This is a genomic window from Shimia sp. MMG029 (assembly GCF_027947445.1).
In the GTDB taxonomy this organism is placed as follows: Bacteria; Pseudomonadota; Alphaproteobacteria; order Rhodobacterales; family Rhodobacteraceae; genus Shimia.
In genome coordinates, this window is record NZ_JAQJIM010000001.1 from 675,591 (window position 1) to 733,261 (window position 57,671).

Annotated in this window: 49 protein-coding genes and 2 tRNA genes; 30 read left to right on the forward strand and 21 right to left on the reverse strand. The window is 53.4% G+C overall.

The genetic code is table 11. The features are described from left to right. The first annotated feature begins 2 nt into the window (after positions 1–2). The gene (locus tag PJL69_RS03275) at positions 3–776 is read left to right on the forward strand and encodes a hypothetical protein (RefSeq protein WP_271308375.1); all 774 of its coding nucleotides are present in this window, start codon (positions 3–5) and stop codon (positions 774–776) included. Between the two features lie 4 nt (positions 777–780). Next, positions 781–1,608 carry a glycosyltransferase family 2 protein gene (locus tag PJL69_RS03280; protein ID WP_271308376.1) on the forward strand — a complete coding sequence of 276 codons (828 nt, stop codon included), beginning with the start codon at positions 781–783 and terminating at the stop codon, positions 1,606–1,608. Positions 1,609–1,683: 75 nt separating this feature from the next. Here the strand turns inward: PJL69_RS03280 and PJL69_RS03285 are convergent, their stop codons facing one another. Together PJL69_RS03285 and PJL69_RS03290 are read right to left on the reverse strand one after the other, a co-directional pair. Then, a complete protein-coding gene (locus PJL69_RS03285; RefSeq protein ID WP_271308377.1) occupies positions 1,684–2,715 on the reverse strand; it encodes an N-acetylneuraminate synthase family protein in 1,032 nt (343 codons plus the stop codon). An 87-nt stretch (positions 2,716–2,802) separates the two neighbouring features. Then, positions 2,803–4,107, reverse strand: a complete 1,305-nt coding sequence (locus PJL69_RS03290; RefSeq protein ID WP_271308378.1) for an ATP-binding protein — start codon at positions 4,105–4,107, stop codon at positions 2,803–2,805. 39 nt (positions 4,108–4,146) lie between these two features. Here PJL69_RS03290 and PJL69_RS03295 point away from each other — a divergent pair, with 39 nt between their 5' ends. Together PJL69_RS03295 and PJL69_RS03300 are read left to right on the forward strand one after the other, a co-directional pair. Beyond that, positions 4,147–5,067: an MBL fold metallo-hydrolase gene (locus PJL69_RS03295; RefSeq protein WP_271308379.1), complete on the forward strand. Its 921-nt coding sequence runs from the start codon at positions 4,147–4,149 to the stop codon at positions 5,065–5,067. 108 nt (positions 5,068–5,175) lie between these two features. Beyond that, positions 5,176–5,250 (forward strand) — tRNA-Asn (locus PJL69_RS03300). Between the two features lie 134 nt (positions 5,251–5,384). Here the strand turns inward: PJL69_RS03300 and PJL69_RS03305 are convergent. The 6 genes from PJL69_RS03305 to speA form a co-directional block, all read right to left on the reverse strand. Next, complete coding sequence (locus PJL69_RS03305; protein WP_271308380.1) at positions 5,385–6,512, reverse strand: tetratricopeptide repeat protein; 1,128 nt, start codon at positions 6,510–6,512, stop codon at positions 5,385–5,387. A gap of 191 nt (positions 6,513–6,703) precedes the next feature. After that, the gene (locus tag PJL69_RS03310) at positions 6,704–7,288 is read right to left on the reverse strand and encodes a transferrin-binding protein-like solute binding protein (protein ID WP_271308381.1); all 585 of its coding nucleotides are present in this window, start codon (positions 7,286–7,288) and stop codon (positions 6,704–6,706) included. 400 nt (positions 7,289–7,688) lie between these two features. Next, positions 7,689–8,528 carry an agmatinase gene (speB, locus tag PJL69_RS03315; protein WP_271308382.1) on the reverse strand — a complete coding sequence of 280 codons (840 nt, stop codon included), beginning with the start codon at positions 8,526–8,528 and terminating at the stop codon, positions 7,689–7,691. Then, positions 8,525–9,694, reverse strand: a complete 1,170-nt coding sequence (gene nspC / locus PJL69_RS03320; RefSeq protein ID WP_271308383.1) for a carboxynorspermidine decarboxylase — start codon at positions 9,692–9,694, stop codon at positions 8,525–8,527. The genes speB and nspC overlap by 4 nt, the downstream gene beginning before the upstream one ends. A 119-nt stretch (positions 9,695–9,813) precedes the next feature. Further along, on the reverse strand, positions 9,814–11,025 hold the full coding sequence (locus PJL69_RS03325) for a saccharopine dehydrogenase family protein (RefSeq protein WP_271308384.1): 1,212 nt from the start codon (positions 11,023–11,025) through the stop codon (positions 9,814–9,816). Positions 11,026–11,048: 23 nt separating this feature from the next. Next, on the reverse strand, positions 11,049–12,938 hold the full coding sequence (gene speA, locus PJL69_RS03330) for a biosynthetic arginine decarboxylase (RefSeq protein WP_271308385.1): 1,890 nt from the start codon (positions 12,936–12,938) through the stop codon (positions 11,049–11,051). A gap of 537 nt (positions 12,939–13,475) precedes the next feature. Between speA and PJL69_RS03335 the strand changes: the two genes are divergently transcribed. From PJL69_RS03335 to PJL69_RS03360, 6 genes are all read left to right on the forward strand, one after another. Then, a complete protein-coding gene (locus tag PJL69_RS03335; RefSeq protein WP_247743277.1) occupies positions 13,476–14,468 on the forward strand; it encodes a BMP family protein in 993 nt (330 codons plus the stop codon). Positions 14,469–14,507: 39 nt separating this feature from the next. Further along, positions 14,508–16,025 (forward strand): ABC transporter ATP-binding protein, encoded by a 1,518-nt coding sequence (locus tag PJL69_RS03340; RefSeq protein ID WP_271308386.1) that lies wholly within the window; start codon positions 14,508–14,510, stop codon positions 16,023–16,025. After that, on the forward strand, positions 16,025–17,098 hold the full coding sequence (locus tag PJL69_RS03345) for an ABC transporter permease (RefSeq protein ID WP_271308971.1): 1,074 nt from the start codon (positions 16,025–16,027) through the stop codon (positions 17,096–17,098). The genes PJL69_RS03340 and PJL69_RS03345 overlap by 1 nt, the downstream gene beginning before the upstream one ends. Next, complete coding sequence (locus PJL69_RS03350) at positions 17,098–18,039, forward strand: ABC transporter permease (RefSeq protein WP_271308972.1); 942 nt, start codon at positions 17,098–17,100, stop codon at positions 18,037–18,039. The genes PJL69_RS03345 and PJL69_RS03350 overlap by 1 nt, the downstream gene beginning before the upstream one ends. A gap of 9 nt (positions 18,040–18,048) precedes the next feature. Continuing rightward, positions 18,049–19,338, forward strand: coding sequence for an amidohydrolase family protein (locus tag PJL69_RS03355; RefSeq protein ID WP_271308387.1), 1,290 nt, complete (start codon positions 18,049–18,051; stop codon positions 19,336–19,338). A 347-nt stretch (positions 19,339–19,685) separates the two neighbouring features. Further along, positions 19,686–20,786, forward strand: coding sequence for a tyrosine-type recombinase/integrase (locus tag PJL69_RS03360; protein WP_271308388.1), 1,101 nt, complete (start codon positions 19,686–19,688; stop codon positions 20,784–20,786). Between the two features lie 572 nt (positions 20,787–21,358). Here the strand turns inward: PJL69_RS03360 and PJL69_RS03365 are convergent. Beyond that, on the reverse strand, positions 21,359–22,627 hold the full coding sequence (locus PJL69_RS03365; RefSeq protein ID WP_271308389.1) for a replication initiator protein A: 1,269 nt from the start codon (positions 22,625–22,627) through the stop codon (positions 21,359–21,361). Between the two features lie 269 nt (positions 22,628–22,896). On the opposite strand from PJL69_RS03365, the gene PJL69_RS03370 reads away from it, so the two are divergent. Continuing rightward, entirely contained in the window at positions 22,897–23,412 is a 516-nt protein-coding gene (locus PJL69_RS03370; protein WP_271308390.1) for an antirestriction protein ArdA, read from the forward strand. Here PJL69_RS03370 and PJL69_RS03375 read toward each other — a convergent pair. Further along, on the reverse strand, positions 23,409–24,053 hold the full coding sequence (locus PJL69_RS03375) for a recombinase family protein (RefSeq protein ID WP_271308391.1): 645 nt from the start codon (positions 24,051–24,053) through the stop codon (positions 23,409–23,411). The genes PJL69_RS03370 and PJL69_RS03375 overlap by 4 nt on opposite strands. A 318-nt stretch (positions 24,054–24,371) precedes the next feature. Between PJL69_RS03375 and PJL69_RS03380 the strand changes: the two genes are divergently transcribed. From PJL69_RS03380 to PJL69_RS03405, 6 genes are all read left to right on the forward strand, one after another. Continuing rightward, positions 24,372–24,773, forward strand: coding sequence for a hypothetical protein (locus tag PJL69_RS03380; protein WP_271308392.1), 402 nt, complete (start codon positions 24,372–24,374; stop codon positions 24,771–24,773). Between the two features lie 49 nt (positions 24,774–24,822). Continuing rightward, on the forward strand, positions 24,823–26,148 hold the full coding sequence (locus tag PJL69_RS03385) for a hypothetical protein (protein WP_271308393.1): 1,326 nt from the start codon (positions 24,823–24,825) through the stop codon (positions 26,146–26,148). A gap of 110 nt (positions 26,149–26,258) precedes the next feature. Beyond that, positions 26,259–27,818, forward strand: coding sequence for a hypothetical protein (locus tag PJL69_RS03390; RefSeq protein WP_271308394.1), 1,560 nt, complete (start codon positions 26,259–26,261; stop codon positions 27,816–27,818). A 160-nt stretch (positions 27,819–27,978) separates the two neighbouring features. After that, positions 27,979–28,404: a hypothetical protein gene (locus PJL69_RS03395; protein WP_271308395.1), complete on the forward strand. Its 426-nt coding sequence runs from the start codon at positions 27,979–27,981 to the stop codon at positions 28,402–28,404. Between the two features lie 37 nt (positions 28,405–28,441). Further along, a complete protein-coding gene (locus PJL69_RS03400) occupies positions 28,442–28,768 on the forward strand; it encodes a hypothetical protein (RefSeq protein WP_271308396.1) in 327 nt (108 codons plus the stop codon). Positions 28,769–28,973: 205 nt separating this feature from the next. Beyond that, a complete protein-coding gene (locus PJL69_RS03405) occupies positions 28,974–29,741 on the forward strand; it encodes a helix-turn-helix transcriptional regulator (protein ID WP_271308397.1) in 768 nt (255 codons plus the stop codon). Here PJL69_RS03405 and PJL69_RS03410 read toward each other — a convergent pair. The 3 genes from PJL69_RS03410 to PJL69_RS03420 all read right to left on the reverse strand — a co-directional run bounded on the left by PJL69_RS03410 (position 29,738) and on the right by PJL69_RS03420 (position 32,797). Beyond that, positions 29,738–30,622 (reverse strand): hypothetical protein, encoded by an 885-nt coding sequence (locus PJL69_RS03410; RefSeq protein WP_271308398.1) that lies wholly within the window; start codon positions 30,620–30,622, stop codon positions 29,738–29,740. The two genes, PJL69_RS03405 and PJL69_RS03410, sit on opposite strands and share 4 nt — an antisense overlap. Beyond that, positions 30,609–32,270, reverse strand: coding sequence for a type IV secretory system conjugative DNA transfer family protein (locus PJL69_RS03415; RefSeq protein WP_271308399.1), 1,662 nt, complete (start codon positions 32,268–32,270; stop codon positions 30,609–30,611). Before PJL69_RS03415 ends, PJL69_RS03410 begins: the two co-directional genes overlap by 14 nt. Positions 32,271–32,467: 197 nt before the next feature. After that, positions 32,468–32,797, reverse strand: a complete 330-nt coding sequence (locus PJL69_RS03420; protein ID WP_271308400.1) for a hypothetical protein — start codon at positions 32,795–32,797, stop codon at positions 32,468–32,470. 657 nt (positions 32,798–33,454) lie between these two features. Between PJL69_RS03420 and PJL69_RS03425 the strand changes: the two genes are divergently transcribed. Beyond that, complete coding sequence (locus PJL69_RS03425) at positions 33,455–33,961, forward strand: plasmid mobilization protein (RefSeq protein ID WP_441347449.1); 507 nt, start codon at positions 33,455–33,457, stop codon at positions 33,959–33,961. Next, on the forward strand, positions 33,958–35,652 hold the full coding sequence (locus tag PJL69_RS03430; protein WP_271308402.1) for a relaxase/mobilization nuclease domain-containing protein: 1,695 nt from the start codon (positions 33,958–33,960) through the stop codon (positions 35,650–35,652). Before PJL69_RS03425 ends, PJL69_RS03430 begins: the two co-directional genes overlap by 4 nt. A gap of 91 nt (positions 35,653–35,743) precedes the next feature. On the opposite strand, the gene PJL69_RS03435 is transcribed toward PJL69_RS03430, so the two are convergent. Genes PJL69_RS03435 through PJL69_RS03445 form a run of 3 tightly spaced genes read right to left on the reverse strand, consistent with a single transcriptional unit; the run spans position 35,744 to position 41,370 of the window. Beyond that, a complete protein-coding gene (locus PJL69_RS03435; RefSeq protein ID WP_271308403.1) occupies positions 35,744–37,366 on the reverse strand; it encodes a response regulator receiver domain in 1,623 nt (540 codons plus the stop codon). Position 37,367: 1 nt separating this feature from the next. Continuing rightward, positions 37,368–40,334, reverse strand: coding sequence for an ATP-binding protein (locus PJL69_RS03440; RefSeq protein ID WP_271308404.1), 2,967 nt, complete (start codon positions 40,332–40,334; stop codon positions 37,368–37,370). Next, positions 40,327–41,370 carry a DNA cytosine methyltransferase gene (locus tag PJL69_RS03445; RefSeq protein ID WP_271308405.1) on the reverse strand — a complete coding sequence of 348 codons (1,044 nt, stop codon included), beginning with the start codon at positions 41,368–41,370 and terminating at the stop codon, positions 40,327–40,329. Before PJL69_RS03445 ends, PJL69_RS03440 begins: the two co-directional genes overlap by 8 nt. A gap of 439 nt (positions 41,371–41,809) precedes the next feature. Here PJL69_RS03445 and PJL69_RS03450 point away from each other — a divergent pair, with 439 nt between their 5' ends. Next, positions 41,810–42,361 (forward strand): recombinase family protein, encoded by a 552-nt coding sequence (locus PJL69_RS03450; RefSeq protein WP_271308406.1) that lies wholly within the window; start codon positions 41,810–41,812, stop codon positions 42,359–42,361. 27 nt (positions 42,362–42,388) lie between these two features. On the opposite strand, the gene PJL69_RS03455 is transcribed toward PJL69_RS03450, so the two are convergent. From PJL69_RS03455 to PJL69_RS03465, 3 genes are all read right to left on the reverse strand, one after another. After that, positions 42,389–42,643, reverse strand: a complete 255-nt coding sequence (locus PJL69_RS03455) for a hypothetical protein (RefSeq protein ID WP_271308407.1) — start codon at positions 42,641–42,643, stop codon at positions 42,389–42,391. Next, a complete protein-coding gene (locus PJL69_RS03460; protein WP_271308408.1) occupies positions 42,643–43,350 on the reverse strand; it encodes a ParA family protein in 708 nt (235 codons plus the stop codon). The genes PJL69_RS03455 and PJL69_RS03460 overlap by 1 nt, the downstream gene beginning before the upstream one ends. A gap of 1,132 nt (positions 43,351–44,482) precedes the next feature. Continuing rightward, positions 44,483–44,557 (reverse strand) — tRNA-Asn (locus tag PJL69_RS03465). A gap of 265 nt (positions 44,558–44,822) precedes the next feature. Here PJL69_RS03465 and PJL69_RS03470 point away from each other — a divergent pair. The 10 genes from PJL69_RS03470 to PJL69_RS03515 all read left to right on the forward strand — a co-directional run bounded on the left by PJL69_RS03470 (position 44,823) and on the right by PJL69_RS03515 (position 55,488). Then, on the forward strand, positions 44,823–45,377 hold the full coding sequence (locus PJL69_RS03470) for an RNA polymerase sigma factor (RefSeq protein ID WP_271308409.1): 555 nt from the start codon (positions 44,823–44,825) through the stop codon (positions 45,375–45,377). A gap of 63 nt (positions 45,378–45,440) precedes the next feature. Further along, on the forward strand, positions 45,441–46,037 hold the full coding sequence (locus PJL69_RS03475; protein WP_271308410.1) for a hypothetical protein: 597 nt from the start codon (positions 45,441–45,443) through the stop codon (positions 46,035–46,037). 33 nt (positions 46,038–46,070) lie between these two features. Beyond that, positions 46,071–47,210, forward strand: coding sequence for a S8 family serine peptidase (locus tag PJL69_RS03480; RefSeq protein ID WP_271308411.1), 1,140 nt, complete (start codon positions 46,071–46,073; stop codon positions 47,208–47,210). A gap of 476 nt (positions 47,211–47,686) precedes the next feature. Next, positions 47,687–49,039 (forward strand): ABC transporter substrate-binding protein, encoded by a 1,353-nt coding sequence (locus tag PJL69_RS03485; RefSeq protein ID WP_271308412.1) that lies wholly within the window; start codon positions 47,687–47,689, stop codon positions 49,037–49,039. Between the two features lie 61 nt (positions 49,040–49,100). Then, a complete protein-coding gene (locus PJL69_RS03490) occupies positions 49,101–50,402 on the forward strand; it encodes a carbohydrate ABC transporter permease (protein ID WP_271308413.1) in 1,302 nt (433 codons plus the stop codon). A gap of 4 nt (positions 50,403–50,406) precedes the next feature. Further along, positions 50,407–51,234 carry a carbohydrate ABC transporter permease gene (locus PJL69_RS03495; protein WP_209095698.1) on the forward strand — a complete coding sequence of 276 codons (828 nt, stop codon included), beginning with the start codon at positions 50,407–50,409 and terminating at the stop codon, positions 51,232–51,234. Continuing rightward, the gene (locus PJL69_RS03500) at positions 51,234–52,283 is read left to right on the forward strand and encodes an ABC transporter ATP-binding protein (protein ID WP_271308414.1); all 1,050 of its coding nucleotides are present in this window, start codon (positions 51,234–51,236) and stop codon (positions 52,281–52,283) included. The genes PJL69_RS03495 and PJL69_RS03500 overlap by 1 nt, the downstream gene beginning before the upstream one ends. Beyond that, positions 52,283–53,704 (forward strand): glycerophosphodiester phosphodiesterase, encoded by a 1,422-nt coding sequence (locus tag PJL69_RS03505; RefSeq protein ID WP_271308415.1) that lies wholly within the window; start codon positions 52,283–52,285, stop codon positions 53,702–53,704. The genes PJL69_RS03500 and PJL69_RS03505 overlap by 1 nt, the downstream gene beginning before the upstream one ends. Continuing rightward, positions 53,697–54,716, forward strand: coding sequence for a LacI family DNA-binding transcriptional regulator (locus PJL69_RS03510; RefSeq protein ID WP_271308416.1), 1,020 nt, complete (start codon positions 53,697–53,699; stop codon positions 54,714–54,716). Before PJL69_RS03505 ends, PJL69_RS03510 begins: the two co-directional genes overlap by 8 nt. After that, complete coding sequence (locus PJL69_RS03515; RefSeq protein WP_271308417.1) at positions 54,709–55,488, forward strand: inositol monophosphatase family protein; 780 nt, start codon at positions 54,709–54,711, stop codon at positions 55,486–55,488. The genes PJL69_RS03510 and PJL69_RS03515 overlap by 8 nt, the downstream gene beginning before the upstream one ends. A gap of 104 nt (positions 55,489–55,592) precedes the next feature. Here the strand turns inward: PJL69_RS03515 and PJL69_RS03520 are convergent, their stop codons facing one another. Together PJL69_RS03520 and PJL69_RS03525 are read right to left on the reverse strand one after the other, a co-directional pair. Beyond that, positions 55,593–55,982 carry a response regulator gene (locus PJL69_RS03520; protein ID WP_271308418.1) on the reverse strand — a complete coding sequence of 130 codons (390 nt, stop codon included), beginning with the start codon at positions 55,980–55,982 and terminating at the stop codon, positions 55,593–55,595. Next, complete coding sequence (locus PJL69_RS03525) at positions 55,979–57,550, reverse strand: sensor histidine kinase (protein ID WP_271308419.1); 1,572 nt, start codon at positions 57,548–57,550, stop codon at positions 55,979–55,981. The genes PJL69_RS03520 and PJL69_RS03525 overlap by 4 nt, the downstream gene beginning before the upstream one ends. Between the last annotated feature and the right edge of the window lie 121 nt (positions 57,551–57,671).

A 57,671-nucleotide genomic window follows, 5' to 3' on the forward strand; every position in this document is an offset into this window, starting at 1 on the left:
ATTTGGATCGCATCATTTTGACCATGAAATGGGGGACGCTGTATTCAGCTGAGTATGTGAATGTCCTCTATAATGCCTGCAAAGCACATATGTCTGTGCCATTCCGTTTTGTTTGCCTCACCGATGACAGCTCAGGTTTTGAAGATGGAATTGAAGCCTATGAGATTCCGGATCTGGGGTTGCCAAAATCAGCTTGGGGCGCTGGTGCGTGGCCTAAACTGGCTGTATTTTCCGAGGAGCTGTATGGATTGAACGGTCGGGCGCTGTTTATAGACCTCGACACGGTTATTTCGGGTGACCTCGCTGAAATGTTTGAGTTCCCAGGCGCTTTTGTTTGTCTGGATTCTCGCCCCTGGCGCTACAAGTCAGGCGCACCTCGGACTGGGACCGGTATTTTTGCCTATGATATTGGCGCTTTGGGTGCCGTTGTTGATCGTCTCCTCAAGGATATGGATGGTCATTTGAGTACCTATGAAAATGAGCAAGATTTCCTTCATGGTGAATTTGGCTCGCTCGGGTTTGGGGATATCCAATATTGGCCAGACGATTGGATTCAAAGTTTCAAGTATCATCTGCGTCAGCCTCTTGGGGTTGATCGCTTCAAACACCCCAATCCTCCGAGCGCGAAGATCCTTTGTTTTCATGGCATTCCGCGTCCAATTGACTTGATCAATCCTCCAAAAGGCAATTGGGATCGATTTCCACACTATGGGAGTGGACGGGTGCCGTGGATGGTAGATTACTGGGTCGGTTTTGGTGGCTCTTTGGAGGACTGAAGACGTGACGAAGCTTATCCTTTCTCTCACCACCGTGCCGCCGCGATTTCCGTACGTGGCCAAGAACCTTTCTCGCCTTTTAGAACAGACCGCAGATATCGCAGAGATCAATCTTTACGTGGCACGCAAGTATCGCCGCTTTGAGTATGATAAGGCCGATCTTCCAGCGGTCCCGGAAGGTGTCAATCTTCGCCTGATTGACGAAGACCTGGGACCTGCAACCAAAGTATTGCCAGCGGCACGCGAGTATGCAGGTCAGGACGTTCAAATCCTGTTTTGCGACGATGATAAGATTTACGACAACCAATGGGCGCAGCGTTACGTTGATGCGGCCAAAGCGCATCCTGACTGCTGCATCGTTGAGGAAGCCGGGCATCTAGACAATCCGGTGTATGCGCATGATGGTTGGCAGGGCAGCCGGGGACCGCGTGCAAAGTTCTTGGTCAAAGATTGGAAGTACCGTGTAAGGCGGGCCGCAACCCTTGGTAAATGGAAGCCAAGCAAAGCGTTAAGCGCGGGGTATGTCGATATTCTTGAAGGTTGGGGCGGGGTGCTCGTGCGGCCTGAGTTTTTTGACGACGCCTGCTATGACATTCCGGACGTGCTTTGGACTGTTGACGATGTATGGCTGTCGGGCTGTTTGGAACGGCGCGGTGTTCCGATCTGGTTGAACACCGACAATAAGGTGCGCTCAAAAGAGCCAAAGAACGAAGGCAATGATGCCGCACTTCGAAAGTTCGTCTACATGGGGCATGACCGCATCGCTGCGAACCGCGCCTGTATTGACTATTTTCGAGAAACATATGGAATTTGGGGCGGAACAAAGTCCTGATGAAAAAAGCGCAGCACTTATTGTGCTGCGCATTAAATCGTTGGTGCGGTCCTCGCTTGCGTGTTGTAAGGATCTTTACCCCGCCAAATCTTCCCACTTGAGCTGCGTGTTTCGTGTCACCGCTTTTGTGAGTGTTTTGCCGACCACTTTGTCAAAGTCATAGCCGGGAATTTCGCCGGAGCCGGGGCGGCGGGCCCAGATGTCTTGTTCAGTGATCTCATGGCCCGCGGGCAGGTCTTTGTCGGCCACAACAGAGGCGCGGGCAAAGGCATAGACGGGTTCTTCGGCTTCGGTGCGTTGTTTGGGGTTGTTGGCGGCAATCCAGATCTCGCGCGAACGCTCGATCAAAAAGCGCAGCTCGGATGGGTCCATCGAATTGATGATATCGGGGCCCTGACGATAGCGGGTGTCGGTATAATGACGCTCCAGGATACATGCCCCAAGTGCCACAGAGGCCAGCGCCATTTCCGGGCCAATGGAGTGGTCCGAGAACCCAACAACCGCGTTTGGGAAGGCCTCTTTCAGATCTGTCACACCGCGCAAGGAAACGATTTCGGGCGGGGACGGGTAGAGGTTGGTGCATTCCAGCAGCGCATACTCCACGCCAGCCTCTTCGAGGATCGCGACAGAGCGGCGCATGGTTTCAATCGTCTGCATGCCCGTGGACATGATGACTGGTTTGCCAAAGGACGCGATGTGGCGGATCAGCGGCAGGTTGTCTGCTTCGCCAGAGCCGATCTTGAATGCAGGCACATTGGCCTCGGCGAGAAAATCGGCAGCTTTGCGCGAAAATGGCGTGGAGATGAAGATCATACCGAGCTCTTCGGTATAGCGCATGAGCTCCAACTCATCTTCGGCGGACAGCGCGCATTGCTCCATCACTTCCCAGATCGACACATCTGCGTTTGGCGGGAAAATCTGTTTGGCCTCATCGGTCATTTCATCATCCACAAAGTGGGTCTGATGTTTGAGCATTTCACAGCCTGACAGGGAAGCAAGGCGCACCATCTCTTTGGCCACGGCAAGATCGCCGCCATGATTGATACCGATCTCTGCGATCACGAGAGGCGGGTGATTGGGGCCAATGTCTCGGTTTCCAATACGCATAACGCTTCCTTTTATCTGTCTTTTCTGTCGCAGGACTTTGGTTTTGACTGCTATCGCCTTCGGCGTCAGGTGTAAAGCTGAGCCGGCCTAGCGGCCCAGCACCAGATCCGCCCGCAAGCCACCCAGCGCGGTGCTTTCACCCAGTCTTAAAATACCGCCATGGGCGCGTGCCACATCAGCAGCGATGGAGAGGCCAAGACCCACCCCCATGCCTTTGTTTTGGTTGCGCGCTGGCTCAAGCCGGGCAAAGGGTTTGAGCGCTTCCTCATAGTTTTCAGGCGAAATGCCGGGGCCGTCATCCTCGACACGGATGCGCAGGTATTTGTCGGTCATTTCGACAGAGACGTCAGCCCGCGACCCATAGCGGATTGCGTTGCCAATGAGGTTGTCCACGGCGCGGCGCACACTGGCGGAGCGAAGCGGAATTTCTTCACCGTTATCACAGGTGTGCAATGTCACGTCTGCGCCGCTGCGGGTGTAGCCGCTGACGATATTTTGCACGAGCTCGACGGGATCGGTCGCTTCGCTTTCATCTGCATAAACCCCACGGGCGAAATCGAGGAAGGCATCCAGCATGCGCTGCATTTCTTCGACATCTTTTTCCAGCGGTTCCCGATCTTCATCATCGAGCAGCGACAAACCCAGTTTGAAACGGGTGAGGGGGGTGCGCAGGTCATGACTGACACCTGACAGCATCAAGGTACGTTGTTCGATCTGGCGTTCAATACGGGCGCGCATGTCCAAGAAGGCATTGCCTGCAGCGCGCACTTCTGTGGCGCCACGCGGCGAATACGGCAGCGAATGGCCGCGTCCAAACGCTTCTGCAGCCACGGCCAAGCGTTTGATTGGCCGCAATTGGTTGCGGAGATAGAGATAGGCGACAAAGGTCAGCAAAGCGCCAAATACCAGCATATTCACAAAGAGCTGGTGAGAGTTGGCCGCAGACACGCGATTGCGATCAAAGATAAGCTTTATCAGGCCATGGGCCGTATCCAAATTGAGAATGACAATACGGTCATCTGCCAGCTCAACCGCGCGCACGCTGGGAAGCAGCAGCTTGAAATCTCGCGTCATTATGATGCCAGAAAAATCATACCAAAGTCGCGTGTCCTTTGTGGCAAGACGCTCGGGCTGGACCAGCACGATTTTCAGCGTTTCCAGAACTGTTGGCAGCGCGTCGGGTTGGCTTTCCTGCACGTCCAGTGCTTCAAGCACCAGTTGAACTTCACGCACGGTCGCGCGTGTCATCTGTTCTGTCACCCCTTCGAAGTGTCGGCTCACAAGCACGAACGACACCACAACCTGAAGGAGTACGACCGGCAGGATCAGGATCATGGCAGCGCGGCCGTAGAGACTGCGCGGCAGATATCGTTTGAGCCAGCGAAAAAACATGCCTACACCTTGGTCATTGACACTCCCGAGAGGACGACCATGGACGCGCAAACCTTGGCTTTCAACCCAGAACCCGGTGTGGCGGCGCAATTGGAGGCGAATGTCCGCCGGGTCTTGGCGCCTAACCCCTCGCCAATGACATTTCGCGGCACCAACACCTATCTGATAGGGTGCTCAGAGATTGCAGTGATCGATCCCGGTCCTGAAAGTGATGCCCATTTGCGCGCAATTCTTTCGGCTCTGACACCTGAGCAAACGATAACCCATATTATCGTGACACATGCTCATCTTGATCATTCGCCATTGGCCAAAGCGCTGTCAGAGGAAACTGGCGCGCCAATCTATGCCTATGCCTATGGCGATGCGGACGCCGGACGCAGTCCTGTGATGCAGACGCTGGCAGACAGTGGCCTCGCGGGCGGCGGCGAGGGGGTGGATGCGGATTTTCTGCCGGATCGGGTCGTGTGTGAAGGAGAAGTGCTGCGTGGGCGCGGTTGGGCACTGGAGGTGATTCACACACCCGGGCATTTTGGCAACCACATTTCGCTCGCCATGGAAGATATGTGTTTTTGTGGGGATCACGTCATGGGTTGGGCCAGTTCGCTGGTGTCTCCGCCAGATGGGGATCTGACGGATTTTATGGCCTCCTGCGCAAAGCTGCGCGCGCGTGACTGGCGGGTGTTTCATGCGGGACATGGGGCCCCAATCGAAAATCCTGCTGCGCGGCTTGATTGGCTTATGGCGCACCGGCAGGGGCGCGAAGCAGAGATCCTTCAGGCATTGAGAACTGGGCCTGCGACAGCAGACGCGCTGGCTGCCGAAATTTATGTCGAAACCCCTGCGGCGCTCCTGCCTGCCGCAACTCGTAATGTCTTTGCACACCTTGTTGATTTGCATGGTAAAAATCGGGTAAAGGCGCAAGGTACGCTGTCTGCGGATGCTGTGTTTGAGCTGATGTAAAAGATTTTTGCGGATTTTCAAAAAACTTCAAGAAAGCCTCTGGACGTATCAGAAAAGCAAAGTTATACCCCGCGACAACTCCTGAGATTGCTCAAGAGAAACACATGTTCCGGCGTAGCTCAGCGGTAGAGCAGTTGACTGTTAATCAATTGGTCGTAGGTTCGATCCCTACCGCCGGAGCCATAAAAAGCCCTTAGGTCGCAGAGACCTGAGGGCTTTTTTGCATCGACAGGCGGGTTTCGTGCTCATTGCGGTTCAGCTACTGTGTCCGTTCTGGATCTGACGTGATCTTTTTATGCATAAGGCGCTATCAGCAATCAGAAACGCCGGTTCACCCCAATTTGTGATCTGGTTTCGGTGTAGGTGAAAGCGCCAATGTCGCTGCGTGTATTTTCGTAACTGATGTCAAAAAACGGCGTGTAGCTGCCTGCGATAAACCAATCGTTTTTTTCCAGTCTCAACCTAAGTCCGTAGGTTTTTTGGTTTGGGTCGGCGGGGAGAATGGGGCTTGGGTTCTTGTGATTTTTGAAGCGGTAATACAGGCTTGGCTGCGCAGTGATGCCGTATTTCATCTCAAACGTTCCAAAAGCCGTGATTTGTGTTGTCAATGCATCCTGGGAGGCGTTTGGAACGTTCTCCCTTTCGATGCGGCCCGTGACACCAATAATGGCGCGCCCACCAACCGCTTGTCGTACGCCAATACTGGCCGTCGCGATGTGACCTGACAAAGAACTGTCGCGGGCGTTTGTGATGTCAAAAAACGTGGTTCTTGCGAACACCGATCGACCCTCAAGACCTCTGCTTTCAAAGCTTGCAGTCAAGCCTACGCGGTCTTCGTATTTGGCGCCCGCGACGTATCGCGTCCGTATCTCAGGTGCGACTGCATATGTGAGCCTCTGTTTGGTGAACCGTAAGCCACCCGCAAGGCTCAAGAGGGCATCATCGTATGCGCGTGTTTTTGCCTCAGTCAGATCAAATGCCAGTGTTGTGAAGCCACTTGCCGCAGTGTTTGCAGTGCTGAGAGACGCAAGGGGTTTGCGGAAATTGAAGGCGCCCACCGCTCTGAGACCAAATTCGTCAGATCGTTCGCGATCAAAAGTAAAAGGAACCTGAATGCCCCCAGAATCAACCAAAATCGTGTCGTCGGCATAGCGTCGTTGGTTGCCAACTTTCACAACAGCGAGACTGAGATCCCAATCAAAGCCTCTGCGGTTGTCAATCGCTCGGATAAAGGCCAACACGCGTTCTTTAACTGGTGCGGGCAGGTCCGCAGAGAGCACGATGAAGAACTCTTGCCGCGCGCGGCTCCAGTCCTTTGCATTAAAGTAAGCGCGCGCCAGCTCCAGGCGCACACGCACCAGATTTGGATTTTGGGCCAAAAGCGCAAGCAACACAGGAATGGCTTTTTCCGGTTGCCCTGAGTCTACGTTTGCAAGAGCAGTCAAAAATGCCTGTTCTATCTGCTCTCCGGTTCGGGCAGGTGATTGAGCAGATGTTGATCCGGCGCACAATGCCAGCAAAAGACTGGCTGTCAGAAAGGTGTTTTTGACGGTCATGAAGAGGTTTTACGGTTGCTCGGAGCATTGTTTGAGGCCGTCCGTCAGACGGACAGCCTCGGTTTGGGAAGACTTTCTGCTTAGTTGCGCACTGCACCAAAGCTGCCGATATAGGCTGTATCACCGGACTGAGAGTCAAAGACACCGCCCACTTCTTCGGCGTTTGGTCCGAAAAAATTGCCTTCGATATTGCCGTTCACAGCTGTGCCAGAGATGTTACCGCTGAAACCGGAGCCAGATACAGTGGCTGTCCCTGTGAAGTTGAGATCGGATTCAGAGCGGACTGCGAAAGTATCTAAGTTTTCAACTATCGTGTTGGTGCTGTCTATATTCAGTGTTCTGAAATCTGACGTGCTAACTGTAAGTTCGGAATCAGCTAGATAGGTATTGCCGTCATTCAACTGTGCCAAGCCGACAGTCTGCCCTCTGTAGCTCGCTGAATTCGTGGGCAGATTTGCTGCGTCGGTACGGGCGCCCACCGATGCTGTCGCAATGCTTCCGTTGTCAGATCCAAATCCATCTATCCAGGCGCCGAACGCTTGATGTTCATAGTCTGTGCGCGCATCACCAATGCCAAAAACTGCAATTTGTTCGCCGTCCGGACTCGCAAACGCCGCCAGATCGCGCACTGCGGTCAGTGGTGAGGCGTTGGTGTCAAAAGACACAGTTGCGCTGCCTGCACTAGCCAATACATTTGTTGAATTTCCGCCTGATCGTTCGATGTCCAAACGCGCAGCCTGATCTGTTTGGCGATTGTTGAGCGTTAACTCTCCCGTGTTGGCGTTTACCCGGAAATTCGCAGAGTTTCCGCGTCCTTCCAACCGTACTGTCCCGTCGTCTGGGAGATCGCTGACACTTGTAAACGCAATTGTGTCGTCCCCGCCGCCACCTCCGCATGCGCTCAAGACTGGTGCTGCCAAAAGTGCGATGACGAGGTTTGAAGCCCTGAAGTTCATTAAAATTTCCTTAAATTCAATTCTGGGTTGAACTTAAGGAGGGCGACAGCTCCAATGTCAATCGCGACCTATCAGAATCCTGACTGATTGGTCGACGTGTGACATTATGTCAAAGCGCCATCAGTCGATACACGATCTGCGCGGCGGTGAAATCCCAGGCTTCTTCGCCATTGGGCGCCAATTCTACGACGTCGAAACCAACACAGCGGCGGCCTTTCAGAGCGTGTTCCACGAGATGCAGCGCTTGATAAAAGCCAAGCCCGCCGGGGACCGGCGTGCCGGTGGCGGGCATCTGGCTTGGGTCGAGGCCATCTACATCAAAGCTCACATAGACCAGATCCGGGAAGTCTTCGGGCAGGTCGATGGCGTGGATATTGTTGACCACTAGCTCTTCGGCATCGACGTGAAAGACCTTGTTTTTGATACGGCTTTCAGCCTCCTGCGGGCAAAGCGCGCGGACGCCAAATTGCGCAAGGCGTACGCCCTCTTCGGCCAGCAGGTGCATCACTGAAGCGTGGGAATGCTTTTCATCCTGATAGGCGATGCGCAGATCGGCATGGGCGTCGATTTGCACGATGCCGATGGGTTGTCCCAGCGCGCGGGCGACACCGCTGACGGCGCCGTAGCTCAAGGAATGCTCGCCGCCGAGTGTCACGGGAAATTTGCCTGCTTTCACAACGGCTTCGGTTTTGGCCGCCAGGCGTTCCATGACTTCGGGCAGCGGGCCGTCACAGTCCAGCGCAGCATGGGTGTAGATGCCTTTGGCGCAGGGCTCGATGCCTTTGCACAGCCGCTCAAGCTCGTTTGAAGCTTCGAGGATGGCGGCGGGGCCGCCTTCAGTACCAGCACCATAAGACACGGTGCGCTCCAGAGGCACGGGGATCACGTGGAAAAACGCGTCCTCAGTGCGCTCGGCTTCAGTCAGTTCGCTGTCCAGAAAAACGCTCATGACAGGCGCTCCTTAAAATCGGTGTAGTCAAATGTGCGCACCATGGTGAGCGCGTCGGTCTCGCTGTTCCAAAGCGCAATCGCGGGTAGGGGCACGCCGTTGAAGGTGTTGGTTTTCACCATGGAATAATGCGCCTGATCGAGGAAGGCAAAGCGCTGGCCGATCTCAAGTGGCTGCGCCCATGTGTAGTCGCCAATTACGTCACCGGCGAGGCAGGAGGGGCCGCCGAGGCGATAGGTGTGGCCCGTGTCAGGCTCATTCAGCAGGGCTGGGCGATAGGGGGCTTCGATCACGTCGGGCATGTGGCAGGTGGCTGAGATATCGGTGATCGCCAGATCCATGCCGTTGGTGGGCAGATCAAGGATTTCACCAACCAGAATGCCCGCATCCAACGCCACCGCTTCGCCGGGCTCCAGATAAACTTCCACATCATAGGTGCTGCGGATCACTTTGATGAAAGCGATCAGCGCCTCGCGGTCATAATCGGACCGCGTGATATGGTGGCCACCGCCGAAGTTGAGCCATTTGAGATCCGCCAGATAGGGGCGCAGTCTGGGTTCCACCGCTGCCCATGTCCGTGCAAGCGGCTCAAAGCCCTGCTCACAGAGCGTGTGCATGTGCAGCCCGTCGACGCCCTCAAGGATGGCTGGCGTCAGCTGGCTGACGGGTGTACCAAGGCGGGAACAGGGTGCGCAAGGATCGTATTTGGCAATCTCGCCCTCGGAGTGTTCCGGATTGATGCGCAGACCAACCTGAACCTTGGCGGATTGGGCTTTGCTGAGAAAGCGCGCTTTCTGGCTGGGGCTGTTGAAAATGATGTGGTCAGACAGTGCGAGAATTTCATCAATTTCGCTGTCTTTGTACCCTGCACAGAAGGTGGCAACCTCGCCGCCGTATTCTTCACGCCCCAGACGCGCCTCATAAATACCGCTGGCGCAGGTGCCGCCGAGGTATTGGCGTACCAATGGCGCCAGAGAGAACATGGAGAAGGCTTTGAGGGCGCTCAGCACATGCGCGCCGGAGCGGTCTGACACCTCTTTGAGTATGCGCAGATTGCGGGTGATGCCGGCCTCATCCACCACAAAGCAAGGGCTTGGCACGCGGCTGAGATCAAAGGTGCGAAACGCCCCTGCGTCTCCGGCCTGAGTTTGCATCATGTCAGACATCTTTGGCTCCACGATGAGGGGTAAGAGGGGGCGCTGCCCCCGTCACCGCAGACGGTGACTCCCCCGGGATATTTGGGGAAAGAGAAGGGGGCGGCCCGCATGAGGCCGCCGCTTGGGGTTTAGAAGGTGACCGGACCGTCGAGTTCATGCACCTGCCAAGGCAGGCCGTGTGCATTCAGCATGTCCATGAAGTTGTCAGGGTCCAGCTGTTCCATGTTCCACACACCGGGCTCTTTCCAGTTGCCTTTCAGCACCTGTGCAGCACCGATCATCGCGGGCACGCCGGTGGTATAGGACACGGCCTGAGAGCCAACCTCTGCATAGCATTCTTCGTGGTCGCAGATGTTGTAGATGTAGTAGGTTTTCTCACCCGACCCATCTTTGGCCTGACCGGTGGCAATATCGCCAATGCAGGCTTTGCCTTTGGTCAGTGCGCCCAGATCACCGGGATCGGGCAACAGGGTTTTCAGGAACTGGATCGGAATGATTTCCTTGCCATCGTGCATCACTGGATCGATGCGGGTCATGCCGACGTTTTGCAGCACAGTGGCATGCATGATGTAGGCATCGCCAAAGGTCATCCAGAAACGCGCGCGCTCGATCTCTGGGAAATGGGTCGACAGGCTCTCCAGCTCTTCGTGATACATCTGGTACATGTTTTTCACGCCAACGCCGGGGAAGTCGAACTCCACCTTGTTGGTCAGAGCAGGGCTGTGTTGCCATGCGCCGTTTTCCCAGTGACGCACCTCCGCGAGCACTTCGCGCAGGTTGATCTCCGGATTGAAGTTGGTGGCAAAAGCTTGCCCATTGTCACCGCCATTGGCATCCAGAATGTCGATCTGGCGGATGGTGTCGAGCTTGTGTTTTTTCAGCCACGTGGCAAAAACCGAGGTCACGCCCGGATCAAAGCCAGAGCCGAGGATCGCTGTTAGGCCGGCCTCTTTGAATTTGTCCTGATAGGCCCATTGCCAATGGTATTCGAACTTGGCCACATCTTCGGGCTCATAGTTCGCGGTATCCAGATAGTGGCAGCCCGCTTCGAGACAGGCATCCATCAGCACCAGATCCTGATACGGCAGGGCGAGGTTCACCAGAAGCTCGGCACCGGTTTCTTTGATCAGGGCAACCGTGGCCGCCACATCCATGGCATCGAGCTCTGCGGTTTTGATCTCCACACCCACGCGCTCTTTCACGCTTGCGGCGATGTCGTCACATTTGGATTTCGTGCGGCTCGCCAGCGTGATCTCGCTGAAGATATCGGCATTCATCGCCATTTTGTGGACCGCAGCGTGGCTGACGCCGCCAGCCCCGACAACAAGAGTTTTTCCCATGAGCGTCTCCTGACTGATGAGGGTTATTCGAAATAAGTGTAGCCGTTCATCGAGTCGCGATACGCGCCGATGAGGGTTTTGCGTTCTTTGGATTGCAGGTGGCCTGCGGAAATTGCCTCGTCCACCATCTTACGGAAGGCGGCGATACAATCGGCCGGGTCGTATTCCACATAAGAGAGCACTTCGGCGATGGTGTCGCCTTCCTGCTCATGCAGCAGGTCAAAGCCGCCATCGGCGCGCAGATCAATGGTGACGACATTGGTGTCACCAAAGAGGTTGTGCAGATCGCCCAGCGTCTCCTGATAAGCGCCTACAAAGAACACACCCAGGTAATAGGGGCGATCTTCGGGCAGAGTGTGGACGGGCAGGGACGGGGCGATGTCACCTGCTAGGATGAATTTGTCCATTTTGCCGTCGCTGTCACAGGTGATGTCAGACAACACCGCGCGGCGGTCTGGCATCTCATTGAGCATCTGTAGCGGCACAATCGGGTGCAGCTGGTCAATCGCCCAGACATCCGGCAGGGATTGGAATAGTGAGAAGTTGCAATGGTAGACATCGGCCACCTGCTGCAATTCACGGTCCAGATCGCTGTTGGGTTCGCTTTCGCGTGCGATGACCTTTATGTCGGACATCAGGCGTAGGAAAATCCGTTCGGCGCGGGCCATTTGACGCAAGTCGATATGGCTGCGACGGAAAAGTGCGCGCAGTTCATCCCGGTAGAACCGCGCATCATTCCAGCATTCCTGAACACGCTCTGGCACCAGATAGCCGCCGATGGCGGCCAGATCTGTGACATAATGGTGATCCTCTGGCTGCACCTCTGGCGCGTCGGGTGCGTCATAGAGCGTGCTTTCGAGCACATCAAACACCAGCATGGAGGAGGTGGCAGAAACCGCGCGGCCGCTTTCCGTGACCAATACCGGATGCGGCAGATCCGCCTCGTCCATGGCATAGCCTACCGTTTCAACGATATTGGCGCAGTATTCTTCGACGGTGTAGTTGATCGAATTTTCGGAGGCGCGTTTTTCACCCGTATAGTCCACGCCCAGACCACCGCCGAGGTCCAGATGGGTGAGCGGCACGCCCTCACGGGTGAGTTCAATGAAATAACGACAGGCCTCGGATACGGCGCGGCGGACATCATTCACGTCAGGCACCTGACTGCCGAGATGGGAATGTTGCAGCTTCAGACAATGCAGCAGATTTTCGTCGCGCAGACGGTCTACCACGCGCAGCAGTTGATCGGTGTTCATGCCAAAAGCAGAGCGATCGCCGGAGCTGCTTTGCCATTTGCCGCTGATCTGATTGGTGAGTTTCACCCGCACGCCAAGTAGCGGATCAATGCCCAGCTCTCGGGCGACGTCGATCACAATCTCCGCCTCTTTCGGGCTTTCGAGCACAATAACGGTGTTGAAACCAAGGCGCTGAGATAGGATGGCGAGGCGCACAAATTCCGCGTCTTTCACACCGTTGCAGATGATCAGCGCCTCTTTAGACAGCCGATGCGCCAGCGCAATCACCAGCTCCGGCTTGCTGCCAGCCTCAAGGCCAAATTCATATTGGCGGCCAAAATCAACAATTCGATCCACAACCTGCGACTGCTGGTTGACCTTGATTGGGAACACACCACGATAGCTGCCGCGATAGCCGGTTTTGGTGATTGCCGTTATGAAGCTCTCGTTCAGGTGCCGGATCTCAGCCTCAAGGAAGCTTTTCACACGCAGCAAAAGCGGGCTTGCGATGCCACGTTGCTGGAGATCTTCAAGAATGCCGGGCAGGCTGATTGGTTTTGCATCCGGGTTGGCCGGATCACAAAGCGCGACATCACCGTTTTGCAAAACGGTGACCAGTCCTTTGCTCCAACGGTCAATGCCGTAAATGGAGTCAGAGAGCGGCTGTTCATGAGACATGCGAACAAACCTTAGCTGATATTTGAGAGGATGGAAGGAGAGGACAGGCGATTTCGCTATCGCGTAAAACTACGCGGGCTCAATTTGTCCTGCATTACGAAGATGAAGCCATTTCATCTGTGTGAACTCCCTAAAGATTCCTCAGCCGTGCGCAGAAGGAAACTTTTCTGGCCATTAATTTTGCAAAGGGCTGCTGTCAAACAAAAAGTTCATGCTTGGAAAGATGGTCGCACGAGACACCGTTTGCGGCGCACAATAGGTCGTTTTGCACACAGTGCGGGCTTGCAGCCCTCCTAAGCCGGAGGACTGCCGTACAGCATCGTGGCGCGCGTATGCAATTGGGGCGTGTCTCTTTGCATGGCGTTGATGTTGACGCGCGGCGCCATGTTCGCGCTGCTATCTTTTTGGCGCATTGCCACTTTTTCTGGCAAAACTGATGGAGTAGGGTGTGTCGTGTTATCGCGTGCGCATCTGTTTATTGACCAAGAAGTAAAACACCTTTCGGTTTGGATGATGCACCATCAACAGGGGAAAACGATGAAAACATTTGGGAATTTGAACCGGCGCGTCTTAATGGCGTCGGCTTTAGGCTTTGGTTTGCTGGCAGGCGCTGGTGCGGCGATGGCGGATGCGGTGAAGGTGGCGGCGATCTACACATTGCCGGTAGAACAGCAGTGGATCAGCCGTATTCACACCGCGTTGAACACCGCCGCAGAGCGGGGCGACATTGAGTATACTTTCTCAGAAAACGTCGCCAACTCTGACTACGAGCGTGTGATGCGTGAATATGCAGAGCAGGGTGCGCAGCTGGTTGTGGGCGAGGTCTTTGCTTTGGAGCGTGCCGCGCGCAAAGTTGCGAAAGACTATCCCGATACGGCTTTCTTGATGGGCTCTTCCTTTGGTCCGGTGGCGCCGAATTTCTCTGTCTTTGACAACTGGATCCACGAGCCAAGCTACTTGTCCGGCATGATCGCGGGCAAAGCGACCGAAAGCAATGTGATCGGCATGGTTGGCGGCTATGCGATCCCAGAGGTGAACCGTTTGATGCACGCCTTTATGGATGGTGCGCGTGAGGTAAACCCAGAGGTCAAGTTTATCGTGAACTTTATCGACAGCTGGTACGATCCGCCCAAAGCCAAAGAAAGCGCCTTTGCCATGATGGATGCGGGTGCCGACGTGATGTATGCGGAACGTTTTGGCGTGTCTGACGCCGCGGTTGAGCGTGGCGTGAAAGCCGTGGGCAACGTGATCGACACCTCCGGTGACTATCCGGGCACCATTCTGGCCTCTGCGCTTTGGCATATGGAAGCCACCATCGACAAGGCAATCGCCAATGTGAAAGCTGGCAGCTTTGAAGCCGCAGACTACGGCCAATACAGCTTTATGGCTTATGGCGGCGGGTCTCTGGTGCTGGATGACGCATTGGTGCCTGCCGAGGTTGTTGACGCCGTGCGCGCCAAAGAGAGCGAGATCATGGACGGTCTGTTCCGCGTGAACGTGAATGACGCACGCCCTGTGTCTGACAACTGATGATGAAGGAGGTCGGCGATAAGCCGACCTCACACACCTATGACACAGACAATTGTTCTATCCCTTAAAGGGCTCTCCAAGCATTTTGGCTCGGTTGTGGCCAACAACGATGTGAGCCTTGATCTCCACCAGGGCGAAGTGCTCGCGTTGTTGGGGGAAAATGGCGCTGGCAAAACAACGCTCATGAATATGCTCTTCGGCCACTACTTGCCGGACAGTGGCGCCATAGATGTGCGCAATGAAATTGGCATGATTGAGCCACTGACGCTTGGCCACCCGCAGGCCGCGCTTTCGGCGGGCATTGGCATGGTGCACCAGCACTTTACATTGGCTGAAAACCTGAATGCGCTCGACAATATTGTGCTGGGTTCAGAACCGCTGTGGCGGTTGCGCCGCGACAGATCTGCTGCCCTTCGCAAGATCGAAAAGATTATGTCTGACACCGGCTTGCAAGTCGCGTTGGACGTGCCCGTTGGACGATTGTCCGTAGGGGAGCGGCAGCGTGTTGAGATCCTGAAAGCACTCTATCGGGATGTGCGCATTCTGGTGCTGGATGAGCCTACAGCCGTGTTGACGCCTCAGGAGGCAGACACGCTTTTTGAGAACATAGGCGCGATGACGAAGCGCGGATTGTCCGTGATCTTCATATCGCACAAACTGCGGGAAGTTTTGGCGTTTTCCCATCGGATCGCAGTGCTGCGTCACGGCGTGAAGGTGGGCGAGATCGCCACCAAAGACGCAGACGAGCGTAGCATTGCGCGCATGATGGTGGGGGCGGATACGCCCGAAACGCAGCGTGAAGAGATGGCGCCCGGTGCGCCAATCATGACGCTTGAAAATGTGTCTGTGACCGGGCGCTCTAAACGAGATAGCCTGACGGATGCAAGCTTTCAGGTCGCGCGGCATGAAATCCTGGGTATCGCAGGCGTTTCGGGCAACGGCCAGAGCGCGCTTGCTGGGTTGATTTCTGGATTGAATGCGCCAAGTAGTGGGATTTTCAAGATCGACGGCGACGCCATTTCCCAAGCGAACCCCGCAACAATGATCAAAGCGGGCGTGGGACGGATCCCGGAAGATCGGCATCATGATGGGATTGTCGGCTCTATGAGTGTGGCCGAGAACATGGTGATTGAGCGGCTCCAGGATCCGGAGGTGCAGTCGGGCGGTATCCTGAAACGTGAAGCGATTTCTGAAAACGCGGCAAGGCTTACCGAAGCCTATGATGTCCGGGGGCCAGGTGTGACCGCACGGGCTAGATTGTTGTCTGGCGGCAATATTCAGAAGCTTATTCTTGCGCGGGTGTTTGAGCAGTCCCCAAAACTCATTCTCGCCAATCAACCCACGCGTGGCCTTGATATGGGGGCCGCGGCAGAGGTGGCCCGTCGCCTGCTGGACGCCCGCAAACAGGGCGCAGGGGTGGTGCTGATCTCTGAGGATCTGGACGAACTGCTCGGTCTGTCTGACCGCATCATGGTGATCCATGATGGGGAGTTGATCGAAGCGCACACAAGAGACCGAGAGGAAATCGGCCTGATGATGGCAGGAGAACGCGCATGATCCGCATCGAGCCCCGCAGTGCGCCCTCGCGCGCGCTCACTTTGGGCATTCCCGTCCTTTCAGCGCTGATTGCGCTATTGCTGGCGGCTGTGCCGTTGGCTTTTGCGGGCGCCAATATATCAACCGCCTATGTCGAGATGTTTCGCGGGGTGTTTGGCTCCACCTTTGCGTTCACTGAAATGCTGACCCGCGCCACGCCATTGATTTTCACGGGGCTTGCGGCTGCGCTCGCGTTTCGCGCACGTCTCTGGAACATCGGTGCAGAAGGCCAGCTGTACCTTGGTGCCATGGCAGCTGTGGCCGTGGGCGCAGGTTTTCTGGATGTGCCCGCCATTGTGTTGGTCCCGACAATCATCCTCTGCGGCTGTGCTGCGGGGGCAGCAGGTATGGTGGCTTCCACCGCGCTGAAGACCCGTTTTGGCGCAGATGAGGTGGTGACGACTTTGCTTTTGAACTTCATCATATTGATTTTCCTGCAATATATGCTGGAAGGACCGTTGCAGGATCCGATGGGGCTGGGCTGGCCGCAAAGCGCGCCGATCCTAGATCAGGGCATGTTGCCGCCGCTTATGGAGCGTATGCGCGTGCACAGTGGTCTGATCATCGCGCTGGTCTGTGCCGTGGTGGCACAGTTCATGCTCACGCGGTCGGTCTGGGGCTTCAAACTGCGCGCTGTTGGAGAAAACGCCGCCGCCGCGCGCCATGCGGGCATTCCGGTGAACCGCACCATGATGAGCGTCGCGATTGTGTCTGGCGCGTTGGCTGGTATGGCGGGCGTGAGCGAAGTGGCGGGCCTGAAAGGCTATCTGACTGCCGATCTCTCTCCGGGCTTTGGTTACACCGGCATTGTGGTGGCCATGCTCGCAGGCCTGTCCCCTGTTGGGGTGGTGATCTCGGCTCTGTTCATCGCCTCGGTCTTTGTGGGTGCAGATTCCATGAGCCGTGCCATGGGTGTGTCATCCTATCTTGCAGACCTTGTGGTGGCCATGTCTCTGTTGTGTGTCCTGATTGGAGGCTTCTTTGCCCGCTTCCGCCTTGCCCGTGTGGCCCCTGCAAAAGGAGAGGTCGCATGATGGATATTCTGAATATCTTGCTGAGCGAGAGCTTCTGGGCGGCGTCACTGCGGATTGCCACGCCGCTGATCTATGGGGTTTTGGGCGCGCTGCTTTGTGAAAAATCCGGCGTGCTCAATCTCGGCATCGAAGGCATCTTTGTCGCCGGAGCCATGTCTGGCTGGATGGCTGTCTGGCTCGGTGCCGGGCTTTGGGGTGGTGTTCTTGTGGCAGCAGGCGCTGGGGCCTTCTTTGGGCTGATCCATGCTTTGCTAACTGTGCCACTGGGCCTCAGCCAACACGTTTCCGGCCTAGGGGTCACGCTCTTTGCCACCTCGGTGAGCTATTTCACCTATCGCACGGCGTTGCCAAATGTCTCCTCACCGCCACGGATTGAACCTTTTCGTGCGCTGGACGTGCCGGTGCTGTCAGACATTCCCTTTCTTGGGCCGGTGCTGTTCCAGCAGACGGCTCTGACCTGGCTCGCGCTGCTGATGGTGGTGGTGATCTGGTATGTGCTCTATCGCACCCCGCTGGGCGTGGCCATTCAGGCGGTGGGTGACAATCCAGACAGTGTGGATGCACAGGGGCTTTCCGTTTACGGGCTGCGCATCGGCGCGGTTGTGGCGGGGTCTGCGCTGATGGCTTTGGGCGGTGCTTTTCTGACCATGTCGGCGTTTGATGCGTTTTTCTTTGGCATGGTGAATGGGCGTGGCTGGATCTGTATTGCGCTGGTGATCTTTGCGAGCTGGCGGCCGGGAAAGGCTCTGCTGGGTGCATTGCTGTTCGGTGCCTTTGACGCGCTACAGGTCCGGTTGCAGACCGAAGTGGGAGCCGTGATCCCCAGTCAGGCCTTCCTTGCAGCCCCCTATGTGCTTTCCATTTTCGCTCTTGTTGTGGCCGCTCGTCGCGCCGACTATCCGCGCGCGCTGTTGTCGCCGTGGTTCAAGGGCCAACGTTAAGGATCAGATATGTTTGATTTGATTGTCAAAAACGCCACCTTGCCTGATGGGCGTAAGGGGCGGGATATTGCGGTAAAAGATGGCGTGATCGCGGCTGTAGAGGCAGGGATCACGGCAGAAGCCAAAGAGGTGATTGACGCCCAAGGCCAACTTGTGTCGCCGCCGTTTGTGGATCCGCATTTCCATATGGACGCCACGCTGTCCCTTGGCACGCCACGTATGAATGTGTCTGGCACGCTGCTGGAGGGCATCGCGCTGTGGGGAGAGCTGAAGCCGATTCAGAGCGTGGATGATATTGTCGCCCGCGCACTGCGCTATTGCGATTTGGCGGTCTCCATGGGGCTGGGCGCGATCCGCACGCATGTCGACACTTGCGATGATGAGCTCAAAGGCGTGCAGGCGCTTCTGGAGGTGCGTGAGCAGGTCAAAGACTATATTGATCTGCAGCTTGTGGCCTTCCCGCAGGATGGCGTGCTGCGGGACCCAACAGCAATGGCCAACACGGTGCGCGCACTTGATATGGGCGTGGATGTGGTGGGCGGCATTCCGCATTTTGAACGCACCATGGCAGATGGTGCAGAGTCCGTTCGCCAGCTGTGTGAGATTGCGGCCGATCGTGGTCTCATGGTGGATATGCATTGTGATGAAAGTGACGATCCGCACAGCCGCCATATTGAGACGCTGGCCTATGAAACCCAGCGGCTTGGACTGCAGGGCAGGGTGGCAGGATCGCATCTGACCTCGATGCATTCCATGGACAACTACTATGTCTCAAAGCTCATTCCCCTGATGGTAGAGGCGGGGGTGCATGCTATTCCCAATCCGCTGATCAACATCATGCTGCAGGGGCGTCACGACAGCTATCCCAAGCGGCGTGGCCAGACCCGTGTGCGCGAGCTGCGCGATGCCGGTATCACGGTTGGCTTTGGCTCTGATTGTGTGATGGATCCTTGGTATTCACTGGGCAAGGCTGACATGCTGGATGTGGCTTTCATGGGGCTGCACGTGGGGCAGCTATCGAGCCGTGAGGACATGGCGTGGTGTTTTGAGGCGGTCACAACCAATTCCGCGAAAATTATGGGGTTAGAGGGCTATGGCATCGCACCGGGGTGTCAGGCAAACCTGGTGCTGTTGCAGGCGCAGGATCCAATCGAAGCGATCCGTCTGCGCGCCAATCGCCTGTCCGTGATCAGAGGCGGACGCGTGATCGCAAGCAACCAACCACAGATCACACAACTCGCATTGCCCGGGCGCCCGTCAGAGGTGGATCCGGCGAGCTATGCGCCCTCTGCAGACTAAATCCAGCCTGCCAGACGCTTGAGGTTATCCCTTCGGCGTCTGGTCGCGGAAGGGTCATGCCTTCAAAACAAAAAAGCCCTCAGGTCGTTGAGACCTAAGGGCTTTTTATGGCTCCGGCGGTAGGGATCGAACCTACGACCAATTGATTAACAGTCGGAGGGATGCCTATAAGTCTCAATAGTGGACAAAAAATATAAACAATGAAAACAGCAGCTTGATGATTTTATCCTATTGTCGCTTATTGACGTTTGGGGGCAATTTTCGTTAGAAAATGCCCCTAAAGTGCCCCCAAAATCTGTCCCCTGCGTTTGGGCTGACTGGGCGCGCTGCGATGTATGGAGGCAGATATGGCGACAATCGAGAAGCGTGAACGCAAGAAGGGTGTGGTCTATCAGGTTGACGTTCGGGTCGCAGGCTATCCCCGTCAGAAGAAGACATTCAAGCGCCTGACCGACGCCAAGGCATGGGCGGCAAAGACCGAGAGCGATATCAAGTCTGGTCAGTTCCAGCCAATCAGCACTCAGTCCAAACGCAAGACCTTTGCGGACGTGATCGATCGCTATGAGCGTGAAGTTCTGCCGCACCTCGCTGAAAGCACGCAGCGCAGTTCAGGAACAGCGCTGCGGTATTGGCGTACCAAGCTTGGCGAATACAGCTTGCAGTTCATCACGACCGAACAGGTCTCCAAGCTTATGGGGGAGCTGGCCGCGACACCGGATGAACGCGGCAATGGCGAAAAGACAAAGCCCAAGAGCAAGCGCACGCTGAAATACTATCGCGACGCGCTGGATATGCTTTTCAAGAGAGCTTGCTCCTGGAAGTGGCTTGGCGTCAATCCGATGGACGGCGTTGAGCGCGTGACCAAGCTTCGGAATGAGCGGACAAGGTATTTGTCAGACGATGAACGAGGGCGTCTCCTAGACGCTTGCCGTGAAAGTCCGAACAAGCAGCTTTATCCGATCGTTGTGTTTGCCCTGTCCACCGGTTGCCGCCGGGGGGAAATCATGGAGCTGACATTGCCAGATATCGATCTGGCTCGGCACATGGCCCTCCTTCGAGACACCAAGAATGGCGATACGCGATCTGTTCCGATTGTCGGGCACCTTGCCGAACTCATGGACGCGCAGATAAATCTTGTGAACGACCTATACGACGCGCAATTTTCACATGCGCCCAAGCGCTACCTATTCCCTAGGCGTGACCTGGCCGCGCCGATGGATGTTCGCAAAGCCTGGGAGAATGCAGTGTCGAATGCGAAGATCACCGATTTCCGGTTTCACGATCTGCGACACAGCACCGCCAGCTATCTGGCTATGCAGGGCAAGTCCCTGATCGAGATTGCCGACATGCTAGGGCACAAGACCCTCCAGATGGTGAAGCGCTATTCACACCTGTCAGCCGATCACAAAAAGGGCCTGGCAGAAGAGCTCGACGGCAAGATGTTTTGACCTTGAATGAGAAGGCCGCGCAACTGGCCTCTCAGATCATTTCAAGTATTGCTTAGCCCCATCCCTCTAGAGGAAGCTAAAAACGCATCTGGTGAGCCTTACAGATGCCTTACTTTCCTTTTCAAAGTCTATCGTGCCGCCCATTTGCCTGTGGGCAGGCATGATCTATGGCTTGCGGCCTTTTCTAAATCCCCCGAAAGGCCGTTCTGGAGTGCAAGGTGTTTCGTCATCTGCCCGGCGATCATGGGGGGCAAAAAATCAAAATAGTTCGAAAAAATTGATCGAGCACCGCCAGGTGCGTTTTACTTGTTTTGAAGGTTTTACTAGTTTTAAGGCGAAATAGCTATTCTAAACCAACAGCTTACGACAGGTTTTTGGAATGATAGACGGTTTTGACGGAATGATAGACGGTCCTGATGGATTGATAGACGGCCTCGACGGAACGATAGACGATTTTTGACAAAACCACGCGACCTTACCCTGTGGATCGTGTGCATAAGTTGGAAAACGACATATAGATCAAAGGTTTGATTTTTGATCGGTCTTCTTTAGGGAGAAATGTCTGATTTTTGTCATGAAAAAGGGATTGATGTACGGGATTTGACAAAATCTGTCTGTACGACTGAGCCCGTCTTGTTGCCTTTGGCTTCCGGCAATTCGTCCACAGCTGCTTCACAGCGACGACTTATCCGGAGGACCGGGCTTTCGCGTCCGCTCAACAGCTCCAGATCGTAGTCGGGAAACTGCTCGCTTGCTGTTCGATCGACTATTCCTACAACAGCACTGCGAAATTTGTGGAAAGGAAGCGATGTACCGCTGCGGTGGTATAAATCCTTAAGTGAATAATGAGCCTGGTCTTGCCCCGCTGCTTTGCGCGCCAACCTGTAGATAAACCGGGCGGTTGGCTTCTTGATTAGGAAGTAGTCCGGATTGAGCGTGAGTATGCTCGCTCGGCCATCGTCACTGACGATACCATGGTAAACCCAATCCGGGATCACGATCTCGATGTGATCGATTCTGTCACTGGTTGTTCTGCTGAGAACTTTGTAACGATCAATCAACGAGAAGGTTTCAGTTTCACGGCGAGCCCCGGGTTTGAAGTTCGTGATTTTGATCCTGGTGTCCTGAAGTCTATCGAGCGCGGCTTCCAGCTCCGTGTATTGTCGACCTCCATTGCCTCTGCGGCAAAACTTGAGCACTTGCGACGCGGTCGGGCAGTATACCTTCGGTGGCAAAGACGGGCTTCTCCCCTTCTTTCGAGCAATGCGATATGATCGCATCTCTTCAGCTAGGTAGGACACCATGTTGATGAAGATGTCATAGTCGTAGGCATTCGCCATACCACACTCTGAGCCGCCAGTTACGGTTATGGAGCAATCTTTCAGGTCATAACGAATTCTGCCCTTTCGCTTTGTCTTGCTGAGCGAAAACGGCGCTACGTCCATGACGTTTATATCATCTTTGATGGGCGCGTCATGAATATTGGGAACAAAGAACATCAGTTGGTCATCATCGATAGGTGGCGCTCTAAGTTCAGATGTAGGCGGAATTTCACTTTCTATGCGCTTTTCAAGGTCTCCTCGTCCGACGGCGTCCGCCACTCTGAAAAGGGCGTTGGCCATTTCCCTGTCCGCCATCTTTTCTAGCTTCAAGTCCGCCAGTGAACGGCGGCTGTAGAAGCGTCGTAATCTGCTGAGTGCTTCGCGCGATAACTCGATCGGAGATCGCCCGTTGGCTTGCATGTAGCATGCAGTGAGTTTTTGGAGATAGTCATTCTTCTGATGCAAAGTCAGCGCCGAAAAGGCGCTGCGATCTAGAAGCTCGAATTTTTGGCTTTTCATTACATGAATAATACCACGTAATTATCTGCCTATAAAAGAAAAAATGGATTTTTTTCTCTTTCCTCTGTTTGCTAAGGGACTTCGCCCCTGGCGCAGTCAAGGCTTTCCGTTGGCGCAACTGCCGGTGTCCCCGTCCTTCCTTCTCTTCGATCCGTGCAGGTCGGGTGATCCCCCTCCGCCATTCGCGGCCTGTGCCTTTGCCTCCCCACAACTCGCCGTCGAGGCGTCGGTTGCAACATGCGCAACCGAAAATATGAGGAGAAAAGGAAATGGAAAACCCGTCAATCTACGTTGCTGACTTGGCAGCTTACAACAATGGTATTCTTCACGGAGTTTGGATTGATGCCACGCTTGATATCGATGATATCTGGCAGGCACTGAAGGAGATGTTGAAAGCGTCTCCGCTGGGGTCGGAAGCTGAAGAATGGGCCATACACGACTACGTGGGATTTGGCTCCGTACGGATCAGTGAATATCAAGGGATCGAGAGCGCGCACGAAATGGCCGTTTTTGTGGAAGAGTACGGCGAGCTGGGCGCGGTGGTTTTGGAAAACTTCCACGGCGATGTAGTGCAGGCCACCAAGGCGCTGGGGGAAGATTATGCAGGGCAATATGAAAGCCTCGCGGACTTCGCCCAAGAACTGACGGAAGAAACGAGCGAAGTGCCCGAGAACTTGGCATTCTATATTGATTACGAGGCGATGGGCCGCGATTTTGAGCTTGGTGGCGACGTGTTCACAATCGAGTCCAGCTACCAGGAAGTACATATTTTCTGGAACAACTAGGTAATTGGGGGGCATCCCCCCTTTGACCTTCGAAGGGCCCTTTTCAGGGTCCTGCGGTGAACCCCAAGTTCATCAGCAATATCGGTAAGGGATTGATCATTCTTTTCAATCCGTTGTTCAGCGTCTGCAATCTGATGGTCTGTGAGAATTCGGGGACGCCCGATAGGTTTTCCGGCGTTTTTGGCCACGGCCATGCCTGCCCGTGTGCGTTCACTGATCAGGTTTCGCTCAAACTCGGCAAGCGCGCCCATCATGTGGAACACCAGCCTCCCGCCGGAAGAGTTGGTATCGATGGCCTCAGCCAGAGAGTGGAATTCCGCGCCGCGTTCGGCTAGTGCGCCCAGAATATCAATCAGATCAACCAGCGACCGGCCCAGCCGGTCAAGCCGCCATACGACAAGCGTATCACCAGCTTTGGTCAGCTGTATTGCGCGCTCCAGGCCAGGACGCTTTCTGTTCGCCCCTGACAGGCCATCGTCTTCGACGATCTTTTCGCACCCAGCCTGTTTCAACGCTGCGCGCTGCAAATCCAGATTTTGCTCAGAAGTCGAAACACGGGCGTACCCGATGCGCATGTCATTGCTTTCATTGTAACTTTTCTTTTCGAAACCAGCGGAATCGCTCGGAATTATTGTTGACATAAGGGTTCCCTTACGTCCGTGCGGCTTTGTGTTTCCGAGTAGGTTTCAAGTTCCTTTTTGATCTGAGACTTAGCTACATCGTGCGGCAGCGACTTCAGTGTAGACAAAAGGGAACCTTATCTTCCTCCTATCATACCAGAAATTTCTCGCTTCTGAAAACGCCTGCTCTTCCCAGGTTAATGTAGGGAAATTCCTAGATATTTTCACGCGCGGCATTCGACCAAAATCAACCCCAAATGCCCGCAAGTCGCCGGTACTAGGCGCGACCATCACTCAACTCAAATTTTTGGGCGGGTAATAATTAGGAGAAATAATACCATGGGCGCACTTGGTGTCGTACTGTTCATCGCTTTCATTCTGGGCACGATTTTCTTGCTGACGAGTCAGGCAAAAAAGGCTCGAGAAACCTATGGTTTTGGCCTCGTTGTGAATTGGACCTTTGTGTTGGTCGCGATCAGTCTGGGAACGATGCTATTTGCAGCTCTATTCGGTGATGAAACAGCTCAATCATACGACCCGGCCAACGCTCTCACCTTGTGGATCACAACAGTCGCTCTGGCGGGAGGTGCAGGGTACATTAACGTACGGCGTTCCACAGTGAAGTTTGGAATTTGGATAACCTTTTTGCAGTATATTGCTGCCATCGGCATCATCGTGCCACTTTTCCTGATCTTCAGCCACTTCCGCACCAAGGGTGTCATGTCCGAAATGACGCGTTGAACTGGGTTGCGTTGCTCTTGTCTGTCGTAAGGTCTTTGAAGGAAATCACATGAATAGTCCGTCCAAAACGATTGCGCATGTTCTGACGATTTGTGTATTTTTTTCTGCCTCCGCCCCCGCTGAAGCTGGCGACGCGGAAGCAAACACGCTTTTCGTTGAAGCGGTGCAGGCAATAAGTGTGGCAGAGAGTCTTGAAGACCCGGTTGAGAAACTTCAGGCGATTGACGATGCTCTTGGCCAACTCGACAAGATTGTTTCCGAGCATCCCTCTTCGAACCTCGCGGTTTCGATCATCACTGGGCAATCGATCGGAAATGTCGATCCTGGGCAGCTCAGGAAACAACGAGACATCCTAAAGGCTGAAGTCGATGACGTTCTGGCTCAGCGTGCCGTGGCAGCCGAAGCCAAGGAAGGGCATGCGCGGTGGGTTCAAGAGGTCATGGATTGCTTGGATAGCTTCCAATGTGTCGAGGACATGGTTTTCGCCGAACAACAAGAGAAGTTCGGCACGGTGCGTGCCCTGTCACAAATTGGTGGGGCCGAAGCAATGAGGCACGGTTTCTCGGACCGGTTTGACGACTTTTTGAACCAAACGCTTCAACAATTTCCCACTGAAGACGATCTTGGGCGTGCTTTGCCCGATTTTTGGTACATGATTTCTCCCGGCATTCTACAGGAAGAGCCGGAAGCGGTGTTAGAGTACTTCAGTATGTTCGAAGCAGAATATCTGTCGGGTAAACAAGCGGAATTTTGGCGAAATGGAATTCTGACCCCTGCACGATTTGCGCTTTTGTCGAATGATGAAGACAAGCTTGAAGGTTACCTCAATGCGGTGGAGGACGCTGGTTTTATCGGAGACATAGATAATGCACGCGATCAGGTCTTTTCACAGGTATTTGGCGCATCATGGACAGACATAAAGGCAGCCCGCGACGAGCAAATCACACAAACTAGCCACTCACGTGGGCTAGGTGCGCGTCTTGACTATCTTGCTCTCACGGCTAACCCTGAATTCGAAGAGAAGTATGGTCAGCTGTTGGATGCAGCGAAAAGGGAAGTTCCAGAATTTGACCCTGAAACTCACGTCTCGGAAAGCCATGTCAAATATCTTGTATCGTCTGGGAGCGCTAATCGCGCCGCCGAATTGATCTTGTCTAGTATCGATAACTCATCCGAAACCTTTGGGTCAGACGGAGATCACTGGCGTTGGATTTACGTGGTTTCCCTCGCGGGTTTGACTAACACCGGTGAAGAAACGCAGGAAGCGCTGCGCAAATTGATTCATCTCGCGTTGGAAAACCGTGAAGATGAGGACCTTGCCAAGAGCCATGATGCTTTGGAAGTGCTTTCTCTTGCTTCACACTTGTTGAACTAGCGGCTGTGTTCATTGAGTGGGTGCGGGTTTGCTCCCGGTTGCCTTTTTCTGACAGTTTACTCTCCCCATCTCAACCAAATCAACTGACTTGAAATTTCAAAGGAGAAGCCATGAAAATCAATCATTTGCGCAGAGTTGCAATGTGTAGCCTTTTTGTGGCTGGTTCCGTTCTCTATTTTAATGGTGCAGCGGAAGCGCAAACGGATTTGGCTTTACCTGATATAGAGATCATCGAAGCGTCGCTGATTTCTGAGCTTCCGGGATACTGGGAGCTAGTGGAACTTGATGCAACGACACCCGTTAATTCAGGTGACGAGATAAATCCGCTAGTGCGTTGGCGATTTGAAGCTCACATCTCTCCGACAGAGGATTTGTTCAAGGAAATCAGTCATGAGGCCAACACGACAATTGTGTCTCCAACAGCAGCCGATGACAGTTCAACAACGGTCTATGGCATTGCGTCTGCGACCTACAAAGCCGGAAATTGGAATATCGAACTAGAGCTCGAGAACAGACCCTATGACAACCGCGGACAACCTGAAGGGTTTTTTAAGGGTCGGGTCGTTCATCAGGGCAGCGAGGATGAAGTGGCGCTCATTCAAGAGCGTATGGCACAGTTGCTTTCCGAAGGGAAAGAAGCATTAGCGCTAGAACTGGAGCAAGAAAAAGCACGGCTTGAAACAAGTGTAGAAACCTTGATCGCTGAGCTGAACGTGAAACGTCAGAAAGCCCGTGAATTAGCAGGGAGAGACCTACAAACACTGAAAGATGAACACGCGAATGCAGTCGAGGTACTGAAGTCGGAACTTGCGACCCGACTTGAGACACTTCGACTTGAAGGGGAAGCCGAGGCCGAGCGCCTCAAAACTACACTTGAGCAGGAATTGGCGCTTGCTGAACTTGGTTCGAAAGTACAGTCAGCTATCGAACTGCGCAAAACGTCAGATTCTGAACTGGTTACTGCACTGACAAATGCTGCGGATAACCGGGCGAAAGAGATCGATACATTGCTTGAGCGGGTAATGAGCGCAGACGCCGTGCAACTTCAGGCGTTGTTTGACGCTGTCGCCAAGGACGGGCCAGATTGGTTGATCGAAGGTGTCATAGATCGTGCGTTGTCGTCGGAAGTTGTTTCATCGAAGCAGCTGTTTGCGATAGCTGGAAAGATTGAGAATGCGGACACACGAGTTGCACTTCAATCGGCAGTTTTGATGAATTCAAACGGGGAAGCTGGAATTGAGACGCAACAATTTTGGGCGAGTGAAGTCTTGGATTTCAGCGATCAATACAAACGCAGCTCAGATGCAGTCCTGGGAGCTAAAGATGTTGTAGATTGCGAGGGGCCCGGGAGCTGGTCTGCTCCGAACATTGGAAGGGCAGAATACATAACTGTTGCCTTCGGCCAACCATTGTTCCTTACAGACATAGACGTTTTTCAGGGCAGTGGGGTGGGTTTTGTCACAAATCTTACAATCAGAAACCTAGACGGCAGTGAAAATACTATTTCGGTCGATGATACAACGGAAGAATGCCCGGGGGTTCTTTCAGTACCAATCGATGGGCACTATCAACCAGTCGTAAGTGTAACCGTTCACACGAATACAGCCCATTCGACGCGCTATGAAGGTATTGATGCAATCAAAGCATACGGTTTTCCGGTTGATGGCTAATCTGATTTGTAAGCCGAGGCATTCATTTGCACCCCAGGCATGTGTGTGGATGGCGATGTCAGTAAGGCAAATCAGTTTGCGTGACCGCAGAACTATTAGAGTATCAGACAAGCCCGTCAAAAGGCATTATTTTTCACGCATAAGCACAGGTGTCCGGTTTATGTTGATTTTGGGTTTCCTTGGAGCATGCAAACCAGATGAGATTTCAATCTCACATACCGGGTCGGTGCCTGTTATCAAGACGGTCATGGCCGTCAAGCTTGAAGCATGTGATCTTCATTTTGAGGTGGAGAATTCCAATGGTGACAACATAGACCATCTTGGTTTTAAGGTCACCGTCATGGACCCGGTAGCCGCAGAGGAGCCTGCGGTAAACCTGATTTCTGGTGAGTGGAGTGGCGGCACGAACAGTGCGTACTCGAGCACCGAGAGCGTTCGCTACAGTGACCTAGTAAGTGGGACCAACAATTTGAGGGCTCGTTTTTCCAAGGGTGCATGTAACAGTTCTTATCATGTGATTTTTTCGGACGTTAGCTGCCGGATGGGCGAGATTAACTGTGCCGAAGCAGTCGTCATAAACGAGTAGCTGACCAGTCGATCACTTTTATAAAGGAACAGAATTAATGATGACTTGGAGAAGCCTGGCCATCATCCCGCTCGCCGTAGCGTTATCTGGCTGCTGGGGAGATCGGGATAAGTCTGCCTTCATTGACCATTGTGTCGGAATGGGTGCAGGCACAAAGGGTTTTTGCTCTTGCCAGTACGATTTTGCAAAAACTGAACTCGATGAAGAGGTTTTCGCGATAGTTATGGCGGGGGCAAAAGGAGATCAGGCCGAAGCGGCTAGATTGCGAAAAGAAGCCGGATATGACGGTATGCTAAACGTAGCTGGCCTAACAATGATATTGATGAACTTCGAGAGTAAGACGAAGCAGCAGTGTGGCGGCTAAATTCATGGGATTCATCTGAGCCACTGGAGACTTTTCTGGGCGATGCCAATGCCGCCACCAGTTCCAGAGTGGTTAAGGTCATCAGTAAATTTCTTGACTTAGGAAGCGGCCTAACGAACATGTTCTTCTTGAATGATGCACCATTGCCGAGTGATCATGCAGTCGCATAAATTAAAAGGGTTCAGGGTTACATCATAGTTTTCCAATGAAGAGAGTTACTTTTATTGATAGCGAGCGCACGAACCGCGTCTTGGATTTTTCGGAGAAGCTGACCAATGCAGCAACTGTGGACCTTGCTTGGTCGCTTTACTCTAACTCATTGGCTCAGCTTGGAGCGAAGAGTGCGGTTTACGGTTTTTTTCCAAAAACGGTCGGTCGGTCGATCGCATCCGAAGTCGTCGCCATGTCGTCCCATCCAGAAGAGTTCAATACGCTGTATTTGGATCAAGGGTACATCGATCATGACCCCTTTGCACAATATGCGTTGACTGAAGATCAGCGTCCAATCTCTTGGCAGGACCCGCGCGCGGGCAAATATCGAACTGAAAAATCAGAGTTTTTCCAAAATTCCCTCCGAGATTTTGGTATGGATTATGGTGTAACCATTCCGGTTCGGGATGCTTCGAACTGGAAGTTGGGCGGAACAGGTGTGTGTTTCGAGGCCAGCAACGACAAGGAAGGAGATGAAATTGTCGCACGAGCTACTCCGTTTGTAGAAAGTGCGGCGATGCTGTTTCATTCGCGCGTTCAGGAAGGCGATATGATGCGGCAGTTCTTCCCCCTTTCAGTTCGTGAAAAGGAGTGTTTGCTTTGGGTCGCGGCGGGTCTGACGAACAAGGAAATTGCCTTCAAGCTGTCTTTGTCCGACAAAACTGTTGAGTTGCATATCAAAAATGCTGCTAAGCGATTGAATGCCCGAAACAGAGCACATGCGGTTTCAAGGGCTCTGATATACGGCGTAATTTCTCCCTAGTTCCCCAATAATTTGCGAAAAAGCCCTGTTTTCGCTTGGGGTGCTGCTGCCCTAAGCGCAAGATCGGTATGCTCACGCGGATCAAAGGGGATGCGGTAGCTGAACGCGCCTGCCGGTGCGGTTCCATCCTGCATACGCTCGTAGAGCGGTGCAAACGGGATGTGGAACGTGCAAAGCTCTGTCCCATCCTTGATCCAGCCATCAGCGCGGACGGTGATAACATCGCCCGTATCGTGATCGGCTTTGATCACCTCCGCGTCATATCTACCCGGCGGCAGCATATCGTCCTGCCGCGTGTCCTTGTTCCAGGCAGGCAGTGGCGTGGAAATCTCAAAAGTCAGATAGGTGATTTCGCTGTGGACACGATCTACCACTGTTGCGCCTTCGATTTCGGGGTTCAGCCAAAGTTCCCCGGCCTCCAAGTTGCACTGGTAGAAAGCGCGGTCATTCTGGATGTGGGGCAGTTTTACCCACGGATTGAATACGGGCGAGGCCAGGAAGCGGCACAAGGATTGAAACATCAGCGTGTTGGAGAAGGCAAAGAGCTGTTTGTCTTCAAAGCTCAAAACGCCTTCATTGATATAAATCCCAGCCAGCAGTTTTGTTGGGTCTTCGAGGTCGATAAATTCAATGTCGTGGAAATCTTCGGCATGGTCGATCCGGACCCGGACCGAGGGTGTGATAGTGGTGGACGATCCGCGTTCAGGCTCCCGGATATGCAGTATTTTTTGCCTCGGATCGTAGCAGGCTTTTGCGTTCTCGGGGATGTCCATTTGATAAGGATCACCCATACCGGTCAGAAACCACGGCGCGGCGACTGTGCGTTTTTTGGCGCTTGTCGTCAGTTTCAGGTAGCTATCACGTTCTTCATACATCGTCATTGGAGTCCCTTATTCCGTACTTGAAGCCCTTGGGTACACCTTTCCAATGCTCCGTGTCGCGAAAGTGATTGGGAATGGCTAGGAGCGGAGCATCGTCGAAACGTCCGGCCATTTGGTTTAACGTCGGATCATCGTGAAAGGTGATCCGCATTGCCAGCATCGGGCGTTTGCCAGACAGAAAGATCACCTCCCAAGGCGAGCCAATGCCCAGATATTCTCTAATCTCGGCTGGCGATAGCAGGGCCGTACCCGCAAACTGGACCGCTTCATTGATGCCGCCATTTACATTTAAAGCCCCATCCGCATCCCGGCCAGAACCGCCAGTACTGATCCCAGGGACCGCGATTGCGCGGGTTCTTTGTCCCAGCTCTTTTCCGAGCCAATCCACGGTTTCTCCATCCGTGACGCCAAAAACGCAGAGCGTGCCGCACTGCGACAGGATTGTGTTCCAGTCGTCGGGATAGAGTGACTTGAGTTGCGACAGGCTTTGCACAAAAAGCCAGAAGCGGACGCCATAGCCCGCGACCTCGGCCAGGGCGCGCACAAGCTCTTTCATAGGGCCGAGGGCGGGGAACTCATCGATAACGCAAGCGACGGGGATGCCGCCCGTTTGTGCCCCTTTGATCATGGCCTGATAAAACTGGCCGACCATGAGACGCAGGAAGGCGCCATAGTCGCCCATCCTGTCGAAGGGCAAAACCACATAGATCGTGGCGACATCCGTTTTCAGATCGCCAAATGGTAAGTCGGTGCGGCTGACTGCATCAGAGATTTCCGGCGTGTCCCAAATGCTCATCGCGGCATTGATCGTGGCCAGAATGCTGGACTGCAATTTGTCAGAATAACCGATGAAACTCTGCAATCGTCGCTGTGCTCCGGGTTCCGGCGACTTTTCGGCAAGAGCACCCAGATAATTTGCCAAAGCGGAGGGTTCGTTGCCCGCTGACAGATTGGGGGCGGTCAGCACGTCACGCACATCATTGATCTGGTTCCGCCCAATTGAAGCACAGGCGAGGATCACGGCTGAAAGCAGGTTGATCGCTTCATCATGCCAAAACCTGCCTTCCCCCTTTGGAGCATCGCCCAGCAGCAGGGAGGCCAACCGTCTGGCTTCGCTTTCGCCTTCTACAAACTCCATGGGATTGAGGCCCGCATACGGGGAAACCGGGTCAAATCGTTTTGTGACCCGGAACGGGTCAATCCGAATGACGCGTCCATGCTTGCGCCGCGCCTCATGGGTAAGCGCGTAGTTCTCGCCCTTGGGGTCAATCACGACCATGGAGCCGTCGTAGAGCAAGAGGTTAGGCACGATATGGCTTGTGCCTTTGCCTGATCTGGTAGCAGCAAGGGTTAGCAAATGCCCCGGCGGGGTCGAGGCAACCGTGCTCACACACTCAGCAGTGTCCAGGTCGAACCCATTGCCGAGGATCATGCAGCCATTGCGCCCCTGGTAATCACGAGTGTTCTTGGCAATCGCTTCTGTTTCCAGAGCGTAGATTTCATCGCGCACCATGAACCGTGCATCGCCATGAATGGGGGGTGGGTTGGCGATCAGCGCATCCCGCTCCGCGCGGGCTGCGTGATACTGTTGTCCTATCGCTGTCCATGGCGGCGGCGTTCCCTCACGCTCTTCCCAGCTTTGGTCCATGCTTTTCCGAAACGACTTCGAGACATGGTAGATTAGTCGTGTTAGAAATGACCTCTTGTCTGACAATAAAGGGCTCCGCGATCTATCTATTTCATCCAGCCTATCCGCGAGTTGCCCTCCATGCCAGAGGAAGATGCTTCTCGTAGCAGTTGTGTGTCGGCCTTTTGGGAAATGGGCGGCATGCTATCTGTTGGATGTTACTGCGAGAGGCCATCTTTCAGGCTGAGTATTGGCTCGAATCTATCCGCCTTTTGCCTCGCGATGTGGTGTTTTGCGGCTTCGCGATGGGCCGCTGAAATCTGATGCTGTGGCCTCTGTGCCAGAACGGCCAAGGCGGCAAAGCTGATCCTCTCGGGCACATATCCATGTCCAGCAATCAGGGTGAAGACACTGGCCAAAAGCTCTGTTGTTTGATTTTCTGGCAGGTCGGATTTTCCGGACATTGCCCGAAATCGCCACGCACCCGGATCATCTTCGCGCCCCACGATGGGCGCAATCCAGGCGATTAACCTGTTGCTACGGTCCATGTTTGCCCGCCAGGGCATGTTAACAAAAACACGCTCGCCGAATGTAGCGGTATTGCTGTAACTCAAGCTTGCCCAGTTGCTCATGATAATGCCCTTCATACTCAATCGAATTGCGAGGCTGGGAAAGTGTCTGGGAGGATCACGTTCGTTTTTGTTCTTTCTGACCAGCCTCACATTTCCTTATGGCGGACATGAAAACCCTAAAACTGACAGTTGTGAAAGCGGCCCAGTCTTGCACGGATATGTGGTGGGGCGCGGAACTGCGAATTGGCGATCCGAACCACGCCTTTCTGTTTGGTTGGCATGTTAAGTCCCGCTCCGGTTTATGGCGCAAGATGCAAGTGACATCTGACCAATTCCATCTTGGTAGCTGTTGTGAGGCTTTGGCGCGTGTTGAGAGTAATTGACAAGGTGCCCGAGATGTTGAAGATTGTTGGTTAAGGCACTGTGTCAGAAACACAATCTAAACCGTTTTGCCCAGCACCATAAGTTGACATCATCGGGGATAGCGGTAGCGTTCTTTTGAGGAGCGAGGAAGTATCTCTGTACAGAAAAAACTATTCTGTACAGGAGATATGATCTCCCATTCGACCCGCTAACGCTTACGTCTCAAGGGAATCACCTCGTCTGTTCAAGCGCCACAGAAGGCTTGGATGAATGGCACGACCAAGGGGTTCCAAGAAACCCAAACACGAACGTCGCACAGAGCAGTTGACCTTTTGGGTCACTCCGACTGAGCGTGCACGCATATCCGCCAGTGCGGACCGTGCAGGCGTTACGATGTCAGCATTCATCCGCAGCCTTGCCCTGGGTAAGCCGCAAAGGGCTAAACCCAGCGTTCAGGCTAGGGAGCTGATCCGGCAGTTGTCCCGTGTCGGGAACAATCTAAATCAGCTCCTGGACCACGCGCAAAATGGCAAGATTGATGGTGCTCAGCATATCAAGCATGTTTTTGGCCGCGTGTCCGGCGCTCTCACATTTTGGACATCGGGTGAAGCCTCATCCAAAGCGATCGCGCAGGAGGCCATCACGCTACTGGCCCACGAAGGGACCAGGCTCAATGGCCTTGCCCGTCAGGCCAACAAAGGAGAACTTGTTAGCGAAGATCAACTTCTCAAAGTTCTCCATGACCTGACGGACAAGCTCCGTCCGTTCTGCCCATGATCGGCAACCCCTATAAAGGGCGGGGGTTCAAAGGTCTTCTCAAGTATCTGCATGAAGGCAGACGGGGAGAAGAAAGCCCCCATCGTGTGATCTGGTCAGAAGCCCGCAACCTACCAACCACTGACCCTATGGTTGTGGCTGGCGTCATGCGGGCGACAGCGGAGCTTTCTCGTGGCGTGAAGAAGCCAGTGTACCATCTGCCGATCAGTTGGCCACCGGAAGAACAGCCGCCGAAAGAGGTGCAAATGCAAGTGGCCGAGACTCTACTTGCTGATCTTGGCCTCTCAGAGCATGAGCAACTCATCGTCGCGCACGACGATGGCGACTGTCCTCACATCCATATTGTCGTCAACAGGGTGCATCCGGAGTCAGGACGGGCTTGGAACCCGTGGCGAGATGTTTACCGGATCATGGAAAGCCTTGAGCGTCAGGAAAAGGAACTGGGGTTCCGGATCGTGGACAGGCCCGATCTCGAAGAACTGCGCAAAGGCGAAAAAGACCCTGATCGAAAAAGGAAGGCATCTCGCGAGGAAAAACTCCGAGCGGACCGTGAAGGCGACAAGCCACTCGCGAAGTGGTCTGAGACAGAGATGCGCCGCATTCGCAGCGACATCACATCCCACTTCAAGGACGCTACCAGCTGGGTTGACCTGGAAGCCAGACTGAAGGCACACGGTCTGCATCTCAAGCGCGCAGGCCAAGGGTTCCGCATTACAGATGGCGAGCACTTCATGATCTTGTCCAAGGTCGGAAAGCACGCCCGGCAAGATCGGCTGGAAAACCGATTTCAGGAAACCTGGGAGGACTACGAAATCGATCAGGACCTCGCACGCGAGGTGACCGATCAGCTGGAGCCACCGGATGCGGAACGCCCTGAGTCCATCCTGGATGAACTCGACAACGATGCTGATCGTCAGCGGGCTCAGGGCAAAGCTGAATCGGAAGCCCGCGTGAAACACGCGCTTCTGGCAACCAATCGTTATGCCTATTTCAGGGACCGCGAAAAGCGCGCCATCGAAGCCGCACAGCGCCACGCTAAGGACCGGCGCACGATCCGGCGTGTCCAATGGGTCAAGGAACGCGTTGCCGAGGACATTGGCAAAGCTAACAGGAGTTTCGAAGAGGCCTGTTCAAAGCTCTACCGCAACCCGCGCGCCGCTTGGGCCGAGATCGACCGCCGCCTGAAAGCGGGCGAAAATTTTGACGAGATCGACCTAGATACTGTGGGCAAGAAAAAGGGTTGGAGCTTCTTCGGTTTTCGCACCAAGGGCCGAAAGGAAGCTAACGAAGCAGCGAAGCTAATACCGCGTGAACATCGTAGGCTAGAGCGCTTGCGAAACCAGTGGGAAATCAACCAACATGACGAACTGGAGCTGCATGCACGCCTAGGTGCATCCGAGGCGGAATACAATGATACTGTTGCCCAAACGGGCGACAGGGAGCAACGCCGCAAACGCGGTTTGGAGCTCTGGCACGCGCGCCAAACAGCAATGGAGCCGCTTACCGAGCAAGACATCTGGCAATCAGATCTGACAGAGATGGAAAAAGCTCATCTCGCGAAAGCCTGGGAAGAAGCGTTAGAGACAGATCGTCGCCGCGATGTGAAGGCGCAACGTAATGAGACGGTACGTGATTTTTATGCACTGATGCACGACCGCAGTCGCGGTGCGCAAGACGATCTGGAGCGATAAATCAGTTGCGGTTAGGCACCCGTAGGAGGCGGAGTTCTTAGCAATTTACGCATTTTCTTTTGACAGATGATCGCGGTAAAAAAGCGAAAATCTATGACGCTTTACGCCTTAACCATTCAAATTTATCGTTGCCAATGCGCCCGCCTTGTGTCGCAAGTGCCCCTTGAGCTTCAGCAGCGTAGTGTGGCTTCAGTTCTCCAATCCAAACGAACTCGTTATTGTCATAGCAAGTAAATACCTGTGTCGCGTCAGGACCTGAAGTTGAACTTCTTACATCCCGACTTTCTGCGTTTGGCTCAAAGGTTGCCATATTGACGTCTGATAGTTTGAATTTGCTGGTTAAATATCTATAACCCTTCTCCTCTTTTATGGGGAAAGAGAACTTTTGTTTAGCCGAAACCGATAGAAGCTTCAGCAACGGGAATGAAGTTGGACCTGATAGACGCACGGAGTCGCAGAGCGGTTGTAAACATAAGAAGAATTCGGGTTCTGCTTCCGTATCTGGAACCCGCTTCAAAATAGTTCCAGACTTCAACGCGTAGCTTCCGTTGGATTTTTTAGGATAGCTATTAATCTGGTCAAGGTATGCCAAAGCTGTGAGGTCATCTTCCTGAACTGTCGAAAGCGCAATGGGTGCCTTACCTTCTCTGAAACTCTTCTTCTTTTTTGCATTTAACTTCAAACCTTGCTCAATCACTGTGGCGAACTTGTCGTAATCCTCAGAAAAAAACACTGTTTCAAGTTGCTCTTGATCAAATTCCTTTGGGTCTTCGAGTTGGTCCCTAAGTACACCCATCGATTTAGGATTCTCTAACCCTAGACATCGCGTCAAATCTGTCTTGCCTGTCGCTGAAGCCACCAAATTGGATGAATGCAACGCAGCTGAAATGTCTGCCAATACTAATGACGTTGCGAACTCTGCAAAGCTGTCGCGAGATGTAGGAAACTCCAGTTCACTTATACGCTTATCAAGTAGGTGGGTGGCAAGTGCAGGGTCAAGGGACTTTCCGAAACGGAAAAGGTGTTCATATGCGCTTCTTTTGATTTCGGCGACTGCGGCCATGACCGTGCGAGGAAGCACGCCGTCCTGAAAGTCCGCAAAGTCGTTTAGAATATGTGTCGCCAACATGCCGCCTTGGATTTTTTTGGAAAAATGACCGACACGCCAGATGGTTGCGCCTGAATCTAGAAAAACGTGTACCGCGTCGCCTTTTCTTGCTGCTGTAATAGCGGAAACATCGTTGTTGAAACCTTCAACGACCGCATTCAGTACTTTTTCACTACTTTCACTAGTATAAATGGCAATATAACGAAGGCGGTTTCTTTCACTCAAATCCTGCTTCAGGCGTTCAGTAAGAATGCCGAGCGCAATTTTTTCGTTTCCAGGTTTTAGCTTCCAATCGATAACAATAAGGTCGGCTTTCTCCGTGGATTTGGGAACTTTTTCATGGTTTTCGCGCCATCGGTAGGTCGAACAGACCAATCCGAGCTCTGAGAAACCATCAACAACCGCCTCTGCGTTCACAGATGTATCCGTTTTGCCTGAAGATTGTTCTTCAGTTTCAGCGGAACCGCTGAAATCATCGGGTTCTATCAAATCAACTGTTTCCGAAGAACTTGGTTCAGTTGCTTCGGACCAGTCCAAATCGTCATCAATGAGTACCGCTGCACCAAGAAATTCCCTTGGAATGTCCACAAAATCAAATTTAGTCAATTTATGCCTCCAGTGGGCCAATTAGAAAATGTGCGCCAACTCGGTTTTCTTTGATCAAATTTATGTCCAGTTGATCCTTGTTTAGCGATGTTTTCGCGATGTAGAGGCCCATACCTTGGCCGCCAAATTTTTTAGAATACCCAAATTCAAATATGAGATCTCGGTCCAGTGCAGAAACTCCCGGACCGTCATCGCTGAGAATGAAATTCTCTCCAACTGCATCGATCCGAATGTTGCGAGTACCGTCCTTTTTCGAAAGCCAATGAACTGCATTGTCGACGAGATTCACAAAGACGGGCAAAACAACCGATGCATAGCTCTCAAGGAACTGTTCAGCGGCGCTATCAGAGATTTCGAATGAAACTTCGTGGCGTTCAAAGCGTTCCCCAAACAAGTCATCAATAAACTCATAGATCTGAGTTCCGGTGATTTTTGTTTTCCTGCGCCGTAGGCGTCGGTCCAAAGGAGTAAACAAGCTAAGATAGTTATCGAGGTGGTCAAAGCCATCTCGGATGTCGTTATATATACCCCTTAGCGCCTCGTTCTTATCTGCCCAACGCTTCATTGATTGCAGGGAACGGCGAACCCCCCTTACGTTACCTTCAAATTCGTGCTGGACGATGCTTACGGCCATACCCAACTGTGCTAGGTCAAGAGTGTGAGTGTAGTCCTCTTTCAGAACTTCTAACTCTGTTTCTAGAGCAGCAACTGTCTCATCTGAAAAAGCTAGTAAGTCGGTTTCGGCCTCACGAACTCTATTCAATTGGGTACTGATACTCGCAAGATGCTTCTCGAAGTCTTGGCGGGCGTCGATAAGACTTGTTTCCAGTTCAGACTGGAAGTTCTCAACATCTTGTTCAGTGGCTTTGTCAAAGCTGAAACCGGCAAGCGCACCGTACAAGTCATCCTTCGTCTCTTGAAGTGTCCTTTTGGCCAGTGCAAGTTGTGAACTCACATACTCAGAAGTGTCCTTCAGTGCAGCCTCGGTCTTTTTTCGCTTGGCTGTAAACGACTTCTCTGAGAATTCCTCTGCTGCAAGCAAAGAAGAACGCAAACGTTGTCTTGCATCAAGGTGTACTTTTGCCTCTTCGGCCAATTTTCCGATTGACCTAACCGCTCTCTCACGAGCGTTTTCAAATTGTGGAAAGACATCTGTGGCGTATGATCTTTGATATTGCTCCCACTGCTTGGCCAGAGATTTGGTCAATCCAATGCCGCTTGGGCGACCAACTTTGAATTTCTGGAGCGACTCTTGCAGATCTATGAAGAGCTTTTTTTCTATTGAAAGGATGTTTTCTGCCGCGCTTTCGAGATCGCTGTTCTCAACAAGCGTCGCGACGCTTGCTTCCGCGTTGTCGACAATGTTTGAGAATTGCGTTTCGTGTTGTAGCTTGTCGGTTCTGTCAAAGTAACTCTCGAGCAGAGCGGTGAATTTGTCGCGTTTTTTCCTGGAAGAATTTGCGCGATTTTGCGCGAGTTTATGCTCTTTTTGAAGTGCATCGCGCTCAGCAATAAATTCTTCTGAGTAGGCTCCATCCTCTCGGAAGTGCCGAGCTGCAAGCTCTTCAAAGAACCTCATTAGCTGTTCGCGGAATTGACGATATGCCTTATTGCTTTGAAAGCCTTCACGCCCGGCCTTGTCTTTGAGGTTAGCGTTTTGAGCCGCTGTGATGTCGATAGCGCCAAACATACGCCGATAGGAAAAGTAGTAGTAGGAAGCACTAAGCGTTCTTCGACGCTCGATTTCCAAGAAATCAACATCCGAATTCCCGAAAGGAAGAACTCGAATGCCATTTCGATAGATGTAGAGGCCGCCGATTTTGTCTAGTTTCGCGGTAAGCGGTTCCCACAAATCTGAGGGTAGCTTTGTATCGCGTTTGCTTCCTTGAACGTAGGCAAATGAGACGTTGAATGGACCACATTCTCTCTTTAACCCTCTGGTATAAAGGGGAATTTCTAGCGGCTTGTATTCGCCGCCATATATGGAAATTTCTCCTGAAAAGTTTCCAAACTGGTCGAACTTTCCCTTAACTTTGTGGTCCGCAATTTCAAATTCGTTCTTGGTGAAGAATTCTTGGCTTGCTATTCGATCAACGACTTGACCATCTTCTAGGTGATCTCTGAAGTTAGCGTTCAACGCAGCGGGTTCAGAATTGGTGAGTTCATTCGAAAACCCCAAAAGCATCTTTTCAAGTGAAGTTGCCTGACCCGTGCTGTTCGTGCGCTTGTCCCGTGTATCAATATCGTCGGTCAACTCCTCAGCAACAGGATGGACAACAAAATGTGTACCTGATCGTTGAGATCTTAGGTTCGGGCCGTAGTCTAGACTTTGAAGTCGTTCGATTGGAAGCGACCAATTTTTAAAATCATTTTCAATTTCAGCAGTGTAGGGCAGCGCTGTTAGGTTCCCTGCGAGGCTTTTGGTAGCTTCAACTAGTTCGTTTCTCATGTCATGAATGAGATCGTTTGTAACCAGATCGATGTCATCAACTGTTCGAAGTGGTAGATTGATTTCATTCAGATCCACTGCTGGAATTTCGAACAACCCCCAGTGTATTAAGCAAAGAGTGATTTGTTTATCCGATGAAATTTCACCTTCTGGGCGAGTAACGACTAGTACAATTTTCCCTATGGTCGCGATGGCAAGTCGCCCGATGCCCTTTTCACCCATCGTCGGGCGTTCAGGCCTTCCCTTTCTAACAGGTGGAAGTGAAGAAGTAGTCGCCTCCCGCAGTTTGCTTTCTGTACCAAGAGTTAGCCAACGGCTTTCAAAGTCTTCGCGTGACATGCCTACACCGTCGTCCCTAATCAATAAGACTTGAGGACGTCGGTAGAAATCTACAGAAATATTGTCTGCATAGGCATCATACGCATTTTTGAATAGTTCATGAAGTGCGTTTGGAATGCCTGCAATTTGTTGCTTACCAAGCATGTCCAGCGTTCTTGCTCGCGCCCGAAACTTAGCCATCTATCTGACCATCTTTTGCTGTAATTATTTGCTTTCCTAAGCACTCGGCAAATCTGACAGGTACAGCGTTTCCTACCTGCCTAGCCGTCTGAGAAATAGTACCAATGAACTCGAAATCCTGCGGAAAACTCTGAAGAGTCGCAGCTTCGCGCACTGAAAGCCCCCGATCTTGCTCTGGATGTGCAAAACGCCCATTCGAAATTGAAATGCATTTGGTGGTCAAAGTCTTTGCAGGCTCTGACCAAGACAGTCTACCGTAAGTGTCGGTGTACCCGGTTTTCTTTTTATGACAGTTGAGAATCAGTTCGTCCGGCCAATCACGCCTATCTCCGCCCTCTGGAGTGTGTTTCAATCGAAGCAGATTAATATCAGAAATTCGCGCAGTTTGATGGTTTGCAACACTGGCGTCGCAAGAGCCGGCTTCCAATGCTGGCAGATGTCCAATTGCTTGTTTAACCGTCATATAGTCGATCAAGCCGTCTTCATCGCCATGGGTCTTTTGAGGGAGCGAAATCGGCGAAACCTTGGAAGCTATCAATACTAACCTTCGTCGCGATTGCGGTACTCCGTAGTCCACCGCATCGAGCACATCATAGTCAAAATTGTAACGTAATTTTTTCAGTAGATCGATAAACCGAAAGAACGGGCCGTGTTGGACTTTTTGCATTCCAGGGACATTTTCTAGCACCAAGTATTCAGGTCTAAATTTTCGTACGAAACGGTGAAGCTCGTCTAACAATACCACACGTGTGTCTGCGCTGTCTTTATGCCGATTTTGGGTTGAGAATGGCTGGCAGGGGGCGCAAGCTGCAAAGAGCAAAGGTCTGGGAACTTCGCCAAGTTCCTTTTCCAGCTGCCTGCAAGTCAGCTTGGAGATGTCTGTCGAAAGAGCTTTTGCTTCAGGAAAATTGTGTTTGTAAGTCTTAAGCGCGCTCTCATCATAGTCTATACCGACGAGCACATTCATGCCAGCCTTGGCTAAGCCAGCGCTGGTGCCACCGCAACCACAAAAGAAGTCGATAACGGATGTCTGCAAGTGGTGCCTCTAGTATCTGTTTGGTCCTGTATCGATGCCTTAGGCACTCTATGGTGTGTCTATGATTATTTCAATCGACATAAACGCTTACGTTGAACCTCAGAGATTTCTGGGCGTTGCAACACTGCAACTCGGCTGAGTAGACTACTTCTCATGTATTGGATAGTTGAAAGTGGCTCTACCCTGGAATTTCAGGCCTCCAGACCCGGCAGGCGCAGCAAACGGCGGCAATGCGATATTTTTGCGCAGCCCAAATGAGCTATGGCGATGGGCAGCTTTCTGAAGCCCAGGATTGCAGCAGATACGAACAAGTTGGCAGACGGCGTCGGGCCGCTATCGCCTCTGCTTCCCGTGCAAAATTCAAGAATTCTGAACACTTGAATTTATCCCAATATAACAATTACTTGGCGCGTGCGAATGTTGCGTGCATAATTGTTCCATGAAATCTATCGGTTATGCCCGTGTATCGACGTCGGGCCAAACTTTAAACGCTCAGCTGGATCAGCTTGGCGCTTTTGGTTGTGAACTGGTTCTTCGAGAAAAAGAGAGTGGGGCACGAAGCGACCGTCCTGAGCTGCGTAAGGCTCTGGACGCACTGAGGTCGGGAGATGTCCTCGTGGTAACGCGCCTTGACAGATTGGCCCGTTCAACACGCGATCTCCTTGAAATTGTCGATATAGTTGAAGCCAAAGGCGCAAAGCTGAAGTCGCTTTCAGATAGTTGGGCAGACACCACTACGCCCACGGGAAAGCTAGTTCTCACGGTTCTAGGCGGGTTGGCGGAATTCGAGCGGTCTTTGATCACCGAACGAACAGCCGAGGGGCGGGTGCGTGCGATGGCCGCTGGTCGCAAGATGGGGCGGCCTTCCAAGCTGTCCAGGTATCAACGCTCCAAGGTTGTTAAATTGCGCCTTCAAGGCATGAGCAACGCTGAGATTGGGCGACTGATGGGCGTGTCGCGGTCCACGATATCGCGTGTCGCCGAGGAGTAGGTCCAAATCAACGCAACATGCATGCGATCATGCATTCATGTTTTGCGCTTTGAATGCTTCCCACATCTTCAAGAAGAGTTTTTTCTTCGCGCCATGGCTGAAGCCAAACTCTTTGCCCGCGCATTCTGAGAATTCCTCGAAGACAGCTTTGGGAATTCGTACTTGCAGGGGCTTCAATTCGATCGTCTCAGCGCGACCGTCGTTGCTGATCACATCAGTTTGGCCCTGTGCTTTCGGCGGATTACCTTTCAGGGTTTTTAGCTTCGCAATATTTGTTGTCATTAGGCGACCCTCTTTTCAGCAAGCTCCGTAAGGCGATCAACAATACTCTGCGCTAGGTCCGAAGCTTTGCGGTTTAACGTTACATAAGAAGTTTCGGTAATTGCCTTGCCGTTGTCGGATGCCGATCCGTAGGCAGTGGAAACCGGAATTTCTCCCTCAAGGACGGAATAACCGGCCTCTTCCAGATAGCGACGAGCGGCGTCACTTTCACGGGCACTGCCGGTCGTCTTGCACATTGCGAAAGCAATGCGGGGAATGGGAATGCCCTTGCGAACGAGACTATGCGCCAGCAAAACGCCGGGGTGTAAATCGTCAACTGTCTGCCCAGTGGGGATCACCACCACGTCAGCGGCTTTGGCCACTTCCAGCGTTTGTTCCGAAGCATTTGGCTTCCCGTCCATTATCAGAGCATCAAATCGAGGCGCATCCGATAAAGCGCTTTTCACGGTCGCAAAGCTCTGAACCTGGATTTCAGGTTCAATATTGCACTCGGCGCGACGCCCCGCCCAGTATGTGCATGTCTGTTGCTGGGTATCCAGATCGGCGATTTTGGTGCGCATGCCGCCCTTCTCGAACTCACGAGCGATCATGCGCGATAGTGTTGATTTCCCGACGCCACCTTTCTGGGAAACCAAACCAACGATATATGTCAATTTCTTTGACCTTTTCTTTAATGCTAACATGAATTCACGATACGCGCGAAACATGTAAGCATGCCTTGCGCTTGAGCGCCTGGCGTGAATGCATGCAAAGCGCAGTGCGCAAACCTTGTGAAATCAACGAACTATGGGTTTAGCGGGATCAGTAGGAAGCAATCCGGCCCTTCGTAGAGGGTACCTACGTAATGGCGGTCTCCCGCACGTCTGACGCGGAAGATTGAGAAATTCTCTCGTGATCTGAAGAAGCTGATCTCAACTGTACCGATTTGTTGAGCCAGTGTTGCTTTTGCGTCTCTCAGACTTTTGAAATGTTGGTATTTTGTGTTCATCTGGCTGACCTTTCCGTTTGTTCGAAATTTCCCGTGGAAGGAAAGACGATCGCCCCGCCAGGCACTCGGCTGGTGCGGGCACCTGGCTTGGGGACAGAGAGGCGTCCTTTCAGTTCGAACTGACCAATCGGAAAGGAATGCTTGGGAATGCTATAAACCGGCATTGATCCTTGGTTTGAGCAGCAACACATAAGCTCTACAAATGCTCACCTGGTTGAGCAGATACCTCGACGTTTTGTCGAAAAAACTGTATCGCCTGTCAGGCTTCGGTCGATCAGGCGACCTTCCAATCGAAGGGCCGCTCGTTTGAGTGGCCCTATCTTTTAAATGGAAACAACCCTGCCTTTCGGCAGGGCTGTCCCTTCAAGCTGCTACGGAATGTAGATCGCTTCAGTTCAATAGTTGGCTGGGGCCATTCGATGGCTTTCCACCCAATTCGCAAATGCAACGCGGTCGATATAAACCCGGTTAGAGATTTTCACGATCGCGAAGAGAAGCCCATTCGTCTCCGCATTGAAGATATACCAACGGAGCTTTTGCTCAGTCAGAAAAGGGGTTTCGCTCACAAGCTGTTTGACAGTCCGCAGGTCCTCATAGCTAGCTTTCATTGCATAGCACCTTGTTCTAAAAGAAGAAGAAAAGATAACTATCCCGACCGAGCTTATACGTTTTCGGGCTTCAGGCAAGGTGGTAGTGGCGACTTCGGTAACGCGCAGCGTGTGTTGAGAGTTATGGATATGGCTAGGGAGCTGTTGAGAATAAGTGCCCCCAAACTGCCCCTAAATCTAAAATCTGCCCCTGATCCAAAAATCAAAAAAGCCCTCAAGCCTTTGCGACTTAAGGGCTTTTTATGGCTCCGGCGGTAGGGATCGAACCTACGACCAATTGATTAACAGTCAACTGCTCTACCGCTGAGCTACGCCGGAACATCTACATCTGCCAAAGTGCTTCAGAAGATGTGGGGCGGTATAGCTATGGTTTTCGGGGACGTCCAGAGGCTGTTTGCAGAAAATGTAATTTTCTTCAGCCTTCGCATTTTGGCTGCATGATGCGCCCTCACGTAAGAGTGATCTGTGGCTGCATGTTTCAAAGCACTGAAAGGGCCGCCAGACCGTTGCGTACGGTTGACAGCACAGCCTTGGGTGGAAGAGGCTGCGGGCGTTTTTGCTGCAATGTCGCCACAGGGGCCTCATGACCACCGCCACAGACCCAGATCGAGATCAAGCACTGATGGCGCGTGTCACCAATGGTGATGTGAAGGCCATGCGCGCGCTTTATGAGAGCCATTCTGAGGCGGTCTGGCGGTTTGTGCGCAGCCGCTTGCGTGATGAGTTTGAGGCCAATGACATTGTTCACGAAACGATGCTGACCGTCTGGCGCACGGCCGAGCGATATCAGGGCCGGGCCTCGCTTCGGTCATGGATGCTCTCGATTGCCCGCAATAAGATTGTGGATCACCTGCGCAAACATGGACGTGTTGATCTGCGAGAGGCGGACACCACTGTCCCCGATGACACGCCGAATGCCGAAATTATCGTTGCTGCGGCACAGGATGCCGCGCGTTTGCGTGTCTGTATCGAAAAGCTCGGCCAACATCAGCGTGCGGCCATCCATTTGGCTTATTTTGAAGAGCTGACCTATGATGAAATTGCAACCGTCGAGCAGGTGCCTGCCGGAACGGTAAAGTCGCGCATATTTCACGCCAAACAGCTGTTGATGCGGTGCCTCACAAGAGGGGCGAAATGATTTTGAACCTTTGGGAGCGGTCCGCCGACCTATGGCAAGGTTGGCAAAAGCACGAGGTGGCCGATGAGTGACAATTGGGAACACGCCTACAATGACGAGGAACTGGACACCTATGTCCGAGGGCAAGCCAGTGACACACTGACACAAGCGATAGAACGCGATATGGCGGTGACGCCGGCCTTGCGCGCCGAGATTGCGCTGTTGCGCGGCATAAGACCCGCTTTGGAGAAGGAGGCGCCGGTTTCGCCACCGGGAGAGCTAGGCTGGCGACGCTTGGAAGCGGCTTTGTCGGATGCGCCGCAAGAGCGTCTGCTTCAAAATCGTGCCACACCAAATCATTGGCGCGTTGCTGCCATAGCCCTAGGAATCGCGGTGATCGCTCAAGGTGCGCTGCTGCTCATGCCCAAAGTCGTACAGCAGGAGGCCCGTTTTCACACCGCATCGCAGGCAGACGAAGGCTTTGAATTGGCCGTAGCTTTTGAACCAGATGCGCAAATCGCAACCGTGGCGACGCTTCTGGCAAATGCCGGTGCGCAGATTGTTGATGGTCCAAGCGCTGCAGGGCTTTATCGAATAAGGTTTGAAACAGCAGAAGCATGGGAAGCAGGCAAAACTTTGCTCGACGCGGCGCCGGCTGTGTCCTTTGTGGCGCAACCCTAATGTGCGGCGAACCGCTGTGATGAGGTGACAAATATGTCAAAAGCGTTTGGTTTTCTTCTTGGGATGTTTCTACTGGCGGCCTGTGCTGCCCAGCAGCCAGCCAAAGTTGCACGCGCCGATGTGCGGGACCAGAGCGAGCTCATCGTGTTGGTGGCGGGGGCGCCTGACACTTTGATCGAACGGGCCGAAACCTTAGGGTATGTCACGCGATCAGTACGCCAGCTTGAGGCATTGGGGGATGTCCTTGTGTCACTGACGATTCCGGAGGGGCTCACCATCCCGGATGCCATTGAGCAGATAGAAACGGCTGTTCCGGGTGTTACCGCAGGGGCGCATCATCTTTATCGTCTGCAGGCGAGCCCGTTTGCGCCGGGTGGCACAACCTATGCAAATGCGCTGATTGGGTGGCCTGAAGCAGGCTGTCAGGCGGTTCAGCGTGTTGGGATGATTGATGCGGCTCTGCCTGCGCAGCACCCATTGCTTGGCAACGGTCTGGTCAGGCAGAAAGCGTTCGCCACGGTCGGGCAGGGCGTTGTGCAAGATCATGGGGCGCAAATGGCGGAGCTTTTGGTCGGGGACGCCCGGCTCACCGATACGGCTCTTTTCAGCGCGGGCGTTGTGGAGAGTTCTGTTTCAGGCGAGGCCACCGCCGGTGTGACGGCGATTCTGCAAGCGGTGAACTGGCTGGCGACACAAGATGTTGGCGTGGTGAACATCAGCCTCGCTGGGCCGCGCAACAAGCTGCTCAATCGAGGCATGGGGCGGGCCGCTGACGATGGAATGGTCTTTGTGGCCGCTGCAGGCAATCAAGGTGCATCAGCGCCACCGCAATACCCCGCAGCTTTTCCCTTTGTGCTGGCTGTGACAGCGCTTGATCAAGACTTGAAGGTCTATAGCAAGGCGGTGCGTGGCGATCATATTGATGTGGCCGCACCGGGAGTTGATATTGTCCTGCACGACGACACAGGTCCGCGCATTCTTTCCGGCACGTCTGCCGCAACACCCTTTGTGACCGCTGCTGTGGCCGCCAACAAAGACTGGCTCGCCTATAGTGCTGATCAAGTGCGTGGAGAGCTTTCATCGATGACGCGAGACATTGGCGCATCGGGCAAAGATCGCGTTTTTGGAGAAGGTCTGATACAGACGCCAAACTCTTGCCAGTCTCCGCAATAACTGCCTGTCACTTCGCTGCAGGTAACGTGAAATCGCGGCAAAACAGAGTTTTTAGAATGCGATTGTGTTTGCCAATTTTGAAGCAGGGCAAACCGAGCAGCCGGCGCGAATGAGGGCAGGGTTCTTTTTCTTTTAAGTGTGCCTCTTTGGGTCTTTGAAGCCCCTTCATAGTGTGGCAAGTGCTGCCTTGGGCGTGTTGCGATAGGACTTGCACGGCCCCGTTTTCTCAGATTTTGTGAATTTTTGTTGACACAAGTGCACACGTGTTCATTTATGACGCTGGGAGGAGTTGTGTCACATGATTTGTGAGTCTGTGAATATATTGGCAATTACAGTTATTTTTTCGCCTTAAGTTTCCTGATGAATTTTTTCTGGAAAAATACAGACCTTCACACAGGTGACACAAACCCAACTTAGAGAGCTTTTTGCACACGTGTGCGAAAGTTTGATGCGGGATGAAATCAGGGGAGTACCTAATGACCGTTTCCAAATTTAAAGGCGCCTTTGCTGCGCTTATGTTGAGCGCTGCCGCGGTTCCGGCATTGGCTGAAGATGTGAATATCGTTGTTTGGGCTGGCGGCTCTAATGACGCGGATGCTTACCGGATCACAGCGATTGAACTCGCGGCAGATATGCTTGAGCGCGAAGCGGCGATTGAGGGGCGTGAGCTCAACATCACCGTAGAAGGCAAACGTGATTTTGGCGGCTGGGAAGAGTTCAAACAAGGTGTGACCCTGGCGGCAGAAGCCGGCACCGCGCCAAACATCGTCGTCACAAGCCACCTCGACATCGCACCATGGAGCCAGGCGGGCTACATCGTGCCAACCGAAGACTATCTGGATTTCGACGCCTGGCCGCTGAACGACATCTATCCGAACCTTCTCGAAATCGCGGCCTATAACGGCATCCAGTGGGGCATTCCTCAGGACGCAGAGAGCCGTCCGTTCTTCTTCTGGAAAGACACGATGCGTGGCATCGGCTATTCCGATGCAGATATCGCAGCGCTGCCAGCCAAAATCGAAGCCGGTGAATATACCCTGCAAAACGTGCTGGAAGACGCAAAAAAAGCGGTTGAAATGGGCCTCGTAGAAGAGGGCTATGGGTTTTATCCACGTCCATCCAATGGTCCAGACTACGCGCAGTTCTACCAATCCTTTGGTGGCGTGCTTCAGGATCCGGAAACCGGCAAGCTTGTGCTCGACAAAGCCGCCATGGAAGCCTTCTACCAGTTCTTTGCAGATGCTGTTGATGCGGGTATCACACGTAAGAACCACCTCGGCACAGATTGGGGCCAGTGGTACAGCGAAGTGGCCAACGGCAAAGCCGCGACCTGGCACGGCGGCACTTGGCACTATGCGCGTTACACCGGCAAAGAAGGCAACGAAGACTTCTTTGGCACCATTGAATTTGGTCTGATCCCAGCTGGCAACGACAACGGCCGCGCCAACACCATCACGCACCCTCTGGTGTATCTGGTGACCGATCAGCAGAACGACGATCACGAAGATATCGCCGCACAGCTGGTGAAAATCGCCTCTGAGCCGCGCATGAACTCGCTGCACGCGATCCAGTCTGCACACCTTGGCATTTCCAAACAGCAGTCCAACATCGAGATCTATTCCAACGATCGTTGGGCCTCTGAGGCAACCGAGCGTCTGCTTGGTACAGCAAATGCTCAGCCAAACAATCTGGACTACGGCGCCTTCTCTGAAGCGATGTTCAAAGGTCTGGAAGCCGCTTGGACAGGTGTCAAATCCCCAGCAGATGCTGTTGCAGAGCTGGAAAGCGAACTGACTGCGAAACTCGGCGACAACCTGATCGTCAAATAAATCAAACCTTGATCGGGGCGGCTTTTGCGGCCCCGATCCCTGACTATTTTCGGAGCCGACCATGCCACGCTTCAATGCGCTTGGGTTTGGATTTCTTGCGCCTGCACTGATTGTTGTTGCGCTGTTTTTCCTTGCCCCGGTCATCCTCACGGTGTTCTTCGCCTTTACCAATATGTCCACCTCAACGGGCATCACCGGCGGGGACTACCTGCTGTCTCAATCTGACCTGCGCGGCGTGAAAGCCAGTGGCGTGTCTGACGAAACCTATGACGCGCTCGAAAATGCGGGCTATCTGGTGGATGACGCCGGCCTCGCACGCCTCGCAGAAGCCCGTGATCAGGCAACGGCCGATGAACTTGCCGCGTTGCACAGCGGCGCCAAGTTTGATGCGCGCCGGGATATGGAGCGCGCGCTGAAGGATCTGCGTGACAATCGCATCAGGTCCACGCGTGATCGAAAAGCCCTCGCAGAGCTTTTCAAGACGAGTGTGATGGATGAGCGGTTTGGCAGCGAGGCGGCCTTCCGCACCGCTCTGGACGGTGTTGGCATTCCTCAGGCAGATCAGGACATACTGGTCAAAGAAGCCTACACAGGCTGGGTCTGGACCACAGAGAACATGAAACTTTTGTTCTCGCTCGACAGCTCTTACCGTTACGCGATGAACACGGTGATCTACGTTACGTTGACCCTCGGCTTCAACGTGGGCTTTGGTCTGTTTCTTGCGATTTCAACCTTTTACCTCTCCCCGGGGATGGCGGCGACGTTCCGTACGATCTGGTTTCTGCCGCGTATTTTGCCGCCCGTCCTCTATGTGCTGATGTGGAAGTGGTTCACTTGGGACACAGGGTTTTTGGCAACCATCACGGGCTACCTTGGCATAGCACCGCGCAACTGGATGCTAGACACTGCCACCAACGCCTGGGTCGTTGTGATCCTGATCAACGGGTTTGTGGGCGCGTCCCTTGGCATGATCCTGTTTTCCTCCGCGATTAAGGCAATCCCGTCCTCGATGCTTTACGCATCAGAGGTGGATGGCGCCAACCGCTGGCAACAGGTGCGCTATATCATCCTGCCGCAACTGCGCTGGCCGATCCTGTTCACAACTTCATACCAGACGCTGTCTTTGCTGACGTCGTTTGAGTACATCTTGCTCTCCACCGATGGCGGGCCGGGACGTGCAACAGAGGTTTGGGCACTGGCGGCTTACCATACGGCGCTGAACAACTATGGCGGCAACCTGCAATATGGGTTTGGTGCAGCCTATGCTTTGATCCTTGTGGTCATCGGCATTGCAGCCAGCCTGCTGTACCTGCGCTTCTTCAACTTCAAAGAGCTTGTCACCAAGCCGCGGATCGAGGGGTAAGGCCATGAACGCGAATTTCAAATCATGGCCAGTGATTGCCATTCTGTCGCTGGTGTCCTTGCCACTGTTGATCATGTTTGTGTTCCAGATCGTGGACACATTCACCAACCCTTATCCGGGATCGATCTGGCCACAGATGTTCACGATCGAACATTGGCGCTTCCTTTGGGAAGAGCCGGCCACTGGTCGCTCTTCTATCTGGGCGGTGACATGGAACACATTTGTGTTTGCCTCCACAACGGCGGTGGCTGTCACCTCTATTTCTCTGACAGCGGCCTATGCCCTGTCTCGCTTGAACTTCCCAGCGCGGCGTTTCTTTCTGGCAGGCCTGATCGTTCTGCATGCATTTCCGACGATCACGCTGATCATCGCGATTTTTCTGATCCTGCAGTTTCTTGGGCTCTATAACTCCTTGATGGGGGTGATCCTTGTGAAGGCTGCTCTGGAGTTGCCATTTGGCATTTGGATCATGAAAGGCTTCTATGACACAGTGCCGTGGGAGATCGAGATGGCAGGTGTGCAGGATGGTGCAAGCCGTTTCACGGTCTGGTGGAAATTGGTGCTGCCGCAGGTGCAGCCCGGACTTGCCGCATTGCTGATCTTTTCTTTCCTGTCTGGCTGGTCTGAGTTTGTTTTGCCGCTGGTGCTTGCACCTGGCAATGACGCGCAGGTCCTGTCGACTTATCTGTCAGCGCTCATCCTTGATGATGCGAAACCTGACTTCAATCTCTTCAAATCGGTGGGCCTGTTCTACGCCATACCGGTTATCGTCATCTATCTGGTTTTCCAGAAAAAACTCATGAATATCTACGGCGGGGGCTCGAAAGGCTGATGCAACTTAGGCTCGAAAACTTCACCAAAAAATTCGACAATCTGACCGTCATCGACCAGTTGAACCTGACTGTTGAAAGCGGAGAGATGATGGCGCTGCTGGGCCCATCTGGCTGCGGCAAGTCGACCACATTGTTCACCATTTGCGGCATCCACCGGATGAACGGTGGCACCCTGCATTTTGGCGATCGCGATGTGTCCAACCTGCCATCGCAACAGCGCAATGTGGGTGTGGTGTTTCAGAACTATGCGCTCTATCCGCATATGAACATCCGCGACAACATTGCCTTCCCCCTGCGGGTGCAAAAGCTCGACAATGCGACCATTTCCAAGAAAGTGGCGGAAATTGCAGAACTGGTGCATATCCCTGAATTGCTGGATCGTCGGCCTGCGCAGTTGTCTGGTGGCCAACAACAACGGGTGGCTTTGGCACGTGCGCTGGTGCGCAAGCCTGACGTGCTGTTGCTGGATGAGCCGCTGGCCAACCTTGACGCCAAACTGCGTCTTGAGATGCGTTCTGAAATCCGGCGCATTCAGCTGGAAACCGGCATTACCGCCATTCTTGTGACCCACGATCAGGTCGAAGCCATGTCAATGTGTGATCGCATCGCGCTGATGAAAGATGGCAAGATCGTTCAGCTCAGCGAGCCGGATCAAATGTACAATGACCCGGTCGACACCTTTGTGGCTGGCTTCCTTGGCAACCCGCCGATTTCCTTCCTGGATGCGCAGGTCAATGCAGATGTGTTTCAGGTTGGCCAAAGCCAAATTACCATCGCTAATAGTCTGCGCGCCAAAGTGAATGGCGCGGTCAAACTGGGCATCCGCCCAGAGTATTTTGGCCCACAGTTCGGCACGGGGATCACGGGTAAGATCAGCTTTGTGGAAACACAGGGGCGCGAAGACCTCTATAATGTCACCTTGCCCGATGGATCGGTTCTGCGCTCCATTCAAGCGGCGGGTCCACGTCTTAAACTTGGCGACAGCGTAAACTGGGGCATTTCCCATGACCATGCATTGGCATTCACTCCAGACGGGGCACGCATCTGATGTCTGATTGGCTTTCCCCCAAACGTCCCATGTCGATTGCCCATCGCGGTGCCAGCGCCTATGCGAAGGAAAACACATTGGGTGCATTTTCACTGGCTGCCAAACTGGGTGCGGACATGTGGGAGGTCGATCTGCATCAAACAGCAGACGGGCAGGTGATCGCCTTTCATGATTTCGCGCTTGTCGATGGGCGTGCGTTGGCGCAGCTGTCTTATGCCCAGATCCGAGACGCAGTGAGTGAGGGCGAGGCGCCCTTGCTTTCCGACATCATCGCATTGGCCAAGGAGGCCAATTGCGGGATCTACGCAGATATTAAGGCGCCGGAGGCTTCGGTGGAAACATCGCGCATGCTTCAGGCGGCAGGCATCACCCGCGCTATTCTTGGCGCGTTTGATCCTTCGGCCGTGCGCGCCTTGAGAGAGGCGCAGACCCCTTATCCGCTGGCCGCGCTGATCCCAATTGACGTGGATCCATTTGAGGCGTCAAAAGACGCTGACATCATCCACCTATGTTGGGAAAAGCTTGCCCGCCCGCAGGATCTTCTGACGGATGAGTTCTTTCAGAAATGCGACACATTGGGCAAAAAGGTGGTGCTCTGGCACGAGGAAGACCCAAGGCGTATGGCGGATTTGCGCGGCAAACCCGTGCTAGGCATTTGCTCTGATCGGCCTGAGCTGGTGAACCCGGTGCGCTTTCGGAATAACACGCAGGTCATCTGCCACCGTGGTGCCAATAAAATCGCACCTGAAAACACTCTCAGTGCGGCGCATGCATGTTTTGCCGCTGGCTTCAGTCACGTTGAAATCGACGTGCATGTTACCGCAGATCACGAACTGGTCGTGCTGCATGACGCAACGCTGGAGCGCACGACAAACGGGCAGGGGCCGGTTTGCAACCACACGCTAGCAGAGCTGCGCGCCCTGAGTGCGGGCGCTTGGTTTTCGCCGTTCTATCGCGCTGAAAAGATCCCAACACTTGACGAGGTTCTTAAGCTGGCTTCCCTCTATGAGGGCAAACTCTATATCGAACTCAAATCTGCTCCGGCTGATCTGGTGTGGGCGCGCGTCGAAGCCTTTGGCCTGCAAGACCGCGTGTTCTTCTGGTCTTTCAATGCAGAGCTGCTGAAAGACATGCGCGCCTTAAGTGATCAGGCCCATCTGATGATGCGCAGGCAGGATTTTGACACACTTGAAGACACAATCTCGAACCTTGCCCCATCATTGATCGAATATACGATCCACGATGACTGGACAGACTTTTCGAAACTACGGTCACGTGGTATTCCATTTATGGTTGCTTACAATGGAGATGATCCCTCCATAATTGAAAAAATTGTCGACGCGTCTTCTGACATGGTTAATCTGGACCAACCATTTCTATTCGCTGATATTTGTCGACGCAAAGGATTGACCATTGAGTGATGAGCCCAAAAAATCGGTGACCTCCTTTGATGTTGCACGCCAGGCAGGGGTGTCGCGCTCCATGGTGTCGCGGGCGTTCACAGATGGTGCCAAGATTTCTGAGGCGTCACGCAAGAAGGTCCTCAAGGCAGCTGATGAACTTGGCTATCGTGTGAACTTTCTGGCCCGCGGTTTGCAAACACGCCAATCCAATCTGGTGGGCATTGTTGCCTCCTCGTTGGACACGCCGTTTCGCTCTCAGCAGGTTAAGATTGCGGCACGCGAGTTTATTCGTCACGGCTATCGCCCCATCCTTTTGACGATCGAGGAAAACGATGACGTCGAACAATGGGTGAGCGTGATGCTCAACTATAATGTGGCAGGGGTGCTGATCACCTCGGCCACGCCTTCCTCTCAGATCATTCAGGAATGTCGGCGGCTGCAGATGCCTCTGGTACTGATCAACCGCGGGGCCATGCAGGACATCACGGACACGGTTCAGATTGATGTCGCACAGGCCGGCTCATTGGCATTTTCGATGCTCACCCGGACGCGACGTGGGCGGCTTGCGGTTGTGCGCCCGAAAACCGAGTCCTATTCGGTCACAGGCCGCGTGCAGGCGTTTGTCTCCAAGTGCGCGCAAGAAGGGGTCGAGTTGCAGGAGTTTGTTGCCGACGGTCAAAGTTATGCGGCAGGCCATGACGCTGCCGGGATGCTCGGCCTTTCGACCAAGGACATTGATGGGGTGTTCTGCGCGACAGACCTTTTGGCGATGGGCGTGATGGACAGGCTGCGCACGGATTGGGGCACGCGTTTTCCTGATGACCTCGAACTGATCGGATGTGACGACATCGAACAGGCCGGGTGGGGCGCCTATCAGTTGTCAACCATGCGCCAGGACACCGAAGAACAAGTGCTGGCCGCAGTCGCACAAATGCGTCAACGCATCGAAAAGCCAGATGCCGAAATTCAGACCTATATTCAAAATCTTACGCCGATTTTTCGGCAAACAACACTGAGCAGTTATGACTAAATCCTACAAATCCCGGCTCGATTTTGCCAAAGAGATTGCCCGCGACGCTGGGGCATTGGCTTTGTCGCTTTTTGAGCAGCGAGAAACAGGCTTTGTTGCAAGCAAAGGTTTGCAAGACTTTGTAACGCTGGCCGATCGCAAAGTCGAAACCCTGATACGCAGCCAGATCGCAGCCCATTTCCCGGATGATGCTGTCTTGGGAGAAGAGGACGGGCTCTCTGGGAACAGCGAGCGCGTTTGGGTTGTTGATCCGATTGACGGGACCGCCAATTACATGCGGGGTCTCCCGGACTGGGCGATCTCCATCGCCTGCTGCGAAGGAAATGACATTGCATTTGGGGTGATTTTTGTACCGGCACGCAACGAGCTGTGTTGGGCCGAAAAGGGCCATGGGTGTTTTTGCAACGATGAGCAAGTCACTGTTTCAGATTGTCAACGCGCGGATGAGGCCTTGCTGCTGCTGGGCCGCTCTGGGCGGTGCTCGCTGCAGAGCTATCTTGATCTGGTCACGCGCACAATTGATGCCGGTATGGAGTATCGGCGCAACGGTTCAGCGGCTGTGAGCTTGATGGACGTTGCACAAGGTCGCGCAGAAGGCTTCTTCGAGGCCCATCTGAACGCGTGGGATGCAATGGCTGGCATCTTGCTCGTTCAGGAGGCGGGCGGCGTTGTGCGCGCAGATCCGGTGACCCAAACTCTGAGCCATGGAACCGAAGTCATCGCCACCGCCAGAAACACGCACGCAGATATCGTTGCCACAATCGACGCCTGACTGTTGACGCCCTTAGACGTGATAGGCGCCCAGCAGAGTTTTCAGGTACACGAAAATACGCAGGCGTTTTGTTAAGCGCCTTCAGTTGTTGAGGCGGGAAATTCTTAGCAAAGGCATTCCGCCATAACGTCCACCAGAGTGTCCAGCCTGACAGGCTTTGCGACAAAGCCGACAATCCCCGCGTCCTCGCAGAGTTTCTTCTGCGTGTTTGAAACACTTGCAGTCACTGCAATCACTTTAGGTGCGTCACGGCCCAACAGTTTCATGATCTCCTGCGTGGCTGCGATGCCGTCGATTTCCGGCATATTGATGTCCATCAGGATAAGATCAAACACACCGGTTTTTGCCTTCTCGATGCTTTCAGCACCATCATGCGCCACCTCACACTGTAGACCACAGTGCTTCAGCATACGTTGCATGATCTTCAGGTTGGTTGGCTCGTCATCGGCAACCAAAATCCGTGGATTTAGTGCGGCCAGTTCTGTCTTTGTCATTCTGCAGGCACTTTTTTCTCTGTTGTGCTGGTTGAGGGAGTGATGATTTCGGTTGGCATTTCAAACGTAAAGGTTGAGCCAAACCCAACGGAACTCTCCAGTGTGATGTCACCCTTGGCTTCCATCGCGATGCCGCGCGCAATCGAAAGCCCCAGTCCAGTGCCGCCCGCCTTGCGGTTTGATGCGCTGTCCCCCTGCGTGAAGCGGTCAAAAATCCGCGTTTGCATATCCGGCTCGATGCCCGGTCCCGTGTCGGTCACCGCCACACGGAAAACACCTTCGTTTGGATTTTCCGAGGGGACAATGCTTGCCTTCACTTTGACAGAGCCCTGTTCTGTAAATTTCACAGCATTGCCCACGAGGTTGACAACAATCTGGCGCATGCGTTTTTCATCTCCAAGAATGATCGTCTCATCCTCAGGCAGAGAAAGCTCGAACGACAGGTCTTTCTTCTTGGCCAGAACAGTGGCGAAGCTGGTTGCGTTCTTCATGAATTGCGTCACATCCATTGGCTCAGGTTTGATGCGCAGTGCACCCGCTTCAATTTCGCCAAAGGTCAGGATTTCTTCAATCAGCGCCATCTGATTGTCAGCGCACGAGTTCAAGATCTCGATCAACTCTTTGTCTTCGTCTGGCAGATCTATCATTTCCAGAAGTTGGGCCGCGCCAATCACGCCATTCATCGGGGTGCGCAATTCGTGGCTGATCGTAGCAAGAAATTGCGTTTTTGCCATATCAGAGGCACGCGCCGCTCTTGCTTCCTGGCGAAGCTCTTTTGTCATGCGCACAATCTCTTTGATGAGAGGCAGAGCAACAAAGACCCAGGCAAACACCGCAGCAAAAATCGCAATAATCAAAACAAGAGCAGACAGGTAAACCGGCGCGCGTCCTGCCAGCATGGATTTTTCGCGAAGAACCGCGGAAACATGGGCGATCTGGTCGGCAGGCAGATTGTCATACGCGGCCCAAAACTTTGTGAAGCTCGCGTGATCTGTTTTCTCGTCAACAATGATCTCAGCCGTAGCCAAAAGGATCGCTGCGACGGCACTTTCCAGCGACAGGTCGTCCGCCACTTCAGTCTGCCACTCGTTTTCTTCTTCCCAAAGGTCAACCAGATCTTCTGGCATATCATGGCCATACAAACCAAGCTGCTGGCTCAAGGCGATCGGATTGATGCCCGCTTCGATCGTGCGATCGGTCAACTCTTGCCGCGTTTCCGCAGTGCTTTCTTCCATGACTTCGTCGCCATCAGGATCAGCTGCGCGCAATGCAGAAAATAGGCCGAGTGTTTTGGCATAGTCGCGCTCGGTGTCTTCCAAAACGTCTTTTCGGCCAGATTCAACCTGTGCCAAATCGCCCTTTATCTGTGCAACCCCTTCAAGCAGCTGACCAAACGCCAAGACATAGTGAGACCCAACGGCGGCAGACTTGTGGAAGAACACAGAAGCGGCACTGGCAACTGCCAAGGGGATCATCAAAACAGCCATGGCTGCGAAAAGACGATTTCGCAGATGCTGCTGGCTCAGCGAGCCAATCTTGGTTTCTGGTTTAACCTGACTACTGTCCATAGAGACCTCGCTCTGGCAATTGCTTCGACGGATTGTTTCCGACGGCTGGACCGATATTCCACATGGATTTCTAAATTCCTAAGTACCTGAAAGAAATTAGACAATTCTTCAACCACTTTGA

What these genes read in the sequence shown, in the direction of transcription:
- PJL69_RS03285 (WP_271308377.1), bottom strand. Translation starts at nt 2,715, where the DNA reads ATGCGTATTGGAAACCGAGACATTGGCCCCAATCACCCGCCTCTCGTG.
- PJL69_RS03290 (WP_271308378.1), bottom strand. Translation starts at nt 4,107, where the DNA reads ATGTTTTTTCGCTGGCTCAAACGATATCTGCCGCGCAGTCTCTACGGC.
- PJL69_RS03295 (WP_271308379.1), top strand. Translation starts at nt 4,147, where the DNA reads ATGGACGCGCAAACCTTGGCTTTCAACCCAGAACCCGGTGTGGCGGCG.
- speB (WP_271308382.1), bottom strand. Translation starts at nt 8,528, where the DNA reads ATGAGCGTTTTTCTGGACAGCGAACTGACTGAAGCCGAGCGCACTGAG.
- nspC (WP_271308383.1), bottom strand. Translation starts at nt 9,694, where the DNA reads ATGTCTGACATGATGCAAACTCAGGCCGGAGACGCAGGGGCGTTTCGC.
- PJL69_RS03325 (WP_271308384.1), bottom strand. Translation starts at nt 11,025, where the DNA reads ATGGGAAAAACTCTTGTTGTCGGGGCTGGCGGCGTCAGCCACGCTGCG.
- speA (WP_271308385.1), bottom strand. Translation starts at nt 12,938, where the DNA reads ATGTCTCATGAACAGCCGCTCTCTGACTCCATTTACGGCATTGACCGT.
- PJL69_RS03335 (WP_247743277.1), top strand. Translation starts at nt 13,476, where the DNA reads ATGAAAACATTTGGGAATTTGAACCGGCGCGTCTTAATGGCGTCGGCT.
- PJL69_RS03340 (WP_271308386.1), top strand. Translation starts at nt 14,508, where the DNA reads ATGACACAGACAATTGTTCTATCCCTTAAAGGGCTCTCCAAGCATTTT.
- PJL69_RS03350 (WP_271308972.1), top strand. Translation starts at nt 17,098, where the DNA reads ATGGATATTCTGAATATCTTGCTGAGCGAGAGCTTCTGGGCGGCGTCA.
- PJL69_RS03355 (WP_271308387.1), top strand. Translation starts at nt 18,049, where the DNA reads ATGTTTGATTTGATTGTCAAAAACGCCACCTTGCCTGATGGGCGTAAG.
- PJL69_RS03360 (WP_271308388.1), top strand. Translation starts at nt 19,686, where the DNA reads ATGGCGACAATCGAGAAGCGTGAACGCAAGAAGGGTGTGGTCTATCAG.
- PJL69_RS03365 (WP_271308389.1), bottom strand. Translation starts at nt 22,627, where the DNA reads ATGAAAAGCCAAAAATTCGAGCTTCTAGATCGCAGCGCCTTTTCGGCG.
- PJL69_RS03370 (WP_271308390.1), top strand. Translation starts at nt 22,897, where the DNA reads ATGGAAAACCCGTCAATCTACGTTGCTGACTTGGCAGCTTACAACAAT.
- PJL69_RS03375 (WP_271308391.1), bottom strand. Translation starts at nt 24,053, where the DNA reads ATGTCAACAATAATTCCGAGCGATTCCGCTGGTTTCGAAAAGAAAAGT.
- PJL69_RS03380 (WP_271308392.1), top strand. Translation starts at nt 24,372, where the DNA reads ATGGGCGCACTTGGTGTCGTACTGTTCATCGCTTTCATTCTGGGCACG.
- PJL69_RS03385 (WP_271308393.1), top strand. Translation starts at nt 24,823, where the DNA reads ATGAATAGTCCGTCCAAAACGATTGCGCATGTTCTGACGATTTGTGTA.
- PJL69_RS03390 (WP_271308394.1), top strand. Translation starts at nt 26,259, where the DNA reads ATGAAAATCAATCATTTGCGCAGAGTTGCAATGTGTAGCCTTTTTGTG.
- PJL69_RS03395 (WP_271308395.1), top strand. Translation starts at nt 27,979, where the DNA reads ATGTTGATTTTGGGTTTCCTTGGAGCATGCAAACCAGATGAGATTTCA.
- PJL69_RS03400 (WP_271308396.1), top strand. Translation starts at nt 28,442, where the DNA reads ATGATGACTTGGAGAAGCCTGGCCATCATCCCGCTCGCCGTAGCGTTA.
- PJL69_RS03405 (WP_271308397.1), top strand. Translation starts at nt 28,974, where the DNA reads ATGAAGAGAGTTACTTTTATTGATAGCGAGCGCACGAACCGCGTCTTG.
- PJL69_RS03410 (WP_271308398.1), bottom strand. Translation starts at nt 30,622, where the DNA reads ATGACGATGTATGAAGAACGTGATAGCTACCTGAAACTGACGACAAGC.
- PJL69_RS03415 (WP_271308399.1), bottom strand. Translation starts at nt 32,270, where the DNA reads ATGGACCAAAGCTGGGAAGAGCGTGAGGGAACGCCGCCGCCATGGACA.
- PJL69_RS03420 (WP_271308400.1), bottom strand. Translation starts at nt 32,797, where the DNA reads ATGGACCGTAGCAACAGGTTAATCGCCTGGATTGCGCCCATCGTGGGG.
- PJL69_RS03425 (WP_441347449.1), top strand. Translation starts at nt 33,455, where the DNA reads ATGGCACGACCAAGGGGTTCCAAGAAACCCAAACACGAACGTCGCACA.
- PJL69_RS03430 (WP_271308402.1), top strand. Translation starts at nt 33,958, where the DNA reads ATGATCGGCAACCCCTATAAAGGGCGGGGGTTCAAAGGTCTTCTCAAG.
- PJL69_RS03440 (WP_271308404.1), bottom strand. Translation starts at nt 40,334, where the DNA reads ATGGCTAAGTTTCGGGCGCGAGCAAGAACGCTGGACATGCTTGGTAAG.
- PJL69_RS03450 (WP_271308406.1), top strand. Translation starts at nt 41,810, where the DNA reads ATGAAATCTATCGGTTATGCCCGTGTATCGACGTCGGGCCAAACTTTA.
- PJL69_RS03455 (WP_271308407.1), bottom strand. Translation starts at nt 42,643, where the DNA reads ATGACAACAAATATTGCGAAGCTAAAAACCCTGAAAGGTAATCCGCCG.
- PJL69_RS03460 (WP_271308408.1), bottom strand. Translation starts at nt 43,350, where the DNA reads ATGTTTCGCGCGTATCGTGAATTCATGTTAGCATTAAAGAAAAGGTCA.
- PJL69_RS03470 (WP_271308409.1), top strand. Translation starts at nt 44,823, where the DNA reads ATGACCACCGCCACAGACCCAGATCGAGATCAAGCACTGATGGCGCGT.
- PJL69_RS03475 (WP_271308410.1), top strand. Translation starts at nt 45,441, where the DNA reads ATGAGTGACAATTGGGAACACGCCTACAATGACGAGGAACTGGACACC.
- PJL69_RS03480 (WP_271308411.1), top strand. Translation starts at nt 46,071, where the DNA reads ATGTCAAAAGCGTTTGGTTTTCTTCTTGGGATGTTTCTACTGGCGGCC.
- PJL69_RS03485 (WP_271308412.1), top strand. Translation starts at nt 47,687, where the DNA reads ATGACCGTTTCCAAATTTAAAGGCGCCTTTGCTGCGCTTATGTTGAGC.
- PJL69_RS03490 (WP_271308413.1), top strand. Translation starts at nt 49,101, where the DNA reads ATGCCACGCTTCAATGCGCTTGGGTTTGGATTTCTTGCGCCTGCACTG.
- PJL69_RS03495 (WP_209095698.1), top strand. Translation starts at nt 50,407, where the DNA reads ATGAACGCGAATTTCAAATCATGGCCAGTGATTGCCATTCTGTCGCTG.
- PJL69_RS03500 (WP_271308414.1), top strand. Translation starts at nt 51,234, where the DNA reads ATGCAACTTAGGCTCGAAAACTTCACCAAAAAATTCGACAATCTGACC.
- PJL69_RS03505 (WP_271308415.1), top strand. Translation starts at nt 52,283, where the DNA reads ATGTCTGATTGGCTTTCCCCCAAACGTCCCATGTCGATTGCCCATCGC.
- PJL69_RS03515 (WP_271308417.1), top strand. Translation starts at nt 54,709, where the DNA reads ATGACTAAATCCTACAAATCCCGGCTCGATTTTGCCAAAGAGATTGCC.
- PJL69_RS03520 (WP_271308418.1), bottom strand. Translation starts at nt 55,982, where the DNA reads ATGACAAAGACAGAACTGGCCGCACTAAATCCACGGATTTTGGTTGCC.
- PJL69_RS03525 (WP_271308419.1), bottom strand. Translation starts at nt 57,550, where the DNA reads ATGGACAGTAGTCAGGTTAAACCAGAAACCAAGATTGGCTCGCTGAGC.